Below are 55,777 nucleotides of genomic sequence, written 5' to 3'. Positions count from 1 at the left end.
GAGCTCGAGCGCCAGCGCGCCGATCTCGTAGCGGCCCGTGGTCTCATCCTGCTCGATCAGGCCGATACGGGAAAAGCTGACCAGATAGGGATGCGCCTTGGCCGGCGGCATGCCGGCCTCGCGCGCGAGATCGCGCAGCATCATCGGCTCGCCGTTGCGGGCGAGCGCGCGGAGCAACTCTCCGCCGACCTCGATCGACTGTATGCCGCGGCTTTCTCTCGTCATGTGGTCCTGCCAGCTCGCCCACAGCGTCCTTACACGGCGAGAAACCGGCAGTCGACCGGCATCGTCACGCCGTTCACATCATGCCGCGCTTCTCTCCGCCGCGGCACCCGCAAGATGCTTTCCCGCGATATAGCCGAACGTCAGCGCCGGGCCGAGCGTGATGCCGGCGCCGGGATAGTTGCCGCCCATGATGCTCGCCATGTCGTTGCCGACGGCATAGAGCCCGGGAATGACCTGCCGCTGCGCATCCAGCGCGCGCGCCTGCGCGTCGGTGACGATGCCGGCATAGGTGCCGAGATCGCCGATCACCATCTTGATGGCATAGAACGGCCCATGGTCGAGCGGCGCCACGCAGGGATTCGGTCCATGCAACGCATCGCCCTGATAGCGATTATAGGCGCGCGAGCCCTTGCCGAAGAGGGGATCGCGGCCCTCCTCCGCGGTCTTGTTGAACTCTGCGACCGTGGCCTCGAGCCCTTTCGCGTCGATGCCGGCTTGCGCCGCAAGCTCGGCAAGCGTCGCGCCGCGCTTGAGATAGCCGGTGTTCAGATGATGGCGGAGCGGCATCGGACGCGGTGGCACGCAGCCGAGGCCATATTTGCGCAGGGTCTGATGATCGCAGACGAGATAGGCTGCGATCTCCTCGCCGGGCTTCGCCGCCTTCACCATTTCCTGCACGAAGTCGTGGTAGGAATTGCCTTCGTTGGCGAAGCGCCTGCCGTCGCGCATAACAGCGATCACGCCCGGCTTGGCCCGATCGATGAAGTGCGGCATCACGCCCTTCGAGCCGTCCTTGCGCGTCGTGACGGAGACGGGCACCCACGCCGCTGCATTCGGCAGCGTGTCCTCGACCCGGCCGCCGGCGGATTCCGCGAGCCGCAGCCCGTCGCCGGTATTGCCGACAGGGCCAGGCGAATAGTGTTCCTTGCCGGTCGGGGCATGCGGAAACATCTTCTGCCGCCGCGCCACATCATGCGGGAAGCCGCCGCATGCGAGCACGACGCCACGTCTGGCGTTGACGCGGATCGCGCGTCCATCGCGCATGACGATCGCACCATGGACCGCGCCGTTCTCGACGATGAGCTCGCGCACCGGCGCATCGAGCCAGAGCGGGACATTGAGGTCGAACGCAGATTTCGCCAGCCGTCCGGCCAGCGCATTGCCGTTGGTCAGCGTCATGCCGCGGCCGTGGCGGATCACGTCGCCGGCGTGCCTCGACAGCCGCTTTCCGACATAGATCGCCGAGGTGAGCGACCGGGTCGCCCGCATGAAATGAACGATCTCCTTGCCGGAGCCGAGCATCATGCCGAACACGGTCAATTCGGGCAGCGGACTGCCGAGATGCTTGATGGCCGGCCCAAGTTCGCGGCCGTCGAACGGACGCGCGACCATGGAACGGCCGCCCTGCGCGCCGCCGGGCGCTTCGGCGTGATAGTCCGGAAAGGTCAGCGGCATGTCGAAGCGCACCGCCGTCCTGGTGGTGAAGAAATCGACCGCCTTCGGCCCTTCGGTCAGGAACGCATCGACGCGCGCGGCATCGAAGCTGTTGCCGGCCTCATGCCTGAGATAGGTTTTGGCCTGGTCCGGGTTCTCCTCGATGCCCCAGGCCTTTGCCAGCGACGTGCCGGGGATCCACAGCCACCCGCCCGAGCGCGCGGTGGTGCCGCCGAAGCGCGGCTCCTTCTCGACGACAAGGACCTTGAGCCCGTGATGGGCGGCGGTGACGGCGGCCGACAGGCCGCTGCAACCGGAGCCGATCACCAGCGCATCGCAGTCATACGTCTCTTGCGTCTCTTGCGCCGCTTGTGCGTTGTCTGTCACGCGACCGATCCTACTTCTTCAACAGCGGGCACTTGGACTCCGATACCGGCCGGAACGCGTCCTCGCCCTTCACCGTCTTGACGATATCGAGATAGTCCCACGGCTCCTTGGACTGCTCGGGCGTCTTCACTTTGGCCAGATACATGTCACGGATGACGCGGCCGTCCTCGCGCAGCCTGCCGCCATGCACGAAGGTGTCCTCGATCGGCAGTTCGCGCATCTTGGCCATCACTTTCTGCGGATCATCGGTGCCGGCGGCCTTGATCGCCTTCAGATAGTGCAGCACGGAACCATAGACGCCGGTCTGGATCATGGTCGGCATCACCTTGGTGCGCTCGTAGAACTTCCGCGACCAGGCCCGGGTGGCGTCGTCCATGTTCCAGTACGAGGCCGTGGTCATGTAGGTGCCCTGCGCGGCCTTCAGCCCGATCGCATGAACGTCGGTGTCGAACATCAGGAGGCCCACCAGCTTCTGCCCGCCCTGCACCAGGCCGAACTCGCCGGACTGCTTGATCGCGTTGTCGGTGTCCTGCCCGGCATTGGCGAACGCCACCACGTCGGCCTTCGAGCTCTGCGCCTGCAGCGCGAAGGAGGAGAAGTCGGCGGTGTTGGTCGGATGCCGGACACTGCCGAGCACCTTGCCGCCCATCTCCTGGATGAACCGCGTGGCGTCCTTCTCGAGCTGCTGGCCGAAGGCATAGTCGGCCGTGATGAAATACCAGGACTTGCCGCCCTCCTGGATCACGGCCGATGCCGTGACCTTCGACAGCGCGTAGGTGTCGTAGGTGAAATGCACGGTGTTCGGGCTGCACAGCTCGTCCGTCAGGGAGCTCGCGCCGGGCCCCGACAACAGCGCGATCTTGTTGCGTTCGCGCACGATGTTGTGAACCGCGATCGCAATGCCGGAGTTCGGGATGTCGGCGACCGCGTCGACCTTGCCGTTGTCGAACCAGCCGCGAACGATCTGGACGCCGACATCGGTCTTCATCTGATGGTCGGCCGAGATGATCTCGATCGGCTTGCCGAGCACGGTGGACCCGAATTCCTCGACCGCCATCTTGGCGGCTTCGACCGAGCCCGGCCCGGAATTGTCGCGGCCCCAGCTCGACAGGTCGGTCAGCACTCCGATCCGCACCACGTCATCGGAAATCTGTGCATGTGCAGCCGACGTCAGGGCTGCGAGAACTGCCAGTGCCAGAAAATGCCTCATCGGCTCCTCTCCCAAAGCTCCGCTCTGCGGCGGATTTCATGATCCGGCGTCAATTAGATATTAACAAACTAGTTTGTCAATAGCGAATTCGGCGGACGACGAGCATCCATGCCCCGGGGCTGGTGGCCACGGGCGCAAGCCGCGCTGGAATTGCGTGGTGGCGGCGGATCAGCCGCGGCGCTTCTTCTTGAGCTTTTTGCCGAATGCGCCCTTCACGGGCGGCGCATGACCGGACTTGTTGCGATGTTTCTTCCTGGTCTTGAAGTCCGGCTCGGCCGCGAATTTCGCCCCGCCCTTGCGGTGCGGCTTGCTGCGATGATCCTGCCGCGTGTCGTCACGCGCCTCATCGCGCCGCGGCAGCTTGTGACCGGGGTCGCCGGCATCGCGCCATGCTGCGCGCGAGGCCGCGTGCGAGGGCTTGTCCGAAGGTCCATGACCTGAGGGCGCGCCTGACAGCGGCTCGATGCGGATGCTGTCCTCCTTGTCCGGACGCCGGATCTTGACGGCGAAGGAGTCGGCGACGCGCTCGGCGACCTCGAACTCGGTGGTGGTGTCCATGATCCTGATGGCGCCGATGTCGCGCCTGTCGATGCCGCCGCGACGACAGATCATCGGCAGCAGCCAGCGGGCCTCGGCATTCTTTCGCCGTCCGATCGCGGCGCGGAACCAGACGCTGGCCTCCGCCATGCCGTGACGCGACGTGGATTTGCCCGGCTTCGACCGCGGCCCGGCGGCACGATCGTCGCGGCGCGATGCGCTGTCGCGGCCGCGTTCGTCGCGATCGCGGCCCCTTCCCTCGCCGGGATCGAGAATGTCTTCGGGCGACGGCAGCCGCGCGCGATAGAGCCGCGCGAGCGCCGCGGCGATGGTCTCGGGCGACCGCTCGGCGAGCAATGCCTGCGCGAGGACCAGATCATCCGGCGTCGATTCCTCGGTGAACACCGCATCCCGCAACAGGCGCTCGTGATCGAGCTTGCGGATTTCGTCGGCCTGCGGCGCAGTGCCCCAGATGACATCGATGCCAGCCAGATTCAGCAGCAGCTCCGCACGCCGCTTTCGCGCCGGCGGCACCAACAGGATGCTGACGCCCTTGCGGCCCGCCCGGCCGGTGCGGCCCGAGCGATGCTGCATCACCTCCGGGTCCTTCGGCAGATCCGCATGAATGACGAGATCGAGGTTCGGCAGGTCGATGCCGCGCGCCGCCACGTCGGTCGCCACGCAGACCCGCGAACGGCCATCACGCAATGCCTGCAGCGCCTGGGTCCGCTCGTTCTGGGTCATTTCGCCTGACAGGGCGGCCACGGAAAAGCCGCGCTCCAGCAGCGCCGCCTGCAAATGCCTGACGGCTTCCCGCGTGTTGCAGAACACCAGCGCGCTCGGTGATTCAAAGAAGCGCAACACGTTGACGACCGCGTGTTCGGCATCTTCAGGGGCGATCCGGATGGCGCGGTACTCGATATCGGCATGACCACCTTCGTCGCCCGCGACCTCGATCCGGAAGGCGTGCTGCTGATACTGCTTGGCCAGCGCGACGATGCCGCGCGGAAACGTCGCCGAGAACAACAGCGTGCGTCGCGTGTCCGGCGTGGTCTCGAGGATGAATTCCATATCCTCGCGAAAGCCGAGATTGAGCATTTCATCGGCCTCGTCGAGCACGACGGCCTTCAGGCCGGAGATGTCGAGATGGCCGCGGCGCAGATGATCGCACAACCGGCCAGGCGTCCCGACGACGATGTGAGCTCCCGCGGCAAGCTCGCGCTGCTCGCGACGCGGGTCCATGCCGCCGACGCAGCAGACGACGCGCCCGTCCGCATATTGATAAAGCCACGCCAGCTCGCGCTGGACTTGCAGTGCGAGTTCGCGGGTCGGCGCGACGATCAGCGCCAGCGGTGCGGCAGCCGGTTCGAACCGCTGGTCGCTGCCCAGAAGACCCGTCGCGATGGCAAGGCCATAGGCGACCGTCTTGCCCGACCCGGTCTGGGCCGAAACGAGCAGGTCGCGGTCGATGGCCTCATCCGCCAGCACGGCGGTCTGAACGGGGGTTGGCTGATGATAGCTGCGCTCGGCCAAGGCTCGGGCGAGCGGCGCACTAGTGGTCGGGAATGTCACAGGATGGAAACCTTGGGTTGGTTCAGGCGCAGGAGGCGGCACGGCCGCGCGTGGCGATCTGATGCGTGCTGCTTTACGCCAAGCGAGCGCAAATCGCCATGCCTGCAGGAGCAGAAACAGGGAGAATCAGGCCGGCTGTCCGATCGCGGCCTCACCTTTCGCGATTCCGTCGATGAGTCGCAGCAGCCGTGATGATGGCGGGGAGCTCGCAGCAATCAACCCGCGCGCGCCGCTCAGCGCATCCGGCACCAGTTCGCAGGCCAGCAGGCGATCCCGCTGATACGGACCGGGCATGCGGAGCGCACCGGTCGTCTGCGCCGAGAAGCCGAAACGGCTGTAATAGGCAGCATCGCCGACGAGCACCACGGCACGATGGCCGAGCGCGCGGGCCTTGGACAACGCGTGCCCCATCAGCGCGGCGCCGATGCCGAGCCGTCTCGCGTCGGCGGCCACCGCGAGCGGACCGAGCAGCAGGCAGGTGTGGCCGGTCGCGGTGACGACGGGCCACAGCCGCAGCGTACCGACGAGGCGGCCGGCCAGATGCGCGACGAAAGCAAGGCCCGGCGCGGGCTTGCGTCCCTCGCGCAACCGCTCCGAGGTCTTGGCGAAGCGGCCGGGACCAAAGGCGGCATCGAGCAGGCTTTCGCGACCTGCGATGTCGGAGCGGCATTCGCGCCGGATCCTGATCCGCGCCGGCATCACGCGACCCTCGCCAGGTGGATGAAGACCTCGTCGAGATCGCGGCACTTGAAGCGTTCGGCAAGCTCGCGCGGGCGGCCCATCGCAACGACTCGACCGTGGCTCATGATCACGACGAAGTCGCAGAGCTGCTCGACCTCCGGCATGTTGTGCGAGGACAACAGGATGGTGGCGCCGCGGCGCCGCTGGTAGTCGCGGAGCCGGCCGCGCACCCATTCGGCGCGATCGGGATCGAGCGAGGCCGTCGGCTCGTCGAGCAGCAGCACGTCGGGATCGTTGATCAGCGCCTTTGCCACGGCAACGCGGGTCTTCTGCCCGGCGGAGAGCCGCCCGGTGGCGCGGTCGGCCACATCGCCGAGCCCGAACTCCTCGATCAGCTCGGCGATGCGCGTCTTGAGATCCGGCACGCCATAGAGCCGTCCGAACACCATCAGATTCTCCCGCACCGTGAGCCGTCCCGGCAGCGCGACGTACGGACTTTCAAAGTTCATCCTGCTCAGCACCTTGTGGCGATCCTTCGCCATGTCGCAGCCGAGCACCATGGCGCGGCCGAAGGTCGGGACCACCAGGCCCATGATCATGGCGATGGTGGTGGTCTTGCCCGCGCCGTTGCCGCCGAGCAGGCCGACGGTCCAGCCCTTCGGCACGATGAAGTTCACGTCGTCGACGGCCCAATGCGTGCGATACTTCTTGCAAAGGTCTTCGACCGCGATGGCCGGCACCTCGTCGGCGTCGCTGCGCGCGGGCGAATTGCCCGGTGCCGGAATTCCGGTCGCGGGGTGTTTGCCGGGAATCAGTTGCGCGATGCGGGTCATGGAAAATCCTCCCCTTACTCGCCCATCGTGAGCAGGCCGCCTTTATGGCGGGCGCTCTGCAGCAGGAGGACGAATGTTGTGAAGCCAATTCCGAGATAGACGGCATTGAGGGCCAGGCACGCGATCATCAGGTCGGTGCGGAAAACGCCATGGATCAGCATGGCCCGCATTCCCTCGAACACGTAGGTCGGCGTCAGCGACCAGGCGACGGGATGCAGCCAGAGCGGCAAGGCCTCGACCGGATAGTAGACGCAGCACAGCGGCAGCAGCACGATCATGATCGAATAGGCGAGGCTCTCCGCGCCAAGGCCCTGACGGATCACGAGGCCTGCGACGACGAGGCCGATCGCCCAGCCCGTCAGCACCAGGTTGAGGAAGAACACGAGCAGCCCGGGTCCGAGTGCGTAGATGTTGAAGCCGAACAGCAGAAGCGTCAGCAGGGTCACCGGGATGGTGCCGATCAGGAGCCGGATCAGGCTCATCAGCATCAGCGATGCCGCGAGCTCGGCCGGCTTCAGCGGCGACATCATCAGGTTGGCGAGATTGCGCGACCAGATCTCCTCCAGGAAGGTGAAGGTGAAGCCGAGCTGGCCGCGGAACAGCACGTCCCAGAGCAGGACCGCGCCGAGCAGCAGGCCGGCCGTATCGGCCATCGCCGACCTGCTCTGGTACAGATAGGTGTAGAGGAAACCCCACACCATCATCTGCATCGCCGGCCAGTAGACGATCTCGAGCAGCCTCAGCCACGACGAACGCAGGATGTAGTAGTAGCGCGCCGTCATGGCCGCGATTCGGTTCAGCGACTGGTTCATGGCACCCACCCCTGCCTCGAGCTAGGCCATCTCGCGGCGGATCGGGCGGCGCTTGCCGGGCCGCGGCGGGAAGACGTCGAGTGCATTTGCCTCGACCCGGACCGGATGCTCGAGGCAGGCCGCAAGCAGATCCTCCAGGTGCGCGACCGCGCCGCGCAGCCGCTGTAACGGCGTATCGGCGCTGAGCACGACGCGGGCCTCGACCAGATCGACGTCACGCTGCACGATCTCGAACTGCGCCAGATTGAGGTTGCAGTCGAACATCCAGCGATAGGTGGCGTCCAGAATGCTGCCGGCCGGCACCTTGCGGCCGTCGCGGTTGACGAATGCATCGTTGAGCCGGCCGTCGATGCTGGCGATCTGCGACCAGTTGATGTCGGACGCAGCCGGCTTGACCGGCTGCGTGATGTAATCGCCCTGCACGTAGCGGATGAACGGCATCGCTTCGTTGAGCAGATTGGTGATCACGGCGATGCCGGACTGGCCCGGAGCCTGCGGCTCCATCGTGACGGGATCGAGCACGTCGAGATGTACGGTGTCCTCGCAGACGTAGTACTGGCCGTCGGGCATCTCGAGCGCAATACGCGTCGCCTCCTCGGAGGAGTATTCATCGAGCACGGGCACGCCGAGCTGCCGCGACCATTCCTCACGGGCGGTGCGCGACGAGTATTCCGAATGCGTCACCGCGAGATTGAGCGAGGCGCTGAACTCGTCGACATGCGGCATCAGCGCATCGAGGCTCGACGGATAGAGCGAGAGGATCTTCGGCCCGAGATAGCGCAGGTGCTGGGCAACCCGCGCCGGCGGGATCAGGTTCGAGATGAAGGCGGTCGGATACTTGCCGCCGATCGAGTCGAACCACCACGGCACCGTGTAGACATGGGCGAGCAGATCCTCCGCACGGTAATTGCCGCCGCTCTGCATCGCGAACTGGCGGACGCCCTGGATGGTGTCGGTGATGATGGCGTCATAGTCGACCCGGATCAGCAGCGTCTGGCCGGACGAGCCTGACGAGCGCGTCGGGAACAGGTCTTCCGGCTTGTACGCCCGGTTGACGCAACGATCGGGAAACGCTGCGACCAGCTCCGGCTTGGTGATGACGGGAATCTTCTGGATGTCGTCGTAATCGCGCAGATGCGACGGCTTGAAGCCGGCCGCATCATATTTGGCGCGGTAGACCGGGATGTCGCGATAGGCGAGCTCGACCAGTTCCTTGATGCGCGCGAACTGCCGCGCGCGGATCTCGCAGACCGGCAAATAGGGATGGTTCAGGCATTCGCCGAGATAGTTCTCGGTGGCAGCGACCAGCTCGGGCGCCGCATCATCGGAGGGCTGAAAATCGGGGCGCGTATGCTCCGTCTCCCAGAACTGGCGCTGCGGCGCATCCGCGCCATCGCTGGCAGCGGGAACCAGAGAAGCCTGGTTGCCGTCATCGGAAACGAGAGTCGCAAGAGAGGTATCCATCGTCAGCTCCATGATCGTGGGGCCGCGAGGACCGCCCCTTCATGGTGCTATCGTTGCCTCTCCGCGTTCACTCTCGCCGTGACAAGGATCACACGCGCGAATCCGGATTGCGTTGATGCGCAGGGCGGAAAACGCCTGCGCCAATCCGCGTTGCGTCACGCCTGGCTCACTTTGCCTTGAGCGCCTTGTCGCGCGCATCGAGTGCCGATGCCATCAGCTTCGGCAGTTGCCGCGCATATGTTTCGATGAAGGTGGCATCGCCGCAGGCCGCCGGGTCGCCGGCGGCTTCCTCCGCGATGCGCGCCGCCTTGGCCTCGCACTTCGCGAACATGTGCCAGAACCAGTCCGCATTGTTGTCGAGCGCAGCCTTGTTCTTCTTGATGACGGCGGCCCCGACCGCGCTCATCGCGTTGACGGCGCCCGCGCTCAGTGTGCTGATGGCGTGCGGGTTCAGAATATCTTCGCGCTCCAGCGCCTGGGGCTTGGTCGCGGTCGTTCGTCCTTTGGCCGGCATGCTGAGGCTCCTCGTGGATCCTGATGGCGTGCGCGAGCATCGGCGCAGGAGGTTGATGAACGCTCAAGGGACATGGTTGAAAAGCGTTTTGGATTTCATTCCGGTTTTAAGCGCTTCGGAACTATCGGGCCCGCATGGGTTCCGGTTCCACCGCAGCCGGTCCGCGCCGTGCGAACCGGCGCCGCTACTTGCTCCATTTCGCCTTCTTGATCCGGCCCTTGCCGCCGCATTTCTTGCACGGCTCCGGATAGATCCGCCGCCCCGGCTCGCTAGGCTGCCTCACCTCGGGATAACCGGTCCCGTTGCACGCGTCGCATTTCACTTCGTCTGAAACAAGGTGCTTCACCATCACCACGCCCCCTGGAAGCAAGCGACGCCCGTCGCGGGATGGATACGCATCACCGGGCAAGGCGGTTTCGACCGCATAGCTGCACTGCCGGGATCGACGGGCTCGCCGCACCAGCGCCGCGCGCGGGCGCGGGTGTGATCGACGAAGACGAGCGTACCGTCCGGACCTTCGCACGGCCTGATGTCCGAGAGGCTTTCCTCGCAGACCATGACGGCGCTCGACCTCGCCACAAATAACCGGATGAACTCCCGTTGACAAGTTACGCGCAGCGAGCCATAGGCTTCGTAACCTGACAAGCGACATTAATACGGTTACGGCCGGCAGCCAAAATCAGGAAGCGGACAATGGCGATCGAGGATCTCGGCGTGGTGCTTGCGCATGGTGCATGGGCGGATGGTTCGAGCTGGGCGCGCGTGATCACCGCGCTCGATGCCGAAGGCATCAAGGCCGTGGCGGCGCCGCTGCCGCTGACCTCGCTGGCCGACGATGTCGCGGCGCTGAACCGAGCGCTGGAACGCGTCGAGGGTGACATCGTGCTGACCGGCCATGCCTATGCCGGCGCCGTGATCGCGGAAGCACCTTCGCCACGGGTCAAGGCGCTGGTCTATGTCGCGGCGCTCGCGCCGGACGAAGGCGAGACGGTCGCCGAGATGTTCTATCGCTCGCCGCCGCATCCGTTCGCACCCAAGCTCGCGCCCGATGCCAGCGGGCTGATCTGGCTGCCCGAGTCCGCCTTCGCATCGGCCTTCGCGCAATGCGCGAGGACGCAGGACCTCGCGGTGCTGGCAGCGGTGCAGCGGCCGATCTCGCCGGCCTGCATCACGGTGCCGGTCGGCCGTCCGCGCTGGAAGGACGTTCCAAGCTGGTTCCTGGTCGCCGAGGACGACCGGATGATCGCACCCGGGACCCAGCGCTTCATGGCCGCGCGGATGCAGGCCACCGTCCGGTCACACCCCGTCGATCACACCCCGCTCGTGTCGGCGCCGGCATCGGTCGCCGACATCATCAAGGACGCGATCCACCGCGTTACACTGGACTGAACGGTTTGCGCAATTCAGGACAGGAGAGCTGCCATGAACGAGAAGCAGGTGTCGGCCGACCGGCTCGGCGCGTTTTCCGACGCCGTGATCGCAGTGATCATCACGGTGATGGTGCTCGAGTTGAAGCCGCCGGACGGCTCGGCGCTCGCCGACCTGCTGCCGCTGTGGCCGACCGCGATCAGCTACGCGGCGAGCTACCTCTTCATCGCGGTAATCTGGGTCAATCACCATCATTTGCTGCACCTCGTTCGGCAACCGACGCCGCGCCTGATCTGGCTGAACTTCGCGCATCTCTTCGCCGTCTCGCTGCTGCCGTTTGCGACCGCCTGGGTCGCGCGATCGCACATGGCGGCGGCACCGGTCGTCGTCTATGCGGTGATCTTCCTCCTGATCGATCTCGCCTATCTCGCCTTCGAGCGCGCAGTGCTGCAGCAGGCCGACCAGACCGTGATCTCGCCGCGGGCGCGGACATTGGCGCAGCGAAGGACATTGCTCGCGGTGCTCGTCTTCGCTGCCGGCGCCGCGATCGCACCGTTCATTCCGCTCGCGGGTTTCGCCACCGTCTGTTGCGCGCTGCTGCTCTATCTCAAGCCCGAGATGTTCAGCCGGCATACCAAGCAAGCCAATTCCTGACCGTCCCGAACCTCGCCGCCGAACCACGATCACAAGGAGTGACAGATGTCAGAGGTCAAATACCGCTTTGCCGACGTCGATGGTTTCACGGTGTTCTATCGCGAGGCCGGATCGCCAGGCGCACCGAAGCTGCTGTTGCTGCACGGCTTCCCGAGCGCGGGGCACATGTTCCGCGATCTGATCCCGCAGCTCGCCGACAGATTCCACATCGTGGCACCCGATCTTCCCGGCTTCGGCCAGTCGGACATGCCGGCGCGGGACAAATTCAAATACACGTTCGACGCTATCGCCGGCGTAATCGATCGCTTCACCGAGGTGATCGGATTCGACCGCTTCGCAATCTACGTCTTCGACTATGGCGCGCCCACCGGCTTCCGCCTGGCCCTGAAGCATCCGGAGCGGATCACCGCCGTCATCTCGCAGAACGGCAATGCCTATGAGGAAGGCCTGAGCGACGGCTGGACTCCGATCCGCGCCTATTGGCAGGACCCGTCGCCTGCGAACCGCGACGCCCTGCGCGCCTTCCTCTCGCCGCAAACCACGCGCTGGCAATACACCCACGGCGTCGCCGATCCGGAGAGCGTGTCACCGGACGGCCAGAACCTCGACAACTACTACATGGCGCGTCCGGGCGCCCATGACGTGCAGCTCGATCTGTTCGGCGACTACAAGAGCAACGTCGCGCTCTATCCGGCATTCCAGAATTATTTCCGCACCCGTCAGCCGCCGTTGCTGGCGATATGGGGCAGGAACGATCCGTTCTTCCTGCCGCCCGGTGCCGAGGCGTTCAAGCGCGACAATCCGCGCGCGATGGTCCGCTTGCTCGACACGGGCCACTTCGCACTGGAAACCCACGCCGCCGAGATTGCGCAGGCGATCCGCGAGTTTCTGCCCCGCTGACGCCGCAGATGGGATCGCTCGTGCCGGGCGATGCCATGCTCTTGACGGCGACGAATTCGGGCCGATGCTGGGGATGGACGGCCAAATCCCAGCAGTGAGGTCACGCCGATGCCGACCTATTATTGCACCAGCGCGCAGGGGCGCCTCAGCGCGGAGCAGAAGAGCAGGATTGCAGGTGAAATCACCCGGATCCACTCCGAGGTGACGGGCGCGCCCAGTTACTTTGCGCAGGTCATCTTCAACGAGGTCGCGCCCGGCAACTGGTTCATGGGCGGCGCCCCGGTCGCCCACGACCACATCTTCGTCTATGGCCACATCCGATCAGGCCGCGCGACGGTCGACAAGACGCGGATGATCCGCCTGATGGCCGATGCCGTCGCGCTGGCCGCCGATGTCGACGGCAAGCGCGCGGTCTGGGTTTACCTCAACGAGCTGCAGCCGCGCCTGATGATCGAGTTCGGCCACGTACTGCCCGAGCCCGGCGACGAGCCGGCGTGGACCGACGCTCTGCCGCAGGCCGACCGCAGCTTCATGCAATCGATCGGGAGGCGGCGCTGAGCTTCGCGTAACGTCTTAAGCCCCCGTCACGCGCCAGATCACGTTGCCGACGTCGTCGGCCACCAGCAGCGAGCGGTCGGGGCCGAGAGCGACGCCGACCGGGCGGCCGTAGGAGAACTTCTCGTCGGGCGCGAGGAAGCCCGAGAGGATGTCGCGCGGGGGCCCTGAGGGACGTCCCTGCTCGAATGGCACGAACACCACCTTGTAGCCCGACAGCGTCGAACGATTCCACGAGCCGTGCTGGCCGATCGCCATGCCGTCCGGAAAGCCCGGCAGCGTGCCCGAAGGCATCCAGCACAGCCCGAGCGAGGCGGTGTGGCCGCCGAGCGCGTAGTCCGGCCGGATCGCGCTGGCGACCATCGCCGGATCCTGCGGCACGCGATCGTCCACCGTCTGACCCCAGTAGCAATAGGGCCAGCCGTAGAAGCCGCCGTCGCGCACCGAGGTCAGATAGTCGGGCGGCGTCTCGTCGCCGATGCCGTCGCGCTCGTTGACGACGGTCCAGAGTACGTTGCTGTTCGGCTCCCACGCCAGCCCCACGGGATTGCGCAGACCGCCGGCGAAGATGCGGCTGGTGCCGGCAACGAGATCGAGTTCGTAGATCGCAGCGCGCCCCTCTTCGACCTCCATGCCCATCTCGGCGATGTTGGATAGCGAGCCGACGCCGGCATAGAGTTTTGTACCGTCGGCGTTCGGCAGCAGGCTTCGGGTCCAGTGCCCGGCGGGCTTGAAGGTGACGAGCGTGCGTCCCGGCGCAGTGATGCCGTCAGCGCCGGCGACATAGGGAAATGCGACGACACCGTCGGTGTTGCCGACATAGAAGGTGTCGCCGATCAGCGCCATGCCGAATGGCTGGCTGAGCCCTTCCATGAAGGCGCCGCGCGTCTCGGCGACGCCGTCGCCATCGCGATCGCGCAGCAGCGTGATGCGGTTGGCGCTGATGCCGAGCGCCGCGGCGCGCCGCATCGTCGCCTGCATCGCGTAGTGGAAGACGGTGCGCGGCGTGCCCGCGATCTGCGTCGACTCGGCGATCAGCACATCGCCGTTGGGCAGCACGTTGATCCAGCGCGGATGGTCGAGATCCGTCGCAAATGCATTAACCTTAAGCCCGGGCGCCGCGGTCGGCTTCTCGCCCTTGTTCCAGCCCCTCGCCGTCGGCATCTTCAACGTCGGGATCGCACCTTGCGATTTTGCCGCCGGAATCCGCGGCGCGGAGCCCCAGGCGGGGTTGGGCTGCTCGCCCTGCATTTTCCGCCATGCCAGCGCGCCAGCGCCGATCCCTGCGACGACGCGCGCGAAAATGCCGGACATGCTCATGAATTGTCTCCAGTTTGTTGGCGCACGATCCGGCGCAGCTTGGGTGGACGCTCCCGGCAACCGCCGCCCTCCGGGGCCGGAGAGCATCCGCATTGGCGCCGACGCTGATGACAGTAGTTATACTATCTTAGCATCATCCTCCGAATCGAGCACATTGGAGCCTGGCGTTCTCCAGAGCGCTTCCTCCCTGAAACCTTTGCCCGCCCGGTCGGCGGGCTTCTTTTCCGAAAAGCACCACGCGCGGACATGCAGGCCGAGCCGTTATATCCGATACGGCATAGCGGGCCGGCGCAGGACGCAATGCTCGTTTGCCGATCCCCGCGCCGCAGTTCGCGCCCGTTCCCGCAGCAGAACTTCCCGATCACATCGCATTCACGTTGACCGGAAGCCGGGAACGCTCCTCTGCGGCGGTTGTTGGTCGCGACACAGCAAGGAGCTTGTGAATGCAGAAGATCAAAATCCTGTCTCTGGTCGCAGCCGCGCTGCTCGCAACGACGGCGGGCGCCTCGGCACAAGGCTATTACTATCAGTACGGCAATCCGGGTTGGCGAAATGCCGGACCACGCTATGAGCCGGTCCAGCCGGGCGCGATGTATTATCCGGCCCGGCCGGGCTGGTATGGTTTGAACGGCGCCAACCACCCGGAGCCGAGTTCGTCGCAGGGTGATGTCGGACCTGAAGGCAACAACAACGGCACGCTGACCGGCATCTACCGGCAGTGGTAAGGCAGGCAAGCGCAAAGGCCCATCGTCCGGTCCGGACGGTGGGCCTTTTGACGTTTGCTCGAGGCCGGGATCAGGCCGATAACGGAGACAGGGCTGGGCCGTGCGTGGCCGCGTCGCGCTGACGCGCACCCTGGAAGAACGGCTCGACTTCGTGCTCGAACGTCTTCAGTGCGGCCCCGATCGCCTGATGCATGTCGAGATATTTGTAGGAGCCGAGCCTGCCGCCGAAGATCACGTTCGGATGCGAGGCGGTCATGGCGTGATAGGAGGCGAGCATGGCGCGGTCGGCGGCGGTGTTGATCGGGTAATAAGGCTCGTCGTCGCGGCCGGCGAAGCGGGAATACTCCCGGTAGATCGTCGTCCGCGGCGCATGGCTGCGCTCCGGGTGCAGATGGCGGAACTCGTGGATGCGGGTGAACGGCACGTCGGCATCGGCGTAGTTGATGACGGCGGCGCCCTGGAAGTCGGCGACGTCGTGCACCTCGCGCGCGAGGTCGACCGTGCGCCAGCCAAGATGGCCGCAGCGATACTCGAAGAAGCGGTCGATCGCTCCGGTGTAAATGACGAGCTGTCGCGGCGTGATGCGATCGGCCATGCCGAAATAGTCGACGCCGAGCCGGACGGAGATTCTGGGATGGCTGAGCATCCGGCGGAATATCGCGGTGTAACCGTCGACCGGCATGCCCTCGTAGCGGTCGGCGAAATAGCGGTCGTCGAAGGTGAAGCGGACCGGCAGGCGGCCGATGATGTCGGCCGAGAGCTCGCGCGGATCGGTCTGCCACTGCTTCCTCGTATAGCCGCGGATCAGCAGATCGTAGAGCGTGCGGCCGACCGAGGCGATCGCCTTGTCCTCGAGGTTGCGGACGTCGGATGCGCCGTGCGCTTCGGTGTGGGCCCGGGCCTCGGCCGCGATCATCTCGCGCGCCTCTTGCGGCGTCATGATCCGGCCGAACGCGGCGCAGACCGTCGCGAGATTGATCGGCATCGAATAGACGCGGCCGTTCGCAACCGTGAAGACGCGATGTCGGTAGTCGGTGAAGTCGGTAAAGCGGTGCAGATAGCGCCACACCACTTCCGAGTTGGTGTGGAAGATGTGGGTGCCGTAGCGGTGCACCTCGACGCCGCTCTCGGGATCTACCTCCGAATAGGCGTTGCCGCCGATATGCTGGCGACGGTCGAGCACGCAGACGTTCCTGCCGAGCCGGTTCGCCACCTGCTCGGCGATGACAGCGCCGAAGAAGCCCGCGCCCACCACGACGACGTCGAAATGATCAAGCTGCATGTGGCTCCGACCCCGCACGCCGGTCCGGGCGGTGGCCCGCCACGACATCCCGACGGAGCTTCAACGGCGTGGCGGCCGACTTCGGGCGGAGAATTTGGTTAAGCGACGGATAATTTCGTGCCCGGAACGGCGACCTCGCCCGTTCAACGAACAGCATGCGCGGATATTGCCCGCGCGCGAACCAACAGCAACAAGCGGCGAGGTTTTTCCATATGTCCGTGATCTGCGTCCTCTACTCAAGCCACACGACCTACGATTCGCTCCGCGGCATCCTGGCGATGGCCGCCGCCGAGTTCGACCGGCTCGGGCACGAGGTGCAGATGGTCGATCTTCTGGCCCCCGATTTTGGCGCCCGGATCAACGCCCTGTTGCCGCGGAAGGCCGAGACGATGGCGATCGGCTTCTCCGGCATCGGGCTCGAAATCCACACCAAGGACGGCCAGTTGCTGTGGGACGTGGCACAGATCCCCGTCTTCACCTGGTTCTGCGATCACCCCTGCTATTTTGCGCGGCGGCATACGCTCCAGAGCCGCTATGCCGTGCACGGCTACGTGTTTCCGGACCATGCCGCGTTCAACCGCGACCATTTGCGAACCGGCGCCGTGTTCGCGACCCATATGGGCATTCCCGATCCCGGCTTCTTTGGCGGCATGCCGCCCGACAAGCGCAACGGCCGGCTGGTGTTCGCCAAGTCGGGCTGGAATCCGGCGGAACTGGAACGCACCTACCGCAAGACGCTGCCGCCGAAGCTGTTCGCCATCCTGTTCGACGCGATCGCTGAAGCGCAGGGCAAGTTCTGCAGCACGTTTCCCGAGATCATCCGCACGGTTGCCGCCGAGCATCTGGTCTACCTGACGCCGGGCGGCGACGTGTTCAACGCGATCCTCACGCGGCTCGACAACTACACGCGCGCGGTACGCACCTGCGAGGTCGGCGCCGCGCTCGCCGACTACCCCGTCGATATCATCGGCGGCGGCTGGGAGCACCTCGACTGCACCGGACGGCAGGCGCGCAAGCTCGGCGCGATGACGTTCGACGCGATGCGCGAGGGTCTCGGCAGCTACCTCGGGGCCGTCTCGCTCAATCCCAATGTCGATCAGTCGGTGCACGACCGCGTGTTCTTTGCACTCAGCGCCGGCACCGTGCCGGTGTTCGACGCCAACAGCTTCTCGACGACGCACATGCCGCACCTCGCCCCCTACACGTTCGGCCAGCAAGGCACGGCCAGCGTCGCCGCCGCGGTCGAGGCACTGCTGGCCGATCCCGTAGCCGCCCGGCTGGCAAACGCGGCGACCTTCAACGAACTCTATCCGCGCTTCTCGATGAGCCGCTCGATGCAGGATATCCACGAGATCACGATGACGATCGCGGGCGTCCCGGGCACCAGGCTGCTGCCAGCGGAGCCGGCGCCTCCGAACGTCTGGGCGCCGACGGCGAAGCGGGCGGTGGCCTGACACACCCCCATTTCCATGGCTGGTTCGCGCCGGCTGCTGTACCATATGCCCGTCACGTCCGATCGGGCACAGCATGAACCGCCGCGAGTTTGTTTCGGGATTGGCCGTCGTCGCGACGCTTGCCGGCTCCGCATCGGCCGCAGCCGACGGGAAGCGGGTCGCGCTGGTGATCGGTAACGGCGCCTACAGAAGCGTGCCGGCGCTGCCCAATCCGCCCAATGACGCCGCCGACGTCGCCGCGGCGCTGAAGCGCCTCGGCTTTGCCGTAACCTTCATCGCCAACGGCACCTTCGACGAGATGCGCCGCAGCCTGATCGCGCTCGGCCGCGATGCCGCCGGCGCCGGCATGGCCGCGGTGTATTTCGCCGGCCACGGCATGGAGATCAACGGCGAGAACTGGCTGATCCCGGTCGATGCCGAACTTAAGCGCGATACCGATGCGGCGAACGAGGCCGTCAGCCTGCAGAGCGTGATGCTGCAGGTCTCCTCGACCACGAGCCTCGGCCTCGTCATCCTCGATGCCTGCCGCAACAATCCGTTCGCTGCGAAGATGAACCGCGCGCTCGCAACGCGCGCGGCGCCGACCAGTGGCCTCGGCCGGATCGAGCCGGTCGGCAACGTGCTGGTCGCCTACGCCGCGCGCGACGGCACCACCGCGCTCGACGGCGACGGCCGCAACAGCCCGTTCACCGCGGCCCTGCTGCGCAACATCGCAACGCCGGGTGTCGAGGTCACATTCATGTTCCGCAACGTCCGCGACGACGTGATGGAGGCGACACGGAACGAGCAGCAGCCGTTCGTCTACGGCTCGCTGTCGCGCAAGGCGATCTATCTTGCGGGCCTGCCGCCGGCCGGCGAAGCGAACGCGGCGCAGGCCAATGCGATGCCCGTACCGGTCGCGCCTGTTGTCGCCGCCATCGACCCGGCACTGGTCGGCACCTGGGAGATCATGGTGCCGAGCGGCCATCGCCAGTCACGCTGGATCTGGCAGATCATGGGCGACGGCACCTACAGGTTCCACGCCGAAGGCGGCTCCGCGCGACCGCATGAGGGCACGGTCACCTTCGCGAATGGCCACTGGGCGCTGCACGCGCTCAAGGGGCTGCCGGGAGACTACAGAGACGGCGGATCCTACGAAGTCCACGACACCATTGCCGTGATCACCGGCAAGCTCGGCACGGGCTACTGGAGACGGAGCGTGGAGTGAGGCGGGCCGCCGCGTGGCGGCCACGCACCGTCATGAACCCAACGTACCGGCGTCCGGATAGAGCACTGTGCCATCGTCCTGAACGACGGCACCTTCGGTCAGACGGGCGGACTCCAGGCGCCCAGGCCCCATGATGTGGACGACAGTTTCCCCGGACGCGATCAGGTAATCGGCGACGATGCGGCGATGGCAGCGCCACCACACCGCTTCCGAACACATGATCGCGCAGCGACGCGCGTGCCCTTCCTCGCGCAGGTGCCTTAGCCCGGCGTGAAACTGCGCCGACAATGCGTAATCGGCGTAGTTGTGAAAGCTCTCATTGGTCCAGAAGGCGTTGACGGAAGCGGGCAGGCTCCGCGCCTTGCCGCGCAGGCCGCCGAGATCGGCCATGTGCTCATACGAGACACCGAATGCCGCCAGCGCGTCGGGAAGCGTGTCCTTGTTGAACTGCGGGTTGGCTCTCGACTTCGGCACCGTTCTGATGTCGACGACGCGCTCGATCGCCGGTCCGGCCAGAAGCGCGACGAAATCCTCGAGGCCTCGGTTGGAGTGGCCGATGGTGAAGAACGGAAGCGTCACGCACCGCGTTCGCTAAACGAGGTGAAGGGCGCTGCCCTTGTGGGCCGCGACATGGTCGGTCTTGTCGCTCCTGATCTCATATTGCGGATCGGCCTCCGAGGCACGGTGCGTATGCCCCTTGTAGTCGAAATCGCTGGTGTGCACGGCGATGATGGTCCCCGAGACACGGCCGGCCTCGGAATTCCAGCCGACATGATCGCCGATCTTGAACCTCTTGGCCATAGTGAGGCGTCCTTCGGGCGCGGATTGCTGGCCGGCGCGGAACGGTGGCTGGAGAATCCAACGGTCCGCGATTCAAACGATCTGGTGTCTGCGAGGTTCCCGCGCGTGGTCCTGACGGGTCGCGCCCTTTGCCCGGTTATTTCAGCACCTCGACGGTGGCGGAACGGCCGGCCACCAGAGCGACGTTGTCGGGCACCGGGTCGAGTGCGATGCGCACCGGCACGCGCTGTGCGAGGCGCACCCAGCTGAAGGTCGGATTGACGTTGGCGAGGAGACTGGCGCCTTCGCCGCGATCGCGATCCTCGATACCGGCCGCGATGCTCTCGACATGGCCGGTAAGCCGGACCGGCTCGCCCATCAGGCGGACCTCCGCCTTGTCGCCGACATGGATGCGCGCCAGCTTGGTTTCCTCGAAATAGCCCTCCACATGCAGCGTATCGGTGTCAACCAGGGCCATCACGCCCTTGCCCGCGGTGACGTAGGCGCCGGGGCGCAGATCCATGTTGGTGATGGTGCCGTTCACCGACGCGTGCACCTCGCTGCGATCGAGGTTGAGCTGGGCCACCGCGCGATCGGCAACGGCCTGGTCATAGGCCGCCTTGGCCTGGAGCTGCGTCGCCAGGATCTGTTCCTGCTTCTGCTGCGACACCGCATCCGTGGTCAGCGAACTGTAGCGCTTCAGGTCGGAATTGGCCTGATCCAGCGTCGCCTTGTGACCGGCGACCGCCGCGTCGGCAGTTTGCAGCGCCAGCGCGAAGCGTGCGCGATCGATGCGGAACAGGACATCGCCGCGATGGACCTTCTGGTTGTCCTTGACCAGCACGTCGGTGACGAAGCCGGACACGTCGGGCGCGACCTGGATCACGTCGGCACGGACCCGGCCGTCGCGCGTCCATGGCGACTCCATGTAGTAGATCCAAAGCCCGCGCGCGACGGCGAGCGCCGCGACGATTGCGACGAGTGTCACGGCAACGCGGCCAAGCCAGGCCAAAGTCCCCTTCATGGCAGAAACTCCGAGAGATAGACGACGACGCCCAGCAGGCAGACATAGAGGGCGAAATTGAACAATGCGCGGTGCCAGACCAGCCGGTAGAGGCCGAAGCGCTGCATGATCCTTGTCACGACCACGCTCAGCGCATAGGCCACGATCAGCCACAGCAGCAGCGCCGGGACGAGGACACCGTAGATGTCGAGCTCAAACCTCATGCTGCAAAGCTCTCCTCCGGCCGCGACTGGTACGCCGGTGCATCTGGAAACAGGCCGCGGCGGATGCCGACGAGGCCGAGCAGTGCGTCGTCCCGCGCGCGCTCGTTGGGATCCTTGACTGCCGCGGCCACCGCCGCGTCGATGCGCGACAGCAACGCGACCGGCATTGCCCGGTCGCTATGGGCGCGAAACGCCGCCGCGAGATCGTCCAGCATGGCATCGATGGCAATCACGGTCGATGCGGCAAGGCCGTAGCGGGCGCGCCTGAGGTCGATGATGTTGAGCCCGACGCGAAGCTGGGTCAGGCTGTCGGCATCGCGGCGGTCGCTTTCGGAGATGAAGGCGATGCGCTGCACCAGCAGTCCGAGCCGATGCAGCATCAGCCCGGCAAACTGAGCGCGATCGCCGCGGCCACGGCGCTCGGCGGCGACCGCGAGCTCCTGCCAGCTCGATTGCATCAGGCGCCTGGCGATCCATTCGGCGCCGACGCCGCGCGCGACCCGCGTCACGATCTCGGCGATGACGATGCCGAGGAAGAAGGCGACGGAAGAATTGGCAAAGCCGGCAAAATCCGCGCTGTAGGTCGATTGCAGCGCAAGCAGGGTCGCGGTGTTGACGGCGAGCGCCGAGCCGATCGGTTGGGTCGCCGGCCGTGCGATCAGAAAGCCGTAGAGCAGGAAGGTCGGCGCCAGCGCGGCGATCAGGACCTCGATATGGGAGATGCCGGGCACCAGCGCGAACTGATAGATTGCAACGACGACGATCGCGACCAGCGAGAACAGACCGAACGCCCGGATGCCGCGCGCCGGCTCGTCCTGCGCGGCGAAGAAGGAGCAGGCGACCGCCGCCATCATCGGCGCCGAGGCGCCGTCCGCCCAGCCGGTCGCGATCCACAGCGCGCAGCAGATCAGGATGGCGACCACGGCGCCTGCGGCCGACCACAGCGCCATGCCGTGATCGCGGTGGCGCACCGGCGCTGCCCCGGACTCCGGATGGAACGCCAGCGCGACGGTGGAGATATCCCTGCCCGCGGCGATCGCATCGCCAATCGCGCGGCAGTCGGCCGAGATGTCGACGAGGTCGCGCAAGCGCAGCAGCAAACTGATGGTGATGATGCGCTCGCGCGCAGCGAAGCCGTCGAGCGCCGAGTGCCGCTCGGCGATCGCGGCGCGGATCAGGTCGCCGGATTGCCGGATGCGATCCTCGTCCACGATCCATTCGGCGATCTCGCCAAGCAGGCGCCGCAGCTCCGGCCGCTTTTGCAGCGTCGCCTCGCCGAGCGCGGCGAGCCGATCCTCGATCGACGTCATCACCGGCAGCAGCATCAGCATGCGCAGCCGGATCTCGGAGAGGCCGCGCACGGCGCCGGCGTCGGCCAGCCGGTCATAGCCGAGATGGGTCGAGAGCGTATCGATCTCGACGATATCGGTCGCAAGACGCAGGCGCTGGGCCCGGCGCGCCTTCTCCGTTCCGCTCTGCAGCAGCACATCGCGGGACAGACCGCGCGCATCCGTGAGCCACTTCCTGACGCGGCCGCGGACGGCCGGCCCGACGCTGCGCGGAAACGCCACCGTCGACACCAGGCTCGCACAGATGATGCCGAGCGAGATTTCCTCGACCCGCGCCAGCGCGATATCGAAGATGCTGCCCGGCGCGGACACCGACGGAAAGCCGATCAGCGCCACGGTATATCCGGCCAGCATGAAGACGTAGCTGCGTGGCGTGCCGTCGAGCAGCGACAGATAGAGGCAGAGCCCGACCCAGAGCGCGATCGCAAGGCACAGCAGCTCCGGCGCATCGACCAGGTTCGGCACCATGGCGACGGTCATGATCGCGCCGACCCACGTGCCGACGAGGCGGAAGAAGGCCTTCGAGCTGGTCGCGCCGGCCAGCGGCTGGGACGCGATATAGACCGTCGCCATCGCCCAGTAGGGCCGCGGCAGATCGATCGCCATCGCGAAGACGAGCGCCAGTATCGACGCGGCGAACGTCTTCAAGGCAAAGATCAGGTCCGCGTGGCGTACCAGGAACGGCTCTTGCGCGCGCATCGCTACTTCGCCTCTGCAACAACCTTCGCGTCATGCAGGCGGTCGGCCCGCTGCTCGATGCGCTGGAGCGTCTTGAAGGTTACAGCAAGTTCTTCGCCGCCGACATCCCTGAGCAGATTGGCGCGCACCCGGCGCAGCACCCGGTTGATTTCCTCGACCTTGGACTTGCCGGTCGTCGTGACATGCAGGGTCTTGGCGCGCCGGTCGCTCGGATCCTCGCGGCGCTCGACCAGGCCTTCGGCCTGGAGCAGATCGACCAGCCGCACCAGCGAGGGTCCCTCGATCCCCAATTCGTCGGCCAGCACGCCCTGCCGGACATTCTCGCCCTGTCGTGACAGCAGCAGCAGCGGAATCGCGGTGGCGTAGGACAGGCCGTGATCGGACAGCGCCTGGTCGGCCTCGCGGCGCCAGATCCGGCCGAGCCTGGTGATCAGGCGGCCGATCTCGGCGTGGATATGGGCCCGGGTGGGAGGCATGCAAATTAGATAGGACACAAACTATTAGGCTGCAACTATATTGACCCGGAGAGGCGATCACGAAGAAGCGAACGAGGACAGCGCAGATGGACGCGCGCTCGACGGCAGAGATACGCGACGAACATGCGGGCGACGGCAGCCTGGCGCTGATCCCGACTTTCGTCGTCGTGGCGGTGGATGCCACCGGAATGGGCATCATCCTGCCTTTGCTGCCGTTCTACTCGCAGCGGCTCGGCGCCTCACCGTTCCTGATCGGCGCGCTGATCTCGGTCTATGCGGTGTGCCAGCTGGTTGCCGGCCCGGTGGTCGGCATCCTCTCCGACCGCTATGGCCGCCGGAAGGTGCTGGTCGTCAGCCAGATCGGAACCTTCGTCGGATTCGTGCTGCTGGCGATGGCGGGCAATCTGACGCTGGTGTTCCTCGCCCGCATCATCGACGGCCTGACGTCGGGCAACATCTCCGTGGCCCACGCCTATGCGGCCGAGCACAGCGCGCCCGAGACCCGCAAGCAGGCGCTCGGCATGACCAGCGGCGCCATCGGCACCGGACTGCTGGTCGGCCCGGCGCTGTCGGGCCTTCTCGTTCATTACGGCGACACCGCGCCGGTGTGGGCTGCGGCCGGCCTGTCCCTGATCAGCATCCTTGCCACCATCGTGCTGCTGTCGCCGGATCACCCCGCCTTCGAGCCGCTCTACCAGCAGCGGGTGCCGGAGCCGACGCTGATGCGCACCATTCTCGGCATGCGCTATGCGTGGCGCCTGCTCGGCCTGCTGATCGTGTTCTTCTTCGTCAACTCGATGTTCCTGTCGCAGATCGGCCTGTTCCTGTCGGCGCGGTTCAGCTGGGACGGCCATCCATTCGGCGCGCGCGAGCTCGGCTGGATGTTCGCCTATGCCGGCTTCATCAACATGATCGTGCAGGGCCTGCTGATCACGCGCGCCAATCGCGTCGCCTCTGACCGCGGCATCGTGGTGGCGGCGTTCACCGGCATCGCGCTCGGCTCGGCCGGGCTTGCGATCGCAGGCCGGATCAGCCTGCTCGCCGTGTTCCTGACGCTGATCATCGTCGGCACGATGTTCGCGCGCAGCACGTTGACGGCCGAGCTGTCGCGCAGCAGCGCGATCAACCGCCAGGGCATGATCATGGGCCTCAACCAGTCGCTGATGTCGGGGGCCAATATCAGCGCGCCGCTGGTCAGCGGCGCATTGATCGGCCACCAGCTGTTCGTGATCTGGGCGCTTGGGATGGCGGTGATGGCACTGATCGGTGCGGCCCTGGCGGGACGGCTGCTGGCGTCCGCGTAAGCGCTGATCCTTGAACCGAGCTACGGGGGCAGCGGCTCAATCAAGGCTGTGGTGAGGGAATGGTGCCCAGGGGCGGGATCGAACCACCGACACTGCGATTTTCAGTCGCATGCTCTACCAACTGAGCTACCTGGGCATACTGGCCGGGCCGAAAAGGCGTGAGCCGAGCGGGCGGTTTATAGAGAGGTCGGAGGGCTGTGTCCACCCGCCTTCGCCGAGGGCTTCGGCGCGGCAGGCGCGCCAGCTGTAATTTCCCCAACTTGTTGGCCCGAAAGCGTTATTCCGGATCCTCCTCGTCGTCCTCACGGCCGGGGACGACATAGGCGCCGGTCAGCCAGCGGTTGAGATCGACGTCGCGGCAACGCGGGGAACAGAACGGGCGGAAGGATTGTTCGGCGGGCTTGCCGCAGATCGGGCAGGCTCGCGAGGTCGGGCGGTTTTGGGCTTGATCGGTCATGGTCGCGCGAAGCTTACACCAAACGGGCAAGGGCACGGTGGCCGCAAAGTTCCTCGCTCCGGCCTGTGCGGAGGTCCGCTCCCGCGTGCCGCTTACACCGCGACGGCATTGAGCCAGCCGTGGCGGATCGGAAAACCTTCGCCGCCGAGCAGGGTCACGGTCTCGTAGAGCGGCAGGCCGACCACGTTGGTGTAGGAGCCGACCATCTTGACCACGAAGGATCCGGCAATGCCCTGCACGGCATAGCCGCCGGCTTTGCCGCGCCATTCGCCGGAGCCGATATAGGCCTGGATGTCGTCCTCGCTGAGCCGCTTGAAGCGCACGCGGGTCTCCACCAGGCGCTGGCGGTACGCCTCGCGCGGCGTCACCACGCAGATCGCGGTGTAGACGCGGTGATTGCGGCCGGACAGCAGCCTGAGGCACTGCGCGGCCTCGTCGACCAGATTGGCCTTGGGCAGGATGCGGCGGCCGACCGCGACCACGGTGTCGGCGGAGATGATGAAGGAGCCGCGCAGATCGTCGTCGAGCTGGACGGATTTCAGCGCCGCGTCCGCCTTCGCGCGCGCCAGGCGGTTGGCGCAGGCGCGTGGCAGCTCGCCCCGCTTCGGGGTCTCGTCGACATCGGCCGGGCGCAGCGCGTCGGGCTCGATGCCGGCCTGGTTGAGCAGCGCCAGCCGCCGCGGCGAACCGGAAGCAAGAACGAATTTGGGACGGCCTAGCATGCGGGTTTTTGGCTGGGACTCGAGGGGGACGAACGCGCGCGGAACCTATCGGATGGGGCATGGTTGCACAACCTTGGAACCGGCTGCGAATCGCGCTCCCCGATGGAGACAAGGCCCCATAAGCACAGCTGTTTGTCAGTCTGGCGACAAGGGCAAAATCCGGCAGGCTCCGCGCGTCTCCCCTACCCGTTCGCCGCCGGGACCCTGGCAAAGCGGCGGCGGATGCGCAGCAACAGGCCGTCGCAGACTTCGCGATAGGCGCCGAGCACCTGCTCGCGATTGCCGCTGGTGCCGGTCGGATCCGGGGTCGGCCAGTATTCGACATCGGCCGCCACCGTGCGGGTGAGGTCGAGCGCCTTGTGGTGGGCTTCCGGCGACAGCGTGATGATCAGGTCGAAGTTCAGCCCTTCCCAGTCTTCGAGTTCCTCGAAGGTCTTCGGCTTGTGGGTGGAAATGTCCTGGCCGAGCTCGGCCATCACGGCGACCACGAACGGGTCGAGCTCGCCCTTCTTCACGCCGGCAGAGCGCACATAGAGACCGTTCGGAAACATCTGCTGCAGCAGGCTTTCCGCCATCGGCGAGCGCACGGCGTTGTGCCCGCATGCGAACAGCACGGCCTGCGGATTGCGCGCGCGCGGCGCATCCATGGATCAGGCTTTTTTCGGCGGGGGCGATACCCCGGTGCACGGAGTGACGCACATCATCCGGCGCCTTCACCTTTCCAGTGCAGGACGGTAATCAGGGTAAACAGCCGCCGCGCAGTCTCGAAATCGACACGCACCTTGCCCTTGAGACGCTCCTGCAGCGTGCGCGAACCCTCGTCATGAATGCCGCGGCGGCCCATGTCGATGGCCTCGATCTTGTCCGGCGTCGCGGTGCGGATCGCCTGGTAGTAGCTGTCGCAGATCATGAAGTAGTCCTTCACGACGCGGCGGAACGGCGTCAGCGACAGCAGGTGCGCCACAACCGGCGCGCCGTCTTCTTTCCTTATGTCGAACATCAGCCGGTTACCGGTGATGGCGATATGCAAGGTGTAGGGGCCAGCCTCCGCGCCCTCCGGCGCGAACAGGTTCTGCTCGACCAGATCGTAGATCGCGATCGCACGCTCATGCTCGATATCTGGCCCGGAACGGCCGATCGATTCCTCGTCGAGCGTCACCGCGACGATGCGATGGTTGGAATCCTCGTCGGCGGGTGACTTGGTCATGAGAGGTTGAGGCGCAATCCGACGGAACGTGAATGGGCATCGAGACCCTCGGCCTGGCCGAGCGTCATCGCGGCGGGCCCGAGCGCACGGAGCTGATCCGGCCCGCACTTCAGGATCGAGGTTCGCTTCATGAAGTCAAGCACCCCGAGGCCCGAAGAGAACCGCGCCGAGCGTGCGGTCGGCAGCACGTGGTTGGAGCCGCCGACATAGTCGCCGATCGCCTCCGGCGTATGGGCGCCAAGGAAAATCGCGCCGGCATTGCGGACCTGCTTCGACAGGCCTTCGGCGTCCGCCGTCATGATCTCCAGGTGCTCGGCGGCGATCGCATTCGCCAGCTCGACCGCATCCTCGAGCTTCGCGACCTGGATCACCGCGCCAAAATCGTTCCACGAGGTTCGCGCGATCTCCGCCCGCGGCAAGGTCGCAAGCTGGGCCTCGACCGCACGCTCGACATCGGCGGCGAGCCGCGCCGAGTCCGTGATCAGGATCGACTGCGCGCTGACGTCGTGCTCGGCCTGCGCCAGCAGATCGGCCGCGATCCAGTCCGCATTGGAGGTCGCGTCGCCAATCACCAGGACTTCGGAGGGGCCGGCAATCATGTCGATGCCGACCTTGCCGAACACCAGGCGTTTTGCCGCGGCTACATAGGCGTTGCCTGGGCCCACGATCTTGGCGACGGGGGCGATCGTCGCGGTGCCATAAGCCAGCGCCGCCACCGCCTGGGCGCCGCCGACGCGGTAGATCTCCGACACGCCGCCGAGATGGGCGGCTGCCAGCACCAGCGGGTTGAGCTTGCCGTCCGGTGCCGGCACCACCATCACCACCCGCGGCACGCCGGCGACCTTGGCCGGCACCGCGTTCATCAGCACCGAGGACGGATAGGCGGCAGTGCCGCCGGGCACGTAGAGCCCGACCGCATCGACCGCGCTCCAGCGCCAGCCGAGCTCGACGCCGGCGGCATCGGTGAAGCGCTCGTCCTTCGGCATCTGGCGCCGGTGGAACACTTCGATCCGGTCGCGGGCGAATGTCAGAGCGTCGACGGTCCCGGCATCGCAAGCCTTGACCGCGGCATCGATCTCGGCGGCGGTCACCCGCAGACCGGAGGCGTCGAGGTCGAGCCGGTCGAATTTCCTGGTCGCATCGAGCAGCGCCGCATCGCCGCGGGACGCGACGTCGTCGACGATGGCGCGGGTGGCGCGCTCGACATCGGCGGATACCTCGCGCTTGGCCGCCAGGAAATCGCGGAAACGCTGGTCGAAATCGGCGCTCTGTCGGTCCAGGCGAACGGGCATGGCGGCTTTCTTGAGACGGGGACTCGGGTCCCTGCTCAATGGCGCGGCGGATAATGGCCGTCAACCCTTGGAAAATACACAATCCGCCGTCGTCCCTGCGAAAGCCGGGACCCATAACCACCAAGGCCGGTTGTCAGGGCGAGAAGCGGCCCCGGGGTCCCGCAACAATCGGCATTTCGGGTAATGGGTCCCGGCCTACGCGAGGCACGACGGATCACAAGGCAGCGCCCAGATGATCCGTGCCCAGATCGGTCAGCTCGCATTCCAGACATTCGACATCCAGCCGCAGCGCCGCACCGTGGCCGAACATCAGGAGCGCGCAGCCGCCGGGCGGGTCCGTGGCGCAGAACTCGATCCCGAGCAGTTCCAGCATCTCCTCCGGAGCCTCCAGGTCGATGTTCCGTGACTTGCAGGCCAGCACCCGGTCGAAGCGCAATGCGGCGATCAGCCGCCGCGAACAGGTGCCGCCGCACAGCGTTTGCTCCCAGTCGAGCCGGTTCATGCCGACCACCAGTCGCTTCTCACTCTGGCGCCAGACGATATCGCAGGCCTGGACGCGGGCATCCTGCACATGGGCAGAGATCACCGCGAGGTCATCGGCATCCAACGCAATCAGTTTGAGCGGGGCGGACGGCGACATGGCGAGACATATAATGCCTCGAGGCAGGAGAGGTAGCTCGCCGCCGCTGAATGTTTTCGGCGGAACCGGCGGAGGGCGCGAGATGTATCGCGTAGTGAGTACACCGCACAGGCTCCCTCCGCCCATGAGGGGGAGGGAACCCTTCCGCCGGTAGCTCCATCACTTCGGCCCGGCGGCACCTGCATCATCAACCCTTGATGAACGCGAGCAGGTCCGCGTTGATGGTCTCGGCTTCCGTGGTCGGCATGCCGTGCGGAAAGCCCTTGTAGGTCTTCAGCTTGCCGTTCTTGAGAAGTTTCGCCGACAGCGGACCGGAATCGGCGTAGGGCACGATCTGGTCGTCGTCGCCGTGCATCACCAGCACCGGGACATTGATCTTCTTGAGATCCTCGGTGAAGTCGGTCTGCGAGAACGCGACGATGCCGTCGTAATGCGCCTTCGCGCCGCCCATCATGCCCTGCCGCCACCAGTTCTGGATCACCGCCTCCGACGGTTTCGCGCCCGGCCGGTTGTAACCGTAGAACGGGCCGGCCGGCAGGTCGCGAAAGAATTGCGACCGGTTGGCTGCGACCTGCGCCTGCAATCCGTCGAATACCGACTTCGGCAGTCCGCCGGGATTATTCGGCGTCTGCACCATCAGGGGCGGCACCGCTGCGATGATTGCCGCCTTTGCCACCCGGCTCTCGCCGTGGCGCGCGATGTAATGGACGACCTCGCCGCCGCCGGTGGAATGGCCGACATGGACGGCATTCTTCAGGTCGAGATGGGCGGTCACCGCCGCGAGGTCGTCGGCATAATGGTCCATGTCATGGCCGTCGGCGACCTGGGTCGAGCGGCCATGGCCGCGGCGGTCATGGGCGATGACGCGAAAGCCGTGGTTGATGAAGAACAGCATCTGCGCGTCCCAGTCGTCCGACGACAGCGGCCAGCCATGGCTGAACACGATCGGCTGGCCCGAACCCCAATCCTTGAAGAAGATCTCGACGCCGTCTTTGGTGGTGATGGTGGGCATTGATTGCTCCTTTCGTTTGGTCGATCAGGCGAAGGCCATCGGCCTGAAGCGGCGCCAGGCGCCGATGATGACCAGAACGAAGAACACCAGCACGATGCCCTGCACCACCGCGAACACCGGCCCGGACGGCGGGTTCGGCGGCACGGCGGGCGCCAGCGCCTGCAGCGACGGTATCTTGAGGAAGCTCTGGATGATGAGCACGAAGATGTTGAGATAGAGCGAGATCATCGCCGTCACGACGTAGATCGCACGCCACGCGCCCGCGAGCTGCATCGCATAGAGCGCGATGCAGGCGATCGCGAGCAGCACAAGCGAAAGGATCGCGATCATGTGCGAGGGCAGCAGGTGCGTGAACGGAAACAGGAAACCGGTGGCGTTGGTCAGGATGGTGAAGAGGAGGAAGATCGCGGTCAGGGCCGGCATCGGATTCGAGCCAAGCAGGCCGAACATCACGATCAGGCCGACGGCTACTCCAATCAGGCTGATGATGACGTGAACAAGGGTGAACGTCGCAAGACTCATGCCGAGCACCATGGATGCACTCTCCGTTGAGGACACCAACACAGGTTACGATGCGGTTCCGGAAATTGCCACACGCATCGGTGGCAGGATGATCAACATCTCATGCGATTGTGAAGCAGCAACCGTCGTAACTCCGTCATGCAGCGGAGCGCTTTGCGAAAAGTCGAATCGCGTCGTCCTCGCGAAAGCCGGGACGACGCTGCGCTACAGCGTCGGGCTACCGTCGTCGGCGAGATAGCCGTGCAGCGCAGCGACCACCTGGGCGCCCTCGCCGATCGCGCCGCCGACGCGCTTGACCGATCCGGAGCGGACATCGCCGACCGCGAACACGCCGGGCACCGTGGTCTCGAGCAGCGGCACGGCGCGCAACCCGTCGCCGTTCTGGACGCCGGTCATGACGAAGCCGCCGCGGTCGACCCGCACGCCGCAGCCATCGAGCCAGCCGGTGGCCGGATCGGCGCCGACGAACAGGAAGAGGTTGCGGATGGGAAGCGTGAACTCGTCGGGCGCGAGCCGGCTGCGCCAGCGCACGCGCTCCAGCGTCTCGGCGCCCTCGAGCCCGATCACCTCGGTGTTGAACATCAGGTCGATGTTCGGCGTCGCCTCGATGCGCTCGATCAGATAGCGCGACATGCTGGCGCCCAGACCGCCGCCGCGGATCATCATCGTGACCTTGCGGACATGCGCCGACAGGAACACCGCCGCCTGCCCTGCGGAATTGCCGCCGCCGACCAGCACCACCTCCTGATCGCCGCAGAGCCGCGCCTCGATCGGCGAGGCCCAGTACCAGACGCCGCGCCCCTCGAAGGCGTCGAGATTGTCGATCACGGGCCGCCGATAGCGCGCGCCGCTCGCCACCACCACCGACTTGGCGCGCAGCATGTGGCCGCATTCGGTGGCAAGCTCGAACGCGCCAGAGGCCTTCGAGCAGTCGAGCGATTTCACCGACACCGGGATCAGCATCTCGGCGCCGAATTTCTGCGCCTGGTTGAACGCGCGCCCCGCCAGCGCCTGGCCGGAGATGCCGGTCGGGAAACCCAGATAGTTCTCGATGCGCGCGCTGGCGCCGGCCTGGCCGCCGAAGGCGCGGGAATCGAACACGGCGACCGAAAGGCCTTCGGACGCTGCATAGACCGCGGTGGCGAGCCCGGCCGGACCGCTGCCGACCACTGCGACGTCGTAGAGCTTGTCATGCGCGCGGCCGCCGATCATGCCGAGCGCCATCGCGAGCGCCGTTTCCGACGGATTGCGCAGCACGGTGCCGTTCGGGCAGACCACCAGCGGCAATTCGGCGCGCGTCGGCGAATAGCGCGCGATCAGATCGGCGGCGTCCTTGTCGGTCTCGGGATCGAGGACATGGTGCGGCTGGCCGTTGCGTGCCAGGAAATTCTGCAGCCGTGCCATGTTGCCGTCCGATGTCGGTCCGATCAGCACCGGACCGCCGGCGCGGCCCTGGATCAGGCTGACCCGGCGCAGGATCAGCGCGCGCATGATGCGCTCGCCGAGATCGGCCTCGGCGACCAGCAGCGCGCGCAACCTGTCAGGCGGCAGCAGCAAGGTCTCGACAGCGCCGTCGGCATGGCCGTCAACCAGCGCGGGACGCCCGGAAAGCTGACCGATCTCGGCGAGGAACTGGCCGGGCCCCTGGTCGATGATGGGCGTGACGCGGCCGAGACCGTCGCGCTGGGTGACCGCGACCGAGCCCGACAGCACCACGAACATGCCCGGGCCGGGCTTGCCGGTCTCGAACAGCGCCTCGCCATCCCGGTACGAGCGCGGCTCGCCGAAGCGGCGCATGCGCTCGATCTCGTGCTCCGTCAGGGTCGGGAAGGTTTGCTCGAGCCGCGGAAAGGCTTGCGTCCTCGCATTCAGCCGATTGATCGTCGTCTCGTCCGCAGCCATCTTTGCGACCTTTTCTTTTTCGGGCTGGTTAGCGCGCCGGTCTTGTCAAACGGGTCAGCGCTTCGGCCCGTTGCCGTCCGCATCATCTAGAAAGGCATCGGGGAGTTCGGAAGATGCCGCATCCTCGCGGCCGCGGGCCTGCGACTTGCGCCGCTTGAGGTTCTCGCGCAGCGCCAGCTTGAGGCGGTCCTGTCGTGAATCCTTCACCCGGGATCCGGCCTGTTCGTTGCCTTTGCCCTGATCGCCCGTCATGTCCCGTACTTCAAACCGCCCAGCCCTGCAGCGGATCATAGACAATGCCGCGGCGAAGCGCACCCTGACCGGCCGGGCAGTTGCACTTTCAGCGGCATGATTCGGCGGCCAACGGCCGATCCGGTCGATCGGGAACCGAATCCGGCCGGAATCGGCCGGATTGCCAGGAATCGATCGCCGGGCACGCCGATTCCGGATGATTTCACGGCCGCCCGGGGCGCCCTTTTGCTTGCGCCGGAGGGGGCCTTGTGGCAAGAACCGCCCGCTTGGACGGGCCCCTGAGGGCCGAATCTATTTCCCGGGCATGCTGCCGTAGCTCAGTGGTAGAGCACTCCATTGGTAATGGAGAGGTCGACAGTTCAATCCTGTCTGGCAGCACCATTCCTTTCCGACGACGCGTCAGCATCTACCGACGAACTTGCAGCTCAGGCCGCGAGATTTTCGGCGATCGCGACACGGGTGCGGATCGGCAGGAACTGCGCCCCGACATCGGCAGGCCGCAAGACGCTGGCGGACGATCTGCCCAAGGTAGCCCGTTCAACCATGCACCTCGGCCGTTGACCGGAGGAGCTTGGTATCTGCACCCTGCAATCGTCCACCGGATATCCGTCGATCAATGCGTGAGCAGCACGCTTGCGGCAACGATCATCACCACAACATAAAACGTGAACACACTGCCGACCCATTTCCAGTCGATCTGTCCGCTTTCCGGACTGAGGCTTTCGATGATGCCGTGCATGATCTTCTTCCCTGTCGATCGCATGTGCGGCGTAATAGCTCGGGCCCGGAGTGCATGACGTGACCCACTTCACACTTGCCTGTCGCGGAGCTGAACCCATTTGACCGGGCCGGAATTCAAGAAACTGCGCGAAAACCTCAGCGAGGCGCTCGGCAGGAAGATCACGGCGGCCGACATGGCGAAGCTGTGCGAACTGCCGCCCGCCGGCGGCGCCGACACGATCCGCAGGTGGGAGGTCAGCGGCCCGAGCCCGAAGGTCGCCAAGCTGCTCGGCATCCTGGCGATGGCAAGCGAGCGCTACCCGATCCTCGAGAAGTTCGACATCTTCGATCGCCACGACGTCCCCGTGACGGAGCGCCCCGCGCGCCGACAGGCGTTCCGCGAGCAGATGCGCGAGGACGTGCGCCGCCGGCTTGGTTAAGGAAAGCTGCCCCGCGCGCGTTGCCCGTTAAGCTCCTCTTCACCCCTCGTTAGGCAATCGTTAGGCACAAGAAAACGTTTCCGCGCCAACGGGTTGGGTTAACGGCAGCCGCCGACTCCGGGTGACAGGTTTTTATTCAAATACGGTCTAATTCGCCGCCATGGATGGCGCCTTGCCATGGCGCCGTCATGTGACTTGTCCGGAGACGACCCCATGAAGAAGTTCCTGCTCGCAACCGCAGCTTTCGCAGCTGCCCTCGCTGCCTTTGGCGTGACCGCCCAGGCCGCCGATCTCGGCGCCCGCCCTTATTACCAGCAGCCGCCTGCCTATGCCGCGCCGCTCTACAACTGGACCGGCTTCTATATCGGCGGCCATCTCGGCGGCGTGTTCGCAGGCGACAACACCTTCGGCGGGCTCGCGCTCACCGACTCCAGCGCGCGTTTCATGGGCGGCGTGCAGGCCGGCTACGACTGGCAGCTGTCGTCGAGCTGGGTGATCGGTGTCGAAGGCCAGTACTCCTGGGTCGGCAATCACCAGCTCAACGCGATCTTCCCGAACGGCCTGATCTACAACAACAACCAGCGCGGCATCGCCTCCCTCACCGGGCGCTTCGGCTACACCTGGGGTCCGGGCCTGATCTATGTGAAGGGCGGCTACGCCTATTCCGACAACAACGAGACCCTGACATTCGGCGTTCTGCCGGTCGCGTTTGCGCTCAGCGACAATCACAGCAACGGCTGGACGCTGGGCGCCGGCGCCGAATACATGTTCGCCCCGAACTGGTCGGCGAAGGTCGAGTACCAGTATTACGATTTCGGCGACAGCCACTTCACCAGCCCCGCCGCGCTGGTCCCGTTCGGCACGTTCCACAACGACGAGCACACGGTGAAGGCCGGTATCAACTATCGCTTCAACCTCGGCAACTGGGGCGCTCCGGTGGCCGCGCGGTACTGAGACCGCCAGCTGCAACCAGGCGTGGAAGAGGCCGGCGCATGCCGGCCTTTTTGCGTTCGGTCGCGTGCATCGGTCGACATGCGCGGAAGAAAGCATCATCGCGCGAAGCCGCTCAAAAATCGCGCAGATCGCTGCAATTTTCCCGATTTTATTAACCCGGCACCCGGATACTGCCGCGCGAGGAAGCATCCAGGGGTAGTGGGGAAATGGCGTTTCAGTTCAAGCTCGGCAAGCTCAATCTCAAGCACATTCGTCGTCCGCAGGTGGGCGTCAGGGGCAGCCTGTTTGCGGCGTTCGCAGTCATCGCGGGCATGGCGCTCATCATCAGCGCCGGCGCGGGCTGGGTGCTGCACCAGCTCGGCGGCACCATGCTCGACCTCAGCGGCAGCGACATTCCGCGCCTTGCCGCGAGCCTGCAACTCTCCGCCCAGAGCGCCTCGCTCGCATCTCAGGGACCCGGCCTGCTCGCCGTCCAGACCGAAGACGCGCTGAACGACCGCACCAGGAAGCTGATGGAGGTGCAGCAGCTCACCTCCGCCAAGCTTGGCGAGATCGCCGAGCTCGGCGCCGACAAATCCGTCGTCAGCGCGCTGACCGACAACATCAAGAACACCGGTGACGCCACCAAGAGCCTGGTCTCGGCGGCGCACGAGCGGCTGGAGATCGCGGCCCTTCATGACAAGCAATACAACGCGCTGCGCAAGGCACAGACGGCCTTCGTCTCGGCTGCGGGTCCCGCGATGCTCGACGCGCAGACCCGGCTCAACGCGATTCTCGGTTCGGCCGAAGTCTCCGCTGACGACGCCACCGAAGCGGCCCGCACCGTCGGCCAGATCGGCAACGTGCTCGCCGTCGGCAATCTGATGGCCGCCGACATGACCGCGGCACTGTCGGCCAATTCCAGCGACACGCTCGATGCGATCGAGAAGGAGGTCAAGGCCGGGCGCGAGCGCATCAAGTCCAACCTCGAGGACCTGCCGAACAATCCGGCCATCGTTGCCGTCCGGGATACCGCGCAGAAGCTCCTCGTGCTCGGCGAAGGCAAGACCGGCGTATTCAAGCTGCGCGAGCGGGAGCTCGATTCGATCGACTACGGCCAGACCATCCTCGATGAAACCCGCAAGCTCAACGTCGGCCTCGGCATCAGCGTGCAGCAGCTCGTCGACGCCGTGCAGAAGGAGACCGACGCCTCGACCTTCCAGGCCCGGCAGCAGATCTCGTTCTCGACCATGGTCATGATCGCGCTCGGCGCCGCGACGCTGATTGGCTCGTTCCTGTTCGTGTGGCTCTATGTCGGCCGCAACATCCTGCGCCGCATCCGCGGCCTGCAGCGCTCGATGCAGCTGCTCTCGGACGGCGACCTCGACACCGAGATCCCGCAGAGCCGCCAGCGCGACGAAATCGCGGTCATGGCCGGCTCGCTGCAGGTGTTCCGCGAAAGCATGGTCGAGGGCCGCGAGCTCTCGGCCAGCCAGAACCAGGATCGCATCGCCAAGGCCGAACGCGCCTCGCGCATGGAGACCCAGATCGCCGAGTTCGAATCCACCGTCCGCGCCGCGCTCGGCGGCCTGCAATCCTCGGCGAGCTCGATGCAGACCACCGCGCAGAGCATGTCGGCGACCGCCGACCAATCCAGCGCGCTGGTCAGCGCCGTCGCATCCGCGGCCGAGGAGACCTCGGTCAACGTGCAGACGGTGTCGGCGGGCACCGAGGAATTGTCGTCGTCGATCGCGGAGATCGGCCGTCAGGTCGTGACCTCGGCGGAGATCGCCCGCAAGGCGGTGGAGGAGGCCAGCGCCACCGACGCCACCATGCAGGGGCTTGCCGACAATGCCGCGCGCATCTCCGTCGTGGTCGACCTGATCCAGACTATCGCTTCGCAGACCAATCTGCTCGCGCTCAACGCTACCATCGAGGCGGCGCGCGCGGGCGAAGCCGGCCGCGGCTTTGCCGTGGTCGCTTCCGAGGTGAAGAACCTCGCAAGCCAGACCGCGAAGGCGACCGAAGAGATCCGCCAGCAGATCGTCAGCATGCAGGAGGTGACGACGACGGCCGTCTCCGCCATCCGCAACATCTCGAGCACGATCGGCGAGATCAACGACGTCACCACCGCGATCGCGGCCGCGGTCGAGGAGCAGGGCGCGGCGACCCGCGAGATCGCCCGCAACATCCAGCATGCCGCCGGCGGCACCAGCGAGGTGTCGAGCAACATCGTCGGGGTCAGCAATGCCTCCTCGGAAGCCGGCGCCGCCGCGGGCGAGGTGCTGCACGCCTCCGACGCGCTGCGTCGCGAGGCCGACGTGCTGCGTTCGGAAATCGACAGCTTCCTGTCGAACATCAGGGCGGCGTAGCACCAGCGATCGACGCGGCAGCCCGGATGGAGCGCAGCGAAATCCGGGTCTGCTCTTTCCAGGCAACCGCCCCGGATTGCGCTCCGCTCCATCCGGGCCACGGAATTTCGGTTCCTTCCTCTCCCTGTCTCCGGACCACCATCCTGATTTTTCGGCTGGCGCGGCGGCCCGTGGCCCGCTAAGCCGATAGCATGGACAAGAAGACCGACAGCATCCATTCCTCGGCAGAGGCACTGCGATACCCCTGGGAGAACCATCCCGGCCACGACCAGATCGTGGAGGTGATGCCCGGCGTCCTCTGGGCGCGGCTCAAGCTGCCGTTCCGCCTCAACCACGTGAACATCTATCTGCTCGCCGACGGCGACGGCTGGGCCATGGTGGACTCAGGTTTCGGCAACGAGGAATCGATCGCGGCCTGGACCACGCTGTTCGAGGGCCCGCTGCGGCACGTCAAGGTGACGCGCCTGATCGTGACGCATTCGCACCCCGACCATGTCGGGCTTGCCGGCTGGATCACCGAGCGCTTCGATTGCCCGCTGTTGATGTCGCAGGTCGAATATCTGCAATCGGTCTATCACCAGAACCGCGGCACCGAAGAGCGGCGCAATGCGCAGCGGCTGTTCTTCCGCCGCCACGGCATGGACGAGGAGCTGACCGAGAAGCTGCTCGGCCGCGGCCAGGACTACCTGAAGCGAGTGTCGGTGCTGCCGCCGTCCTACCACCGCCTCACCCATGGCGACGAGATCGTGATCGGCTCACGGCGCTTCAAGGTGATCACCGGCGGCGGACATGCGCTCGACCAGGTGATGCTGTATTGCGCCGCGGACAAGCTGTTCCTCTCCGCCGACCAGGTGCTGAGCAAGATCTCGCCCAATGTCAGCGTCTGGGCGGTCGAGCCCGAGCAGAACTCGCTCGGCGAATATCTGGCCTCGCTGGCGAGCCTGACCACCAGCCTGCCCTATGATCTGATGGTGCTGCCCGGTCACGGCGTGCCGTTCTACGGGCTGAAGACCCGGATCAAGCAGCTCGCCGACCATCACGAGGAGCGTTGCCGGCTCATTGCGGAGGCCTGCCGCGAGGTCCCGCAGACCTCCAAGGAACTGGTGCCCGTCGTGTTCCACAAGCACGTGCTGGATCCCCACCAGATGGGATTTGCCGCCGGCGAATTGATCGCCCATGTCAATTACATGCTGGTCGAGGGCCGCCTGACGGCCGCGACCGGCGGCGACGGCGTGCTGCGCTTCCGCACCACCTGAGCGCGGCACGGGTCGTCTCAAATCCACGCCGATTTGATCGACATCAAGCCGGACGGGCGCGGCTAGGGCAATTTGCCCAACTGTGCCGCATGCCCAATTGTGAGCCAATGCATAGACATCAGAGCTGGAAAAGCTCTAAGAAGAAGCAGTTATTCCGGTCAGGTTCCCGCTTCAGGTTTGCCGATGGATTACAGCCAGTTCTTCAATGCCGCGCTCAACCGCCTCCATGATGAGCGGCGCTACCGGGTGTTTGCCGACCTCGAGCGGATCGCCGGACGCTTCCCGCACGCGACATGGCACTCGCCGAAAGGCCAGCGCAATGTCGTGATCTGGTGCTCCAACGACTATCTCGGCATGGGCCAGCACCCGAAAGTCGTCGGCGCCATGGTCGAGACCGCAACCCGGGTCGGCACTGGCGCCGGCGGCACCCGCAACATCGCCGGCACCCATCATCCGCTGGTGCAGCTCGAAGCGGAACTCGCCGATCTCCACGGCAAGCAGGCCTCCCTGCTGTTCACCTCCGGCTATGTCTCGAACCAGACCGGTATCTCGACCATCGCCAGGCTGATCCCGGACTGCCTGATCCTGTCGGATGCGCTGAACCACAATTCGATGATCGAAGGCGTGCGCCAGGCCGGTTGCGAGCGCCAGATCTTCCGCCACAACGACCTTGCGCATCTCGAGGAGCTGTTGATCGCGGCCGGTCCGGACCGGCCAAAGCTGATCGCCTGCGAGAGCCTCTACTCGATGGACGGCGATGTCGCCCCGCTCGCCAGGATCTGCGATCTCGCCGAGAAATACGGCGCCATGACCTATGTCGACGAGGTCCACGCGGTCGGCATGTATGGCCCGCGCGGCGGCGGCATCGCCGAGCGCGACGGGGTGATGCATCGGATCGACGTGCTCGAGGGCACGCTGGCCAAGGCATTCGGCTGCCTCGGGGGCTATATCGCAGGCCGGGCCGAGATCATCGACGCGGTACGCTCCTACGCACCGGGCTTCATCTTCACGACCGCGCTGCCACCGGCGATCTGTTCGGCGGCGACCGCCGCGATCCGTCACCTCAAGACCTCGAGCTGGGAGCGTGAGCGCCACCAGGACCGCGCCGCCCGCACCAAGGCGATCCTGATCGCCGCCGGCCTGCCCGTCATGTCGAGCGACACCCACATCGTGCCGCTGTTCGTCGGTGACCCCGAGAAGTGCAAGCGGGCCTCCGACCTGCTGCTCGAGGAGCACGGCATCTACATCCAGCCGATCAACTATCCGACGGTCGCCAAGGGCAGCGAGCGGCTTCGCATCACCCCCTCGCCCTACCATGATGACGGCCTGATCGACGGGCTGGCGGAAGCCCTGCTGCAGGTGTGGGACCGGCTCGGCCTGCCGCTGCGCAGGAAGTCGCTGGCGGCCGAGTAACCCTATCCGGTTCCGATCGCGGAAACGGGCCGGTCGCGCGGTGCGCGGCCGGCCCGTTGGGTTTATAATCCCGCATCCGGCCCTCCGAGACCGGGGAAGGGAGATCAGCAAGCAATGCTGCACGACTGGGGCGTAATCGCCACGGCGTTCGCCTACATCGGATTGTTGTTCTTCGTGGCCAGCCGCGGCGACCGCATGCCGCCGGACGGGCGCGGCCGCGCGAGCCAGTGGATCTACCCGCTGTCGCTGGCGATCTACTGCACCTCCTGGACCTTCTTCGGTTCGGTCGGTTTCGCCACCCGCACCAGCGTCGACTTTCTCGCGATCTATGTCGGTCCGATTCTGATGATCGGGCTGTGCACGCCGCTGCTGCGACGGGTGATTGCGCTGGCCAAGTCGCAGAACATCACCTCGATCGCCGACTTCATCGCCGCGCGCTACGGCAAGAGCCAGGCGGTGGCGGCGACGGTCGCCGCGATCGCGATCATCGGCTCGGTGCCCTATATTGCGCTGCAGCTCAAGGCGATGGCCTCCTCGCTGGAGACGATCCTGAGCGAGGACCAGGCCTATTCCAAGATCCCGATCATCGGCGACATCGCGCTGATGGTGACGCTGGCGATGGCGGTGTTCGCGGTGCTGTTCGGCACCCGCCACACCGACGCGACCGAGCACCAGCACGGCCTGATCCTCGCGATCGCGACCGAATCCATCGTCAAGCTGGTCGCCTTCATCGCCGCGGGCGCCTTCGTGACGTTCTGGATGTTCTCTCCGATCGAACTCTACGAGCGCGCCCTGAAGACGCCGGAGGCGGTGCGCGCGATCGAATACGTGCCGTCGATCGGCAACTTCCTGATCATGACGCTGCTGTCGTTCTGCGCAACCATGCTCCTGCCGCGCCAGTTCCACGTCAGCGTGGTGGAGAATTCGACCGGTGCCGACGTCAGCCGGGCGCGCTGGCTGTTCCCGCTCTACCTCGTCGCGATCAACCTGTTCGTGATCCCGATCGCGATCGGCGGTCTGATCATCTTCCCGTTCGGCGCCGTCGACGCCGACATGTTCGTGCTGGCACTGCCGATCGAAGGCAATTCGCCGCTGCTCAGCCTCGCCGTGTTCGTCGGCGGCCTGTCGGCCGCGACCGCGATGGTGATCGTCGAATGCGTCGCGCTGTCGATCATGGTGTCCAACGACATGGTGCTGCCGCTGGTGCTGCCGCGCAGCGATGATGCCCGCGTCGGCCAGAAGGACTTCGGCGACTTCCTGCTGAAGGCGCGTCGCTTCTCGATCTTCGCCATCATGGTGATGTCGTATTTCTACTATCGCGCGCTCGGCAACACCCAGCTTGTTGCGATCGGCCTGCTGTCCTTTGCCGCGATCGCGCAGCTGGCGCCCGCCTTCTTCGGCGGCCTGTTCTGGCGCCGCGCCACCGCCCGCGGCGCCATGGCCGGCATGCTGGTCGGTTTTGCGACGTGGCTCTACACGCTGTTCGTGCCGAGCTTCCTGGAAAACTCCACCGCGGGCCTGATGCTGCTGCAGCATGGACCGTTCGGGATCGAGGCACTGCGCCCGCAGGCGCTGTTCGGCGCCGACCTGCCGCCGCTGCTGCACGGCGTGCTGTGGAGCCTTGCGCTCAACATGCTCAGCTACGTGCTGTTCTCGCTGGCGCGCGCGCCATCCTCGATCGAGCTGTTGCAGGCCGACATATTCGCGCCCGACGAGCTGGCCCCGACCGCGCCCAGCTTCCGGCGCTGGCGCACCACCGTGACGGTGCAGGACATCCAGAGCACGGTGGCGCAATATCTCGGTCCCGACCGCGCTCGCGAAGCCTTTACGGGTTTCGCCGCCGACCACAACACCGTGCTTGACCCGGCGGCGCCGGCGGATTTCGAATTGCTGCAGCACGCCGAGCGGCTGATCGCCTCCTCGATCGGGGCTGCGTCGTCGCGCCTCGTGATGTCGCTGCTGCTGCGCCGGCGCACGGTGTCGGCCAAGGCTGCGCTGAAGCTGCTCGACGATTCGCACGCGGCGCTGCATTTCAATCGCGAGATCCTGCAGACCGCGCTCAACCATGTGCGCCAGGGCATCGCGGTGTTCGATGCCGACCTGCAGCTGATCTGCTCCAACCGCCAGTTCTCCGAGTTGCTGGCCCTGCCGCTTCATTTGGTCCAGCTCGGCATTCCCCTGCCCGAAATCCTCGAATTCATGGGCGCGGTAAGCCCGCCCTCTGCGGCGAACAGCGACAGCCTGCTCGAACAGCGCATGCACGCCTATACCACCGAGGGCGAGCCCTACCTGGAACGCTTCACCGAACGCCATTTGGTGATCGAGGTGCGCGCCAACCGCATGCCGGGCGGCGGGCTCGTCATCACATTTTCCGACGTCACGCCGAGCTTCGAGGCGGCGGAAGCGCTCGAGCGCGCCAACGCGACGCTGGAGAAGCGTGTGCGCGACCGCACAGAGGAATTGACGCGGCTGAACTCCGAACTCGCGCTGGCCAAAAGCACCGCGGAGGACGCCAACGCCTCCAAGACGCGCTTCCTCGCCGCCGCCAGCCACGACATCCTGCAACCGCTCAACGCCGCGCGTCTGTACGTCACGAGCCTGGTCGAGCGCCAGAATGGCGGCGAGGATTCGCGCCTGGTCGAGAACATCGACGACTCGCTGGAGGCGATCGAGGACATCCTTGGCGCGCTGCTCGACATTTCCAGGCTCGATGCCGGCGTCATGACACCACAGATCTCGAGCTTCCGGATGTCCGACCTGATGCGCTCGCTGGAGATCGAATTCGCACCGATCGCCCGCGACAAGGGCCTTGACCTGCGCTTCGTGGCCTGCTCGCTGCCGGTCGAATCCGACCGCTCGCTGCTGCGTCGGCTGTTGCAGAACTTCATCTCCAACGCGATCAAGTACACGCCGCGCGGCCGCGTGGTGATCGGCGGCCGCCGCCGCGGCTCCTCGCTGCAGATCGCCGTCTACGACACCGGCGTCGGGATTCCCGTGCAGAAACGCGCCGAGATCTTCAAGGAGTTCCACCGCCTCGAGCAGGGCGCCCGGATCGCGCGCGGCCTCGGCCTTGGCCTATCGATCGTCGAACGGCTGGCGCGCGTGCTCAACCACCGCATCGCGATCGACGCCGGGAACGGCGGAGGCTCGGTGTTTTCGGTCACCGTGCCGGTTGCCGCCGAGATCAACCACACCGCCGCAGTAACCAGCGCGACGCCGCTGTCGAAGACACCGATGAGCGGCGCGCTCATCGTCTGCATCGAGAACGATCCCGCCATCCTCGACGGCATGAAGACGCTGCTGACGGCATGGGATGCCGAGGTGATCGCGGTGACCGATCCGGAGGCCGCCCTCACCGCGATCGAAACCGCGGGTGGCCGCGTCACCGGCGTTCTGGTCGACTATCATCTCGACCGCGGCAACGGCGTCGCCGCGATCCGCGAGATCCGCCGCCGCTTCGGCGACAACATCCCGGCGATCCTGATCACCGCCGACCGCAGCCCCGCGGTGCGCGCCGCCGCGCGCGAGGAGAACATCGCGGTCCTGAACAAACCGGTCAAACCTGCCTCGCTCCGCGCCCTGCTCGGACAATGGCGCAGCCAGCAGATGGTGGCGGCGGAGTAGAGCCGCATATTCTCAGAAATAACGAATGGCGGGATGCCCTTTGGCCTACCCCGTCGGCGTGCCCTGACGCCATTGGCCGCCGGCAATCTTGGCGGCGGCGATCACGGCTTGCGTCCGGCTCTCGACGCCGAGCTTCTGCAGGATCGCCGAGACATGCGCCTTGATGGTCGCCTCGGAGACGCCGAGTTCATAGGCGATCTGCTTGTTGAGCAGCCCCTCCGACAGCATCATCAGCACCCGCACCTGCTGCGGGGTCAGCGTCACCAGGCGATCGCGCAGCCGCGTCATGTCGGGATCGGCGGCCGCCGAAAGATCCGTATCCGGCGGAACCCAGACATCGCCCTCCATCACCTTCATGATGGCATCGCGCAGCGTCTCGACCCCGAAGCGTTTTGGAATGAAACCGGAGGCGCCGAAATCGAGCGAGCGGCGGATGGTTCCGGCATCGTCACTGGCCGAGACGATCACCACCGGAATCGCCGGATATTGCGCCCGCAGATAGATCAGGCCGGAGAAGCCGCTGATCCCCGGCATCGAGAGATCGAGCAGGATCAGATCGACATCGGAATCCCGCTCCAGCAGCGCGGTCAGATCCTCGAACGAGCCGGCCTCGCTGATGGTGGCCGAACTCACGACACTCGACACCGCCTGGCGCAACGCATCGCGGAACAGCGGATGGTCGTCGGCAATGACAAGATGTGTAGTGGCAACAGCAGTCATCTCAGTCCCGCAGGCGGATCGCGATCGACCCGCGCATCTTGGTTTTCTCCCGCGCGGCAGTACCACGCAAGCACTGAATAATGCCAGATGCCAAACGCAGTTAACCGGCTCGGTTTGTGCGCTGCAACAGATGCAAGTCGGACGCGACGCATCCCGTTCACCTTCCTGACGTTAAGCTGACACAGTGCAAAAGCCAAAAGTCTTATTGGGGCGCGTTTCACTGCGATGTTACCTTCGATGCCAAGACCAAAGTCGAACCGGATGTCGCCGGCGACGTTTGGGGCGCGCGGAAACAAGGCGGGGAGCGAGACACGATGACGATGGCAGCAGCCGCGGGCGGAGGCGTCCGTGCAGGTGGGATGACCGCAGAGGAGAGAAAGGTCATTTTTGCCTCCTCACTCGGCACGGTTTTCGAGTGGTACGATTTCTATATCTACGGAACCCTCGGGGCGTTCCTGGCCAAGTATTTCTTCTCGAATGTGCCGCCCAATGTCGGCTTCATCTTCGCGCTGCTGGCGTTCGCCGCCGGCTTCGCGGTACGCCCGTTCGGCGCGCTCATCTTCGGCCGGCTCGGCGACATGATCGGCCGCAAATACACCTTCCTCGTCACGATGACCCTGATGGGCATCGGCACGTTCTTCATCGGCCTGCTGCCCGGCTATGACAGCTGGGGTATCGCTGCGCCAGTCGTGCTGATCGCGCTACGCCTGATCCAGGGCCTTGCGCTCGGCGGCGAATATGGCGGTGCGGCAACCTACGTCGCCGAACACGCGCCGCCCGGCAAGCGCGGCTACTACACGTCGTGGATTCAGACCACGGCGACGCTTGGACTGTTCGTCGCGCTGCTGCTGATCCTCGGCATCCGTTCATGGATGGGCGAAGCATCGTTTGGTGATTGGGGCTGGCGCCTGCCGTTCCTGCTCTCCGGCGTCCTGCTGGTCGTATCGATCTGGATCCGCCTCAGCCTCAGCGAGTCGCCGGTTTTCCAGCGCATGAAGGAAGAGGGCAAGACCTCGAAGCGGCCGCTGAGCGAGGCATTCGGCGAATGGTCCAACGCCAAGACCGCGATCTTTGCGCTGCTGGGCGCCACTGCCGGTGAGGCCGTGGTGTGGTACGGCGGACAGTTCTACGCGCTGTTCTTCCTGACCCAGACCATCAAGGTACCGGGCGTCGCCGCGCAGATCATGATCGTGGTTGCGTTGGCGCTGGGCACGCCGGGCTTCGTCATTTTCGGTTGGCTCTCCGACAAGATCGGCCGCAAGCCGATCATCCTGGCAGGCTTCCTGCTCGCAGCGTTGACGTACTTCCCGATCTTCAAGGGGATCACGCACTTCGCCAATCCGAAGCTCGAGCAGGCGCTCGCCTCGTCGCCGGTGACTGTCGTCGCCGACCCGAACGAGTGTTCGTTCCAGTTCAAGGCAACCGGTACGGAGAAGTTCACGACGAGCTGCGACATCGCCAAGTCGGCGCTGGTCAACCTGTCGGTGAACTATACCAATGAGGCTGCTCCGGCCGGCACCAAGGCTAAGGTGAAGATCGGCGACCAGGTTCTGGCAGCGGACAGTCCGGACTTCGCAAAGACGCTGCCGGCAGCGATCAAGGCTCACGGATATCCGGCGTCGGCAGATCCGAACGACATCAACTACGTCATGACGACGATCCTGCTCTGGATCCTCGTGATCTACGTGACGCTGGTCTATGCACCGATCGCGGCCTGGCTTGTCGAACTGTTCCCGAGCCGCATCCGCTACAGCGGCATGTCGCTGCCCTACCACATCGGCAACGGCTGGTTCGGCGGTTTCCTGCCCGCGACCGTGTTCGCGATCGCGGCGGCCACCGGCAACATCTACTCCGGTCTCTGGTACCCGGTCGGCGTCGCCCTGATGAGCCTCGTGATCGGCTTCCTGTTCTTGCCTGAGACCAAGGACATCGACATCACCAAGACCTGATCGCTCGACATCACGATCCAAACGCATCGGCCGCGGAGCAATCCGCGGCCGATGTCGTTTGGAGGTCCAATGCGATTCGTCGCTACGGCATCAGTCGCGCGTGGCGCCGATGAATTGCAGCACGATCTCGCGCCGGTGCGGACGGGCGCGGTGCTCGATCAAATAGATGCCCTGCCAGGTCCCGAGCGCCATGTCGCCGTCGAGCACGGGAATCTGCAGCGAGGTCGCCGTCAGCATGGTCTTGATGTGGGCCGGCATGTCGTCGGGGCCTTCGGTATCGTGACGCCAGCCGGCGTTTTCGGGCGCGGCGCGATCCAGCGCGGTCGTCAGGTCCAGCAGCACCGTCGGATCGGCATTCTCCTGGATCGTCAGCGACGCCGACGTATGCCGGATGAAGACGGTGACCGCGCCTTCCGCGGCGCGCGCCTCGCGCAGGAATGCGTCGACATCGCGCGTGATGTCGATGAAGCCTGCGCCCGACGTCTGCACCGTCAGTCGCGACGACACGATCCTGGTGGCGACGGCGGAGGATGACGTCGAGCGGGTGATCGTTCTCGATGACATCGGTCCCGTCCTCGACTGCGTCAGATCTTGCCGCCGTTGACGTCGCGCTGCACGCGATTGGCCATCTCGACCAGGCGCCGCCAGGCGCGCTCCAGGAACGACATCACGCGATCAACGTCCTGGTCGCTCGGCAGCGGAATCTCGATCTTGCGATCGCCCTCGGCGGTCTTCGGCCCGGGCTTCTTCAACTGGTCGGATTTCGGCAGCGCCTCGTCGGTCTTGCCCGGGATGGTGGGTTCACGCGCCGCAAGCTCGGTCTTCAGCCGGTCATTGTCGGCTTGCAAGCGGCCGATCTCGGCGTCCATGGCCGCACGTTCGTCGGGCACCGCATAGCAGGCCCAGCCCGTATTCGAATTGGTGCAATTCGATACCGCGCCGGTGCGGGTGTCGAGCCGCAGATAGCCGTCGCCCGCGGGCGACAGTGCGTAGCGGCCGTTCTCGGTGTCGGGCGCCGATTGTGCGATCGCTGCGCCGCCGAGCAGAACCGTTGCCGCAAACGTCAGGGAAACTTTCGACAGCGACATCGCGATGGGCATGAGATTGCTCCGCCTCAATCAGATCCTGCCCCGCTTCGGCACGATCCCTTCCGCAAGTCTGTGCCGCTTGTCCAGATCATGCCTCAACCTTGAGAGTTATAGGGCTTGCGGCCCGACTTCAACGCATCCTCGAGCAATTCGATCCGGTCCTGACCCCAGAACACTTCGCCGTCGAGCACGTAGCCGGGCGAGCCGAAGACATCAGCATCAAGCGCATCCTGCCGGTTCTGCTCATAGGCCGCGCTGACCGCCTCCGTCGCTGCGCGCGCGACGAGTTGCTCGCCGGGCAGGCCGGCGTCATCGGCGAGTTTCACCAGGGTCGCCGAATCGGCGAGCTTGAGCTGATGCTCCCAGACCGCCGGATAGGCTCGCTGCAGATAGGGCTCCGGATCAAGGCCCACCTCCAGCGCCGCGATCACGACACCGTCGGCCAGCCGCGCGTTGAACGGCCAGTTCGCCGGCTGAAGATGGAAATTGAGCCCGCGCCTGTCGCGCCAGCGCTGCAACTCGACCATCCTGTAGCGCTGCCGCGCCGGATGACGCTTGGCGAGCGGCAACCCGCCGCTCTCCGCGAACAGGTCGACCAATTGCACCGGCTTGTAATTTATCTTGAGATCATAGGTACTTACGATCTCGCGGAACGGCTTATGGCCGATATAGGCCCACGGCGATTGGAGCGAGAAATAGTAGTCGATCTGACGCGTCATGCGGATTTCCGTTGGCGGGCTGGAAGAGTCTTCGGCCATCCCAACAGAGCGGCAAAACCCGCGCAAGATGGCCGCGTCGTCCCCAAGCTGCTGCACTGCGAACGCTGCATCACTCCGCTGTTGAATATCTTCGAATAAATCTAGCGAAATCAAAGAAGTAACTGGTTACGACGCAATCTTGACTTGATTAGACGCGGTCAGTATGGTCCGCGCGGCTTTTGACGGGGACGGGCGCAATTTCCATCATCCGCGGCATCGGTTAGTGTTCGCAGCATGGCTGAAAACACTCACCAGGACGCAAGTGGAAGTCGCGATCAATCGTCTCCCGACGAAGCTGCGCTTTCCGCAAGGCTCGGAAGTCTCGATCATCGGTTGTCAGAAATTCGCGACAGCCGCATGAGCAAGACTGATCAATCCGGTACAGAAAGCGGGGACAGTGCGGCCAGAGCTTCGGCGATGGCGCTCGGTTTTCGTCTTTCCTCGGAGCTGATCGCGGGCGTTGCCGTCGGGGCGGCGATTGGCTGGGGGGTCGACCATTGGCTGTCGACATCGCCATTCGGATTCATCGTGTTCATGCTGCTCGGCTTCGTCGCCGGCGTGGTCAACGTGGTGAGGTCCGCGGGCGTGGCTTCCGGCAGGCGCTGAGCGTCGACGGGAAGTCATGACATTTGCAATTCGATTACCGGCAGAACGGCCGGTGGACCAAGAGCCGCGCGGATGAAAATCGACCCTATCCATCAGTTCAACATCGAGCCCCTGTTCACGCTCGGCCATATCGGCAATCACACGATCGCCTTCACCAATTCGTCGCTCTACATGCTCATCGCGGTCCTGCTGATCGCGCTGCTGATGCTGGCGAGCGGCCGCGAGCTGGTTCCCGGACGGCTGCAGTCGGTCGCCGAGATCTCCTACGAGTTCATCGCTTCGACGATCCGCGGCAATGCCGGTGCGGAAGGCATGAAGTTCTTCCCGCTGGTGTTCTCGATCTTCATGTTCCTCTGCGTCTCGAACCTGGTGGGCGTCATCCCCTACACGTTCACGATCGCGAGCCACCTGATCGTCACCTTCGCAATGGCGCTCATGGTGTTTCTCACGGTCCTGATCTACGGCATCTACAAGAACGGCCTGAAATTCTTCAAGATCTTCATTCCCTCCGGCATTCCGATCTACATCCTGCCGCTGGTCATGTTCATCGAGATCCTGTCGTTCTTCCTGCGGCCGGTCTCGCACAGCGTGCGTCTGTTCGCCAACATGCTGGCCGGCCACATCGCGCTGAAGGTGTTCGCGGGCTTCGTGGCGATGCTCGGCTTTTCGCTCGGCGCGCTCGGCTGGGTCGGCGGCTCGCTGCCGCTCGCGCTCACGATTGCGCTGTACGCCCTCGAGATCCTGGTCGCGTTCCTGCAGGCCTACGTGTTTGCGATCCTGACCGTCATCTACCTCAACGACGCCATTCATCCGGGACACTAAGCGGTCCGGGGAATCTCCACCCACCAATCTGTCTATCTTTCTCAAGGAGCTACAAATGGAACCGGCAGCAGCTAAACTTATCGGCGCGGGCATCGCGTGCATCGGCATGGGCGGTGCGGGCGTCGGCGTGGGCATCATCTTCGGCAACTACCTCGCCGCTGCGGTGCGCAACCCGTCGGCCGCGCAGGGTCAGTTCGGCAACCTGATCTTCGGCTTCGCCGTGACCGAAGCGCTCGGCATCTTCTCGCTGCTGATCGCGCTGCTCCTGCTGTTCGTTCCGCTCTGAGCGGCACCCCGGTTCCGCTCTGCGGTAACCTCCGCGCCGCCCAGGGGTCGTCCCATTGGCGGCGCGCATGACAGCAACAGGAGAACACCATGGCTGAGAGTCATGGCGAGGCAAAAGGCCAGAATCCCGGTGCCCACACCGAGGCCGATGGTGGAGGGCACGGCGGAACCTTTCCGCCGTTCGATTCCTCCAATTTCGCCTCGCAACTGGTGTCGCTGGCGATTGCGTTCGTCGCGCTCTATCTGATCGTGTCGCGTATCGCCCTGCCGCGCGTCGGCGGGACGATCGATGCACGCCAGAACAAGATCGAGGGCGATCTGGCCGAGGCGCAGAAGCTGAAGGACCAGTCCGACGCGGCGCTGAAGGCCTATGAAAGCGAACTGGCGGCTGCACGCTCCCGCGCGCAGGCGATCGGCAACGAGACCCGCGAGAAGCTGAACGCGGCCTCGGACGCCGAGCGCAAGGCGCTGGAAGAGAAGCTGGCGGGCAAGCTCGCCGATGCCGAGAAGCAGATCGCAACGACCCGGGCGAACGCCATGAGCAACGTCCGCGGCATCGCGGCGGATGCCGCCGGCGCCATCGTCCAGCAGCTCGCCGGCGTGACGCCGGATGCAAATGCGGTGAACAGCGCCGTCGACGCGTCGCTGAAGGGATAGACCGATGTTTTACGAACCGGAAACCTGGGTTGCGATCGCCTTCGTCATCCTGATGATCGTGTTCGCCTATCTCGGCGTCCATCGCACGCTGCTGACGGCACTCGACCACCGCGCCGATCGCATCAAGGCCGAGCTCGACGACGCCCGCCGTCTGAAGGACGAGGCCACCAAGCTGCTCGGCGAGTACAAGGCCCGCCGGACCAGCGCGGAGCGCGAGGCCGAGGAGATCATCTCGAGCGCGAAGGCCGAAGCCGAGCGGATCGCGGCCGAGGCCAAGGTCAAGATGGAGGATTTTGTCGCGCGGCGGACCAAGACCGCCGAGAGCAAGATCGCGCTCGCCGAGGCCCAGGCCCTGGCCGATGTCCGCGCCGCCGCAGCCAATGCCGCGGTCGCCGCCGCCTCGACCATCCTGTCGCAGTCGGTCAAGGGCTCGGTCGGCGACGACCTCGTCGGCAAGGGAATCGCGGAAGTTCGCGCCAAGCTGAACTGAAACGCTTCCGATCCAAACACAAAGCCGGCGCGAGATGATCGCGCCGGCTTTTTTGTTCGATCTCCGAGTCCGCCGCATCATTCGACAGCGCCGGCCGCCTTTGGCGCCTTCTTCCTGGGCGCCGCGCGCGGCCTGGGCTCCGGCTTCAGGGCCTGCGGGTCGAAGCCGATATAGAAGACGTAATTGTCATTCTCCGCCGGGGTCGGCGCCGGATAGACCACATCCTCGGCCACCAGGCTGAACGGCACGCTGCCGCTCTCGTCCATCTGCACCGTGGTCGTGTAGGCCTTGGTCATGATCGTCTTCTCGCCGACGCCGCTGTTCACCACGGCGACGCGCAGCGGGACCTGGATGGTCGGCGGTGCGCCCGAGGGCCCGACGATCACCCGCCCCTGGATCCCGATCTTGGCAGTGATCTCGCCGTTGTTCAGGTTGCATTGCCGCGCCATCTTGGTGATGGAGGCCAGGAACTTGACGTCGTTGCCGACGGCCTCCTTGCCAGGCGCAGCCACGGAATAGGTCGAGGCGCCGGCGCGGACCTGCACCGGCGGACAGGTCAGCTCCGCGTCGCTGTCGTTGAGCTGCTGTGGCCCCGCGGGCGCCGCGGGCTTGGGTGTGTCGGACGATCCACCGCCGAACAGGCTCTTGAAGCGGTCGCTCAGGGATTGCGCCGGGGCGGCCGAAGGCAGCAAGGCGGCGCCGAGGCCGATCGTTGCCGCCGTCATGATCGCGAACCTGATCACCCTGTCACCCATGGTCGTCCTTAAGCCTCCAATCGAGGTTCCCTGTTTCGCGGGCGTTATAGCAAGGCAATGGCGGCGAACCCAAGGCACCGGCCATCCGCCATCGGTCACCAGACGCTTCTTTCGACGCGTTTTCTTCACGCGAACCGGTATCCACTTCGCTCGAAAACGCTTAACCGCGGAAATCCTCGTGCAGCAGGCCGAACAGCAGATGGTCCTGCCAGATGCCGTTGATGCAGAGGTAGCGCCGCGCCAGCCCCTCGCGGGAAAAGCCGCACTTTTCCAGCACGCGGATCGACGGGGCGTTGGTCGGGATGCAGGCCGCCTCGATCCGGTGCAGATTGAGCTCGCCGAACAGCGACGGCAGCAGCACCCGCAGCGCCGTCGTCATGTAGCCGCGGTGGGCATGCGGCTGGCCGACCCAATAGCCGATGGTGCCGGCCTGCACGATGCCGCGGCGGACATTGGCGAGCGTGATCCCGCCGATCATCACCCCGTCCGATTCGCGGAAGATGATGAACGGATAGGAGCGGTCGCCGGCAATGTCCTCGGAATAGCGGCGCAGCCTGCGGCGGAAGCCCGGCCGGGTCAGATCGTCGGACGGCCAGATCGGCTCCCATGGCGTCAGGTAGGCGCGGCTGAATTCTCGCAAGTGCGCCCATTGCGGATAATCGGACATTTGCGGCGCGCGCAGCAGCAGCCCGTGGCCACGCGGCATTAGCGCGGCCGGTCCGCTGGATGGCAAGCGAAACAGGGCCATGGCCCGACACTCCTCCGCCCGGATTCGGGCGTCACGCCCTGCCCTGCGAGTCGTCGCCCTAGTGCAGCAGCGTCTTTGCCTTCGACTTCGTCAATCCTTCCGCAAAAGACACCGCCGTGTCCAGACCCCTGCCGCTCCCCAATGCGACGACGGCGGGGCGGCTGCGCGACAGCAGCGCACGCGCGGCGTTGCGGGTCGATTCGACACTGACCGCATCGATCCGGGCCACCAGTTCCTCGACCGTCTGCGGCCGGCCATAGGCCAGCACATGGCGCGCCAGTTGCTCGGCACGGGATGAGCAGCTCTCCAGCGCCATCAGCAGGCCGGCCTTCATCTGCGCCTTGGCTCGCGCCACCTCGGCCTCGGTGAGGGTTTCAACCGCGTCGTTGATGACGTCGACGACGACCTCCATCATCTCGGGCGCGTCGGCCGGATCGGTACCCGTGTAGAGGCCGAAGAAGCCGGTATCGCTATAGGGCGCGTGGAACGTGTAGATCGAGTAGCAGAGCCCGCGCTTCTCGCGCACCTCCTGGAACAGCCGCGACGACATCCCGCCGCCGAGCGTGTTGGTGAAGACCTGGAGCGAGAACAGCGAGAGATCGGTCTGCGGCACGCCTTCGAGCGCCAACGTCAGATGCGCCTGCTCGAGCTCGCGATGCACCACGCGGGACCCGCCCTTGCCGAACATCGCCGCTTGCGGCTTCGGCGCCGGCGTCGGCTCGAAACTGGCAAACTTCTGCGCCACATCCTCGACGATGCGCTTGTGATCGACCGCGCCGGCGGCCGAGACCACCATGTCCGGCCCGCGGTAATGGGTCGACAGGTAGCCGCGCAGCATGTCGCGGTCGAAACTCTTCAGCGTCTTGGCGGTGCCGAGCAGCGAGCGGCCCATCGGCTGGTCCGGATAGCAGAGCTCGTTGAGATGCTCGAACACGACGTCGTCGGGCGTGTCCTGCGCCGCGCCGATCTCCTGCACGATCACGCTCTTCTCGCGCTCCAGTTCATCAGGCACGAAGGACGGATTGGCGAGGATGTCGGAGAGCACGTCGAGCGCGAGCGGCACGTCCGCCTTCATCACCCGCGCATAATAGGCCGTGGTCTCGGTCGAGGTCCCTGCATTGAGATCGCCGCCGACGGCCTCGATCTCCTCGACGATCTCGCGCGAGGAGCGCCGCGTGGTGCCCTTGAACGCCATGTGTTCCAGGAGATGCGAGATGCCGTGCTCGTTCGGCTTCTCGTCCCGTCCGCCGACCCCGGCCCAGACGCCCAGCGCCGCGGTCTCCAGATGCGGCATGGTGTCGGTGACGACGGTCAGGCCGGACGGCAGCTTGGTGATCTCGACGCTCATCCGATGGCTCCCTGCTTGGCGGCGCGGCTGACCGACAACACGAAGCGCTCGACAAGCTCGGGGTCGTTCTTCATGACAGTCATCTGTTCGGTTTTGGTCATCAGGCCGTCGAGCCAGGCCGGCAGATGCGGGCGCACGCCGCAGGCGGCCTCGACCGCATCCGGGAACTTGGCCGCATGCGCGGTCGACAGCACGATGTTCGGAATCTTCGAGTCAGAGGTGTCGCGGTCGGCGACTGCGAGCGCCACTGCGGTGTGAGGGTCGACAAGGTCGCCCGCCTCGCGCCAGGCAGCGCGGATCGCGGCGGCCGTCTCGGTCTCGTCGGCACGGCCGGCGTCGAAGTCGCGGCGCACGGCGGCGAGGGTCGCATCCGGCAGCACGAAACGGCCGGACTGCTTGAGCGAGGCCATCAGGCGGCGGATCGAGGCGGCGTCGCGGCCACTCGCCTCGAACAGCAACCGCTCGAAATTCGAGGACACCTGGATATCCATCGACGGCGAGGTCGTGGAGTGAACCTCGCGCACCTCGTAGATGCCGGTCTTCAGCGTACGCGGCAGGATGTCGTTGACATTGGCGGCGATCCGCAGCCAGCGGATCGGCAAGCCCATCCGCTTGGCGACATAGCCGGCGAAGATGTCGCCGAAATTGCCGGTCGGCACCGTGAAGTCGACGGTGCGCTGGGGTGCGCCGAGCGCGACCGCCGAGGTGAAGTAGTAGACCGCCTGCGCGACGATGCGCGCCCAGTTGATCGAGTTGACGCCCGACAGCGCGACCTGGTCGCGGAAGCGATGGTTGTTGAACATCTCCTTCACGATCGCCTGGCAATCGTCGAAGGTGCCCTCGATCGCCAGTGCATGCACGTTGGCGGCCGCGGTCGTCGTCATCATGCGGCGCTGCACTTCGGAGATGCGGCTGTGCGGGAACAGCACGACGAGGTCGACATTGTCGAGACCCGCGAACGCCTCGACCGCGGCGCCGCCGGTATCGCCCGAGGTTGCGACCACGATCGTGGTGCGCTGCGCACGCTTCGCCAGCACATGATCCATCAGCCGCGAGATCAGCTGCATCGCGACGTCCTTGAACGCCAGGGTCGGGCCGTGGAACAGCTCGAGCAGGAACTGGTTCGGCCCGATCTGGTCGAGCGGCACCACCGCGGGATGACGGAAGGTGGCATAGGCCTCGTTCGCCATGCGCCCGAGATCGGCGTCGGAGATCTCACCTGCGGCGAACGGACGGATGATCTCGACCGCGACCTCCCAATAGGGCCGGCCAAAGAAGGCGGCGATGGTCTCGGGCGCGAGTTGCGGCCAGGTCTCGGGCACATAGAGCCCGCCGTCGCGGGCGAGCCCGGTCAGCATCACATCGCAGAAGCCCAGTACGGGGGCTTCGCCCCTGGTCGAAACGTATCGCGTCAAAGCAACCTCCAAAGGCTTCCGACTCAGTCCTAAGCCTTTGATATCGTAGAATGATCATGTCCGCCGCCTGCGAACTGAGTGGTCACCATAGAAGATCGGACCGGCAAAGGGTAGCCCGAACGGCGCGTTCGCAGGGACGACAGCGAGCAGTTTGCACGACCAGTGAGCCGTACGTCCGCATTCTCGCGACATGAATAGTCCGAGTTTTGCTTCGTTCGCCCTCTCCTTGAATAGAGGGCGCAGGGAAAGCCGGGTGCCGATCGCACCCATGGGCCCGGTGCAACAAAAAAGCACCGGGGTAGGACCACAGGTGTAACCGGAAACAACCGGCTTTCCCTGCGCGATGGGTTACGGCTTATACGTGCTCGCCCCGGCGAGACTGGGCTCTTTTGTCACCGTCTCG

The 55,777-nt window shown here is 65.7% G+C and carries 57 protein-coding genes and 2 tRNA genes (1 of these 59 cut by a window edge); 21 read left to right on the top strand and 38 right to left on the bottom strand.

What is annotated here, in order from left to right; genetic code table 11:
• The 10 genes from JQ586_RS07620 to JQ586_RS07575 form a co-directional block, all read right to left on the bottom strand.
• Nucleotides 1-225, bottom strand: the beginning of a protein-coding gene (locus tag JQ586_RS07620; protein ID WP_212393916.1) for an IclR family transcriptional regulator. The gene continues 570 nt to the left of window position 1, outside the view; the window shows 225 of its 795 coding nt (coding positions 1-225); it begins with the start codon at nt 223-225; the stop codon falls past the left edge of the window.
• A 78-nt stretch (nt 226-303) separates the two neighbouring features.
• The gene (locus JQ586_RS07615; RefSeq protein ID WP_212393915.1) at nt 304-2,046 is read right to left on the bottom strand and encodes an FAD-dependent oxidoreductase; all 1,743 of its coding nucleotides are present in this window, start codon (nt 2,044-2,046) and stop codon (nt 304-306) included.
• Nucleotides 2,047-2,056: 10 nt separating this feature from the next.
• On the bottom strand, nt 2,057-3,256 hold the full coding sequence (locus tag JQ586_RS07610) for an ABC transporter substrate-binding protein (protein WP_212393914.1): 1,200 nt from the start codon (nt 3,254-3,256) through the stop codon (nt 2,057-2,059).
• A gap of 168 nt (nt 3,257-3,424) precedes the next feature.
• Complete coding sequence (locus JQ586_RS07605; protein WP_212393913.1) at nt 3,425-5,365, bottom strand: DEAD/DEAH box helicase; 1,941 nt, start codon at nt 5,363-5,365, stop codon at nt 3,425-3,427.
• Nucleotides 5,366-5,491: 126 nt separating this feature from the next.
• A complete protein-coding gene (locus JQ586_RS07600) occupies nt 5,492-6,064 on the bottom strand; it encodes a GNAT family N-acetyltransferase (RefSeq protein ID WP_212394122.1) in 573 nt (190 codons plus the stop codon).
• Complete coding sequence (locus tag JQ586_RS07595) at nt 6,064-6,879, bottom strand: ABC transporter ATP-binding protein (protein WP_212393912.1); 816 nt, start codon at nt 6,877-6,879, stop codon at nt 6,064-6,066. The genes JQ586_RS07600 and JQ586_RS07595 overlap by 1 nt, the downstream gene beginning before the upstream one ends.
• A 14-nt stretch (nt 6,880-6,893) precedes the next feature.
• On the bottom strand, nt 6,894-7,691 hold the full coding sequence (locus JQ586_RS07590) for an ABC transporter permease (RefSeq protein ID WP_249147395.1): 798 nt from the start codon (nt 7,689-7,691) through the stop codon (nt 6,894-6,896).
• Nucleotides 7,692-7,712: 21 nt separating this feature from the next.
• Nucleotides 7,713-9,155: a phenylacetate--CoA ligase family protein gene (locus JQ586_RS07585; RefSeq protein ID WP_212393911.1), complete on the bottom strand. Its 1,443-nt coding sequence runs from the start codon at nt 9,153-9,155 to the stop codon at nt 7,713-7,715.
• 166 nt (nt 9,156-9,321) lie between these two features.
• Entirely contained in the window at nt 9,322-9,669 is a 348-nt protein-coding gene (locus JQ586_RS07580; protein WP_212393910.1) for a hypothetical protein, read from the bottom strand.
• A 348-nt stretch (nt 9,670-10,017) separates the two neighbouring features.
• Entirely contained in the window at nt 10,018-10,227 is a 210-nt protein-coding gene (locus tag JQ586_RS07575; RefSeq protein WP_212393909.1) for a CGNR zinc finger domain-containing protein, read from the bottom strand.
• A 135-nt stretch (nt 10,228-10,362) separates the two neighbouring features.
• Here JQ586_RS07575 and JQ586_RS07570 point away from each other — a divergent pair, with 135 nt between their 5' ends.
• The 4 genes from JQ586_RS07570 to JQ586_RS07555 all read left to right on the top strand — a co-directional run bounded on the left by JQ586_RS07570 (nt 10,363) and on the right by JQ586_RS07555 (nt 13,149).
• Entirely contained in the window at nt 10,363-11,058 is a 696-nt protein-coding gene (locus tag JQ586_RS07570; RefSeq protein WP_212393908.1) for an alpha/beta fold hydrolase, read from the top strand.
• A 33-nt stretch (nt 11,059-11,091) separates the two neighbouring features.
• Nucleotides 11,092-11,691, top strand: a complete 600-nt coding sequence (locus tag JQ586_RS07565; protein ID WP_212393907.1) for a TMEM175 family protein — start codon at nt 11,092-11,094, stop codon at nt 11,689-11,691.
• Nucleotides 11,692-11,736: 45 nt separating this feature from the next.
• Nucleotides 11,737-12,591: an alpha/beta fold hydrolase gene (locus JQ586_RS07560; RefSeq protein ID WP_212393906.1), complete on the top strand. Its 855-nt coding sequence runs from the start codon at nt 11,737-11,739 to the stop codon at nt 12,589-12,591.
• A gap of 108 nt (nt 12,592-12,699) precedes the next feature.
• Nucleotides 12,700-13,149, top strand: coding sequence for a tautomerase family protein (locus tag JQ586_RS07555; RefSeq protein WP_212393905.1), 450 nt, complete (start codon nt 12,700-12,702; stop codon nt 13,147-13,149).
• A gap of 15 nt (nt 13,150-13,164) precedes the next feature.
• On the opposite strand, the gene JQ586_RS07550 is transcribed toward JQ586_RS07555, so the two are convergent.
• Nucleotides 13,165-14,466: a sorbosone dehydrogenase family protein gene (locus JQ586_RS07550; protein ID WP_212393904.1), complete on the bottom strand. Its 1,302-nt coding sequence runs from the start codon at nt 14,464-14,466 to the stop codon at nt 13,165-13,167.
• Between the two features lie 443 nt (nt 14,467-14,909).
• On the opposite strand from JQ586_RS07550, the gene JQ586_RS07545 reads away from it, so the two are divergent.
• On the top strand, nt 14,910-15,191 hold the full coding sequence (locus JQ586_RS07545) for a hypothetical protein (protein ID WP_212393903.1): 282 nt from the start codon (nt 14,910-14,912) through the stop codon (nt 15,189-15,191).
• Between the two features lie 70 nt (nt 15,192-15,261).
• Here JQ586_RS07545 and glf read toward each other — a convergent pair whose 3' ends face one another.
• Entirely contained in the window at nt 15,262-16,473 is a 1,212-nt protein-coding gene (gene glf / locus JQ586_RS07540) for a UDP-galactopyranose mutase (RefSeq protein WP_212393902.1), read from the bottom strand.
• Between the two features lie 212 nt (nt 16,474-16,685).
• Between glf and JQ586_RS07535 the strand changes: the two genes are divergently transcribed.
• On the top strand, nt 16,686-17,927 hold the full coding sequence (locus JQ586_RS07535) for a hypothetical protein (RefSeq protein WP_212393901.1): 1,242 nt from the start codon (nt 16,686-16,688) through the stop codon (nt 17,925-17,927).
• 73 nt (nt 17,928-18,000) lie between these two features.
• Nucleotides 18,001-19,134, top strand: coding sequence for a caspase family protein (locus JQ586_RS07530; RefSeq protein ID WP_212393900.1), 1,134 nt, complete (start codon nt 18,001-18,003; stop codon nt 19,132-19,134).
• A 30-nt stretch (nt 19,135-19,164) separates the two neighbouring features.
• On the opposite strand, the gene JQ586_RS07525 is transcribed toward JQ586_RS07530, so the two are convergent.
• From JQ586_RS07525 to JQ586_RS07500, 6 genes are all read right to left on the bottom strand, one after another.
• Nucleotides 19,165-19,713 carry a DUF488 family protein gene (locus tag JQ586_RS07525; RefSeq protein ID WP_212393899.1) on the bottom strand — a complete coding sequence of 183 codons (549 nt, stop codon included), beginning with the start codon at nt 19,711-19,713 and terminating at the stop codon, nt 19,165-19,167.
• A 12-nt stretch (nt 19,714-19,725) separates the two neighbouring features.
• Nucleotides 19,726-19,935: a DUF2945 domain-containing protein gene (locus JQ586_RS07520; RefSeq protein ID WP_212393898.1), complete on the bottom strand. Its 210-nt coding sequence runs from the start codon at nt 19,933-19,935 to the stop codon at nt 19,726-19,728.
• A 136-nt stretch (nt 19,936-20,071) separates the two neighbouring features.
• Nucleotides 20,072-20,938, bottom strand: a complete 867-nt coding sequence (locus JQ586_RS07515; protein WP_212393897.1) for an HlyD family secretion protein — start codon at nt 20,936-20,938, stop codon at nt 20,072-20,074.
• On the bottom strand, nt 20,935-21,141 hold the full coding sequence (locus JQ586_RS07510) for a DUF1656 domain-containing protein (protein WP_212393896.1): 207 nt from the start codon (nt 21,139-21,141) through the stop codon (nt 20,935-20,937). The genes JQ586_RS07515 and JQ586_RS07510 overlap by 4 nt, the downstream gene beginning before the upstream one ends.
• A complete protein-coding gene (locus tag JQ586_RS07505; protein ID WP_212393895.1) occupies nt 21,138-23,189 on the bottom strand; it encodes an FUSC family protein in 2,052 nt (683 codons plus the stop codon). The genes JQ586_RS07510 and JQ586_RS07505 overlap by 4 nt, the downstream gene beginning before the upstream one ends.
• Nucleotides 23,190-23,191: 2 nt before the next feature.
• Nucleotides 23,192-23,665 carry a MarR family winged helix-turn-helix transcriptional regulator gene (locus tag JQ586_RS07500; protein ID WP_212393894.1) on the bottom strand — a complete coding sequence of 158 codons (474 nt, stop codon included), beginning with the start codon at nt 23,663-23,665 and terminating at the stop codon, nt 23,192-23,194.
• Between the two features lie 86 nt (nt 23,666-23,751).
• Here JQ586_RS07500 and JQ586_RS07495 point away from each other — a divergent pair, with 86 nt between their 5' ends.
• Entirely contained in the window at nt 23,752-24,969 is a 1,218-nt protein-coding gene (locus tag JQ586_RS07495; protein WP_212393893.1) for an MFS transporter, read from the top strand.
• Nucleotides 24,970-25,029: 60 nt separating this feature from the next.
• On the opposite strand, the gene JQ586_RS07490 is transcribed toward JQ586_RS07495, so the two are convergent.
• From JQ586_RS07490 to JQ586_RS07440, 11 genes are all read right to left on the bottom strand, one after another.
• Nucleotides 25,030-25,105, bottom strand: a tRNA-Phe gene (locus JQ586_RS07490).
• 141 nt (nt 25,106-25,246) lie between these two features.
• Nucleotides 25,247-25,426, bottom strand: a complete 180-nt coding sequence (gene yacG, locus JQ586_RS07485) for a DNA gyrase inhibitor YacG (protein ID WP_212393892.1) — start codon at nt 25,424-25,426, stop codon at nt 25,247-25,249.
• A 92-nt stretch (nt 25,427-25,518) separates the two neighbouring features.
• The gene (locus JQ586_RS07480) at nt 25,519-26,148 is read right to left on the bottom strand and encodes a Maf-like protein (protein ID WP_212393891.1); all 630 of its coding nucleotides are present in this window, start codon (nt 26,146-26,148) and stop codon (nt 25,519-25,521) included.
• A 182-nt stretch (nt 26,149-26,330) separates the two neighbouring features.
• A complete protein-coding gene (locus JQ586_RS07475) occupies nt 26,331-26,795 on the bottom strand; it encodes a low molecular weight phosphatase family protein (protein ID WP_212393890.1) in 465 nt (154 codons plus the stop codon).
• Between the two features lie 53 nt (nt 26,796-26,848).
• Complete coding sequence (locus JQ586_RS07470) at nt 26,849-27,355, bottom strand: UPF0262 family protein (RefSeq protein ID WP_212393889.1); 507 nt, start codon at nt 27,353-27,355, stop codon at nt 26,849-26,851.
• Nucleotides 27,352-28,647 carry a histidinol dehydrogenase gene (gene hisD, locus JQ586_RS07465; protein WP_212393888.1) on the bottom strand — a complete coding sequence of 432 codons (1,296 nt, stop codon included), beginning with the start codon at nt 28,645-28,647 and terminating at the stop codon, nt 27,352-27,354. Before hisD ends, JQ586_RS07470 begins: the two co-directional genes overlap by 4 nt.
• 214 nt (nt 28,648-28,861) lie before the next feature.
• Nucleotides 28,862-29,287 carry a DUF2948 family protein gene (locus tag JQ586_RS07460; protein WP_212393887.1) on the bottom strand — a complete coding sequence of 142 codons (426 nt, stop codon included), beginning with the start codon at nt 29,285-29,287 and terminating at the stop codon, nt 28,862-28,864.
• A gap of 187 nt (nt 29,288-29,474) precedes the next feature.
• Complete coding sequence (locus JQ586_RS07455; protein ID WP_212393886.1) at nt 29,475-30,299, bottom strand: alpha/beta fold hydrolase; 825 nt, start codon at nt 30,297-30,299, stop codon at nt 29,475-29,477.
• A gap of 24 nt (nt 30,300-30,323) precedes the next feature.
• On the bottom strand, nt 30,324-30,833 hold the full coding sequence (locus JQ586_RS07450) for a hypothetical protein (RefSeq protein ID WP_212393885.1): 510 nt from the start codon (nt 30,831-30,833) through the stop codon (nt 30,324-30,326).
• 192 nt (nt 30,834-31,025) lie between these two features.
• A complete protein-coding gene (locus JQ586_RS07445) occupies nt 31,026-32,723 on the bottom strand; it encodes an FAD-dependent oxidoreductase (protein ID WP_212393884.1) in 1,698 nt (565 codons plus the stop codon).
• 54 nt (nt 32,724-32,777) lie between these two features.
• The gene (locus JQ586_RS07440) at nt 32,778-32,975 is read right to left on the bottom strand and encodes a hypothetical protein (RefSeq protein WP_212393883.1); all 198 of its coding nucleotides are present in this window, start codon (nt 32,973-32,975) and stop codon (nt 32,778-32,780) included.
• Between the two features lie 306 nt (nt 32,976-33,281).
• Here JQ586_RS07440 and JQ586_RS07435 point away from each other — a divergent pair.
• Nucleotides 33,282-33,356 (top strand) — tRNA-Thr (locus JQ586_RS07435).
• 232 nt (nt 33,357-33,588) lie between these two features.
• Here JQ586_RS07435 and JQ586_RS41065 read toward each other — a convergent pair.
• Nucleotides 33,589-33,714, bottom strand: coding sequence for a hypothetical protein (locus JQ586_RS41065; RefSeq protein ID WP_283815425.1), 126 nt, complete (start codon nt 33,712-33,714; stop codon nt 33,589-33,591).
• A 100-nt stretch (nt 33,715-33,814) separates the two neighbouring features.
• On the opposite strand from JQ586_RS41065, the gene JQ586_RS07430 reads away from it, so the two are divergent.
• The 6 genes from JQ586_RS07430 to JQ586_RS07405 all read left to right on the top strand — a co-directional run bounded on the left by JQ586_RS07430 (nt 33,815) and on the right by JQ586_RS07405 (nt 43,733).
• The gene (locus JQ586_RS07430; protein WP_212393882.1) at nt 33,815-34,135 is read left to right on the top strand and encodes a hypothetical protein; all 321 of its coding nucleotides are present in this window, start codon (nt 33,815-33,817) and stop codon (nt 34,133-34,135) included.
• 213 nt (nt 34,136-34,348) lie between these two features.
• On the top strand, nt 34,349-35,089 hold the full coding sequence (locus JQ586_RS07425) for an outer membrane protein (RefSeq protein ID WP_212393881.1): 741 nt from the start codon (nt 34,349-34,351) through the stop codon (nt 35,087-35,089).
• Nucleotides 35,090-35,295: 206 nt separating this feature from the next.
• Nucleotides 35,296-37,440, top strand: coding sequence for a methyl-accepting chemotaxis protein (locus JQ586_RS07420; protein WP_212393880.1), 2,145 nt, complete (start codon nt 35,296-35,298; stop codon nt 37,438-37,440).
• A gap of 191 nt (nt 37,441-37,631) precedes the next feature.
• On the top strand, nt 37,632-38,696 hold the full coding sequence (locus JQ586_RS07415) for an MBL fold metallo-hydrolase (RefSeq protein ID WP_212393879.1): 1,065 nt from the start codon (nt 37,632-37,634) through the stop codon (nt 38,694-38,696).
• A 183-nt stretch (nt 38,697-38,879) separates the two neighbouring features.
• Nucleotides 38,880-40,109 (top strand): 5-aminolevulinate synthase, encoded by a 1,230-nt coding sequence (gene hemA, locus JQ586_RS07410; RefSeq protein WP_212393878.1) that lies wholly within the window; start codon nt 38,880-38,882, stop codon nt 40,107-40,109.
• A gap of 114 nt (nt 40,110-40,223) precedes the next feature.
• Entirely contained in the window at nt 40,224-43,733 is a 3,510-nt protein-coding gene (locus JQ586_RS07405) for a PAS domain-containing hybrid sensor histidine kinase/response regulator (RefSeq protein WP_212393877.1), read from the top strand.
• 45 nt (nt 43,734-43,778) lie between these two features.
• Here JQ586_RS07405 and JQ586_RS07400 read toward each other — a convergent pair whose 3' ends face one another.
• Nucleotides 43,779-44,453, bottom strand: a complete 675-nt coding sequence (locus tag JQ586_RS07400) for a response regulator transcription factor (protein WP_212393876.1) — start codon at nt 44,451-44,453, stop codon at nt 43,779-43,781.
• 320 nt (nt 44,454-44,773) lie between these two features.
• Here JQ586_RS07400 and JQ586_RS07395 point away from each other — a divergent pair, with 320 nt between their 5' ends.
• Entirely contained in the window at nt 44,774-46,402 is a 1,629-nt protein-coding gene (locus tag JQ586_RS07395; RefSeq protein WP_409334513.1) for an MFS transporter, read from the top strand.
• Nucleotides 46,403-46,492: 90 nt separating this feature from the next.
• Here JQ586_RS07395 and JQ586_RS07390 read toward each other — a convergent pair whose 3' ends face one another.
• The 3 genes from JQ586_RS07390 to JQ586_RS07380 all read right to left on the bottom strand — a co-directional run bounded on the left by JQ586_RS07390 (nt 46,493) and on the right by JQ586_RS07380 (nt 48,209).
• Nucleotides 46,493-46,966, bottom strand: a complete 474-nt coding sequence (locus JQ586_RS07390; RefSeq protein ID WP_212393874.1) for a secondary thiamine-phosphate synthase enzyme YjbQ — start codon at nt 46,964-46,966, stop codon at nt 46,493-46,495.
• Nucleotides 46,967-46,986: 20 nt separating this feature from the next.
• The gene (locus JQ586_RS07385) at nt 46,987-47,502 is read right to left on the bottom strand and encodes a hypothetical protein (RefSeq protein ID WP_212393873.1); all 516 of its coding nucleotides are present in this window, start codon (nt 47,500-47,502) and stop codon (nt 46,987-46,989) included.
• A gap of 83 nt (nt 47,503-47,585) precedes the next feature.
• Nucleotides 47,586-48,209: a 2-hydroxychromene-2-carboxylate isomerase gene (locus JQ586_RS07380; RefSeq protein ID WP_212393872.1), complete on the bottom strand. Its 624-nt coding sequence runs from the start codon at nt 48,207-48,209 to the stop codon at nt 47,586-47,588.
• A gap of 273 nt (nt 48,210-48,482) precedes the next feature.
• Here JQ586_RS07380 and JQ586_RS07375 point away from each other — a divergent pair, with 273 nt between their 5' ends.
• From JQ586_RS07375 to JQ586_RS07355, 5 genes are all read left to right on the top strand, one after another.
• Complete coding sequence (locus tag JQ586_RS07375) at nt 48,483-48,854, top strand: AtpZ/AtpI family protein (RefSeq protein ID WP_212393871.1); 372 nt, start codon at nt 48,483-48,485, stop codon at nt 48,852-48,854.
• A 72-nt stretch (nt 48,855-48,926) separates the two neighbouring features.
• Nucleotides 48,927-49,676, top strand: a complete 750-nt coding sequence (locus JQ586_RS07370; protein ID WP_212393870.1) for a F0F1 ATP synthase subunit A — start codon at nt 48,927-48,929, stop codon at nt 49,674-49,676.
• A 55-nt stretch (nt 49,677-49,731) separates the two neighbouring features.
• The gene (locus tag JQ586_RS07365) at nt 49,732-49,962 is read left to right on the top strand and encodes a F0F1 ATP synthase subunit C (protein WP_016847054.1); all 231 of its coding nucleotides are present in this window, start codon (nt 49,732-49,734) and stop codon (nt 49,960-49,962) included.
• 89 nt (nt 49,963-50,051) lie between these two features.
• Entirely contained in the window at nt 50,052-50,618 is a 567-nt protein-coding gene (locus JQ586_RS07360; RefSeq protein WP_212393869.1) for a F0F1 ATP synthase subunit B, read from the top strand.
• 4 nt (nt 50,619-50,622) lie between these two features.
• Complete coding sequence (locus JQ586_RS07355) at nt 50,623-51,108, top strand: ATP F0F1 synthase subunit B (protein ID WP_212393868.1); 486 nt, start codon at nt 50,623-50,625, stop codon at nt 51,106-51,108.
• A 77-nt stretch (nt 51,109-51,185) separates the two neighbouring features.
• Here JQ586_RS07355 and JQ586_RS07350 read toward each other — a convergent pair whose 3' ends face one another.
• The 4 genes from JQ586_RS07350 to thrC all read right to left on the bottom strand — a co-directional run bounded on the left by JQ586_RS07350 (nt 51,186) and on the right by thrC (nt 55,374).
• A complete protein-coding gene (locus JQ586_RS07350) occupies nt 51,186-51,863 on the bottom strand; it encodes a hypothetical protein (protein WP_409334512.1) in 678 nt (225 codons plus the stop codon).
• Between the two features lie 160 nt (nt 51,864-52,023).
• Entirely contained in the window at nt 52,024-52,611 is a 588-nt protein-coding gene (locus tag JQ586_RS07345) for a GNAT family N-acetyltransferase (protein WP_212393867.1), read from the bottom strand.
• A 58-nt stretch (nt 52,612-52,669) separates the two neighbouring features.
• The gene (locus tag JQ586_RS07340; protein ID WP_212393866.1) at nt 52,670-53,959 is read right to left on the bottom strand and encodes a pitrilysin family protein; all 1,290 of its coding nucleotides are present in this window, start codon (nt 53,957-53,959) and stop codon (nt 52,670-52,672) included.
• Nucleotides 53,956-55,374 (bottom strand): threonine synthase, encoded by a 1,419-nt coding sequence (gene thrC, locus JQ586_RS07335; protein WP_212393865.1) that lies wholly within the window; start codon nt 55,372-55,374, stop codon nt 53,956-53,958. The genes JQ586_RS07340 and thrC overlap by 4 nt, the downstream gene beginning before the upstream one ends.
• Between the last annotated feature and the right edge of the window lie 403 nt (nt 55,375-55,777).

Source organism: Bradyrhizobium jicamae (assembly GCF_018130215.1).
Classification (GTDB): domain Bacteria; phylum Pseudomonadota; class Alphaproteobacteria; order Rhizobiales; family Xanthobacteraceae; genus Bradyrhizobium; species Bradyrhizobium jicamae_A.
This window is presented reverse-complemented; position numbering and strand designations above follow the sequence as displayed.

Bases quoted from the DNA above. Each gene is read 5' to 3' on its own strand.
- JQ586_RS07380 (WP_212393872.1), bottom strand. From the start codon at position 48,209: ATGACGCGTCAGATCGACTACTATTTCTCGCTCCAATCGCCGTGGGCC.
- JQ586_RS07415 (WP_212393879.1), top strand. From the start codon at position 37,632: ATGGACAAGAAGACCGACAGCATCCATTCCTCGGCAGAGGCACTGCGA.
- JQ586_RS07530 (WP_212393900.1), top strand. From the start codon at position 18,001: ATGAACCGCCGCGAGTTTGTTTCGGGATTGGCCGTCGTCGCGACGCTT.
- JQ586_RS07550 (WP_212393904.1), bottom strand. From the start codon at position 14,466: ATGAGCATGTCCGGCATTTTCGCGCGCGTCGTCGCAGGGATCGGCGCT.
- JQ586_RS07355 (WP_212393868.1), top strand. From the start codon at position 50,623: ATGTTTTACGAACCGGAAACCTGGGTTGCGATCGCCTTCGTCATCCTG.
- JQ586_RS07600 (WP_212394122.1), bottom strand. From the start codon at position 6,064: ATGCCGGCGCGGATCAGGATCCGGCGCGAATGCCGCTCCGACATCGCA.
- JQ586_RS07545 (WP_212393903.1), top strand. From the start codon at position 14,910: ATGCAGAAGATCAAAATCCTGTCTCTGGTCGCAGCCGCGCTGCTCGCA.
- JQ586_RS07425 (WP_212393881.1), top strand. From the start codon at position 34,349: ATGAAGAAGTTCCTGCTCGCAACCGCAGCTTTCGCAGCTGCCCTCGCT.
- JQ586_RS07515 (WP_212393897.1), bottom strand. From the start codon at position 20,938: ATGAAGGGGACTTTGGCCTGGCTTGGCCGCGTTGCCGTGACACTCGTC.
- JQ586_RS07395 (WP_409334513.1), top strand. From the start codon at position 44,774: ATGGCAGCAGCCGCGGGCGGAGGCGTCCGTGCAGGTGGGATGACCGCA.
- JQ586_RS07370 (WP_212393870.1), top strand. From the start codon at position 48,927: ATGAAAATCGACCCTATCCATCAGTTCAACATCGAGCCCCTGTTCACG.
- JQ586_RS07505 (WP_212393895.1), bottom strand. From the start codon at position 23,189: ATGCGCGCGCAAGAGCCGTTCCTGGTACGCCACGCGGACCTGATCTTT.
- JQ586_RS07460 (WP_212393887.1), bottom strand. From the start codon at position 29,287: ATGTCGCCGTCCGCCCCGCTCAAACTGATTGCGTTGGATGCCGATGAC.
- JQ586_RS07510 (WP_212393896.1), bottom strand. From the start codon at position 21,141: ATGAGGTTTGAGCTCGACATCTACGGTGTCCTCGTCCCGGCGCTGCTG.
- JQ586_RS07470 (WP_212393889.1), bottom strand. From the start codon at position 27,355: ATGACCAAGTCACCCGCCGACGAGGATTCCAACCATCGCATCGTCGCG.
- JQ586_RS07585 (WP_212393911.1), bottom strand. From the start codon at position 9,155: ATGGATACCTCTCTTGCGACTCTCGTTTCCGATGACGGCAACCAGGCT.
- JQ586_RS07340 (WP_212393866.1), bottom strand. From the start codon at position 53,959: ATGAGCGTCGAGATCACCAAGCTGCCGTCCGGCCTGACCGTCGTCACC.
- JQ586_RS07385 (WP_212393873.1), bottom strand. From the start codon at position 47,502: ATGCCCATCGCGATGTCGCTGTCGAAAGTTTCCCTGACGTTTGCGGCA.
- JQ586_RS07455 (WP_212393886.1), bottom strand. From the start codon at position 30,299: ATGCCCACCATCACCACCAAAGACGGCGTCGAGATCTTCTTCAAGGAT.
- JQ586_RS07420 (WP_212393880.1), top strand. From the start codon at position 35,296: ATGGCGTTTCAGTTCAAGCTCGGCAAGCTCAATCTCAAGCACATTCGT.
- JQ586_RS07400 (WP_212393876.1), bottom strand. From the start codon at position 44,453: ATGACTGCTGTTGCCACTACACATCTTGTCATTGCCGACGACCATCCG.
- JQ586_RS07390 (WP_212393874.1), bottom strand. From the start codon at position 46,966: ATGTCATCGAGAACGATCACCCGCTCGACGTCATCCTCCGCCGTCGCC.
- JQ586_RS07350 (WP_409334512.1), bottom strand. From the start codon at position 51,863: ATGGGTGACAGGGTGATCAGGTTCGCGATCATGACGGCGGCAACGATC.
- JQ586_RS41065 (WP_283815425.1), bottom strand. From the start codon at position 33,714: ATGCACGGCATCATCGAAAGCCTCAGTCCGGAAAGCGGACAGATCGAC.
- JQ586_RS07565 (WP_212393907.1), top strand. From the start codon at position 11,092: ATGAACGAGAAGCAGGTGTCGGCCGACCGGCTCGGCGCGTTTTCCGAC.
- JQ586_RS07575 (WP_212393909.1), bottom strand. From the start codon at position 10,227: ATGGTCTGCGAGGAAAGCCTCTCGGACATCAGGCCGTGCGAAGGTCCG.
- JQ586_RS07580 (WP_212393910.1), bottom strand. From the start codon at position 9,669: ATGCCGGCCAAAGGACGAACGACCGCGACCAAGCCCCAGGCGCTGGAG.
- hemA (WP_212393878.1), top strand. From the start codon at position 38,880: ATGGATTACAGCCAGTTCTTCAATGCCGCGCTCAACCGCCTCCATGAT.
- JQ586_RS07480 (WP_212393891.1), bottom strand. From the start codon at position 26,148: ATGCTAGGCCGTCCCAAATTCGTTCTTGCTTCCGGTTCGCCGCGGCGG.
- JQ586_RS07450 (WP_212393885.1), bottom strand. From the start codon at position 30,833: ATGGTGCTCGGCATGAGTCTTGCGACGTTCACCCTTGTTCACGTCATC.
- JQ586_RS07345 (WP_212393867.1), bottom strand. From the start codon at position 52,611: ATGGCCCTGTTTCGCTTGCCATCCAGCGGACCGGCCGCGCTAATGCCG.
- JQ586_RS07475 (WP_212393890.1), bottom strand. From the start codon at position 26,795: ATGGATGCGCCGCGCGCGCGCAATCCGCAGGCCGTGCTGTTCGCATGC.
- JQ586_RS07535 (WP_212393901.1), top strand. From the start codon at position 16,686: ATGTCCGTGATCTGCGTCCTCTACTCAAGCCACACGACCTACGATTCG.
- yacG (WP_212393892.1), bottom strand. From the start codon at position 25,426: ATGACCGATCAAGCCCAAAACCGCCCGACCTCGCGAGCCTGCCCGATC.
- JQ586_RS07610 (WP_212393914.1), bottom strand. From the start codon at position 3,256: ATGAGGCATTTTCTGGCACTGGCAGTTCTCGCAGCCCTGACGTCGGCT.
- JQ586_RS07445 (WP_212393884.1), bottom strand. From the start codon at position 32,723: ATGGCTGCGGACGAGACGACGATCAATCGGCTGAATGCGAGGACGCAA.
- JQ586_RS07495 (WP_212393893.1), top strand. From the start codon at position 23,752: ATGGACGCGCGCTCGACGGCAGAGATACGCGACGAACATGCGGGCGAC.
- JQ586_RS07520 (WP_212393898.1), bottom strand. From the start codon at position 19,935: ATGGCCAAGAGGTTCAAGATCGGCGATCATGTCGGCTGGAATTCCGAG.
- glf (WP_212393902.1), bottom strand. From the start codon at position 16,473: ATGCAGCTTGATCATTTCGACGTCGTCGTGGTGGGCGCGGGCTTCTTC.
- JQ586_RS07590 (WP_249147395.1), bottom strand. From the start codon at position 7,691: ATGAACCAGTCGCTGAACCGAATCGCGGCCATGACGGCGCGCTACTAC.
- hisD (WP_212393888.1), bottom strand. From the start codon at position 28,647: ATGCCCGTTCGCCTGGACCGACAGAGCGCCGATTTCGACCAGCGTTTC.
- JQ586_RS07375 (WP_212393871.1), top strand. From the start codon at position 48,483: ATGGCTGAAAACACTCACCAGGACGCAAGTGGAAGTCGCGATCAATCG.
- JQ586_RS07365 (WP_016847054.1), top strand. From the start codon at position 49,732: ATGGAACCGGCAGCAGCTAAACTTATCGGCGCGGGCATCGCGTGCATC.
- JQ586_RS07500 (WP_212393894.1), bottom strand. From the start codon at position 23,665: ATGCCTCCCACCCGGGCCCATATCCACGCCGAGATCGGCCGCCTGATC.
- JQ586_RS07570 (WP_212393908.1), top strand. From the start codon at position 10,363: ATGGCGATCGAGGATCTCGGCGTGGTGCTTGCGCATGGTGCATGGGCG.
- JQ586_RS07360 (WP_212393869.1), top strand. From the start codon at position 50,052: ATGGCTGAGAGTCATGGCGAGGCAAAAGGCCAGAATCCCGGTGCCCAC.
- JQ586_RS07555 (WP_212393905.1), top strand. From the start codon at position 12,700: ATGCCGACCTATTATTGCACCAGCGCGCAGGGGCGCCTCAGCGCGGAG.
- JQ586_RS07440 (WP_212393883.1), bottom strand. From the start codon at position 32,975: ATGACGGGCGATCAGGGCAAAGGCAACGAACAGGCCGGATCCCGGGTG.
- JQ586_RS07405 (WP_212393877.1), top strand. From the start codon at position 40,224: ATGCTGCACGACTGGGGCGTAATCGCCACGGCGTTCGCCTACATCGGA.
- JQ586_RS07560 (WP_212393906.1), top strand. From the start codon at position 11,737: ATGTCAGAGGTCAAATACCGCTTTGCCGACGTCGATGGTTTCACGGTG.
- JQ586_RS07595 (WP_212393912.1), bottom strand. From the start codon at position 6,879: ATGACCCGCATCGCGCAACTGATTCCCGGCAAACACCCCGCGACCGGA.